45 protein-coding genes (1 of these 45 only partly in view) are annotated in these 55,775 nt (G+C 66.3%); 38 read left to right on the top strand and 7 right to left on the bottom strand.

Features of this window, described 5'->3' with window-relative positions; translation table 11 throughout:
* From hpf to secA, 3 genes are all read left to right on the top strand, one after another.
* A protein-coding gene (gene hpf, locus ACT3UE_RS07695) for a ribosome hibernation-promoting factor, HPF/YfiA family (RefSeq protein WP_444554382.1) crosses the window boundary here: on the top strand, positions 1–174 show its 3' portion. It extends 510 nt beyond the left edge of the window; only the last 174 of its 684 coding nucleotides appear in the window; its start codon lies beyond the left edge, outside the window; its stop codon occupies positions 172–174.
* 28 nt (positions 175–202) lie between these two features.
* Positions 203–1,477, top strand: coding sequence for a winged helix-turn-helix domain-containing protein (locus tag ACT3UE_RS07700; RefSeq protein ID WP_444554383.1), 1,275 nt, complete (start codon positions 203–205; stop codon positions 1,475–1,477).
* Between the two features lie 72 nt (positions 1,478–1,549).
* Positions 1,550–4,285, top strand: coding sequence for a preprotein translocase subunit SecA (gene secA / locus ACT3UE_RS07705; RefSeq protein ID WP_444554384.1), 2,736 nt, complete (start codon positions 1,550–1,552; stop codon positions 4,283–4,285).
* Here the strand turns inward: secA and ACT3UE_RS07710 are convergent.
* Both ACT3UE_RS07710 and ACT3UE_RS07715 read right to left on the bottom strand, forming a co-directional pair.
* On the bottom strand, positions 4,282–4,860 hold the full coding sequence (locus ACT3UE_RS07710) for an Rv3235 family protein (protein ID WP_444554385.1): 579 nt from the start codon (positions 4,858–4,860) through the stop codon (positions 4,282–4,284). The genes secA and ACT3UE_RS07710 overlap by 4 nt on opposite strands.
* A gap of 5 nt (positions 4,861–4,865) precedes the next feature.
* The gene (locus ACT3UE_RS07715) at positions 4,866–5,669 is read right to left on the bottom strand and encodes a LysM peptidoglycan-binding domain-containing protein (protein WP_444561490.1); all 804 of its coding nucleotides are present in this window, start codon (positions 5,667–5,669) and stop codon (positions 4,866–4,868) included.
* 104 nt (positions 5,670–5,773) lie between these two features.
* Between ACT3UE_RS07715 and ACT3UE_RS07720 the strand changes: the two genes are divergently transcribed.
* The 5 genes from ACT3UE_RS07720 to ACT3UE_RS07740 all read left to right on the top strand — a co-directional run bounded on the left by ACT3UE_RS07720 (position 5,774) and on the right by ACT3UE_RS07740 (position 14,757).
* Positions 5,774–6,328 (top strand): hypothetical protein, encoded by a 555-nt coding sequence (locus tag ACT3UE_RS07720; RefSeq protein WP_444554387.1) that lies wholly within the window; start codon positions 5,774–5,776, stop codon positions 6,326–6,328.
* 147 nt (positions 6,329–6,475) lie between these two features.
* A complete protein-coding gene (locus ACT3UE_RS07725; protein WP_444554388.1) occupies positions 6,476–7,129 on the top strand; it encodes a hypothetical protein in 654 nt (217 codons plus the stop codon).
* Positions 7,126–8,367 carry an AAA family ATPase gene (locus ACT3UE_RS07730; protein ID WP_444554389.1) on the top strand — a complete coding sequence of 414 codons (1,242 nt, stop codon included), beginning with the start codon at positions 7,126–7,128 and terminating at the stop codon, positions 8,365–8,367. Before ACT3UE_RS07725 ends, ACT3UE_RS07730 begins: the two co-directional genes overlap by 4 nt.
* Positions 8,368–8,463: 96 nt before the next feature.
* Positions 8,464–13,287 carry an NAD-glutamate dehydrogenase gene (locus ACT3UE_RS07735; protein WP_444554390.1) on the top strand — a complete coding sequence of 1,608 codons (4,824 nt, stop codon included), beginning with the start codon at positions 8,464–8,466 and terminating at the stop codon, positions 13,285–13,287.
* A gap of 3 nt (positions 13,288–13,290) precedes the next feature.
* Positions 13,291–14,757, top strand: coding sequence for a sensor histidine kinase (locus ACT3UE_RS07740; protein ID WP_444554391.1), 1,467 nt, complete (start codon positions 13,291–13,293; stop codon positions 14,755–14,757).
* Between the two features lie 77 nt (positions 14,758–14,834).
* Here the strand turns inward: ACT3UE_RS07740 and ACT3UE_RS07745 are convergent, their stop codons facing one another.
* Positions 14,835–16,613, bottom strand: coding sequence for a LysM peptidoglycan-binding domain-containing protein (locus tag ACT3UE_RS07745; RefSeq protein ID WP_444554392.1), 1,779 nt, complete (start codon positions 16,611–16,613; stop codon positions 14,835–14,837).
* Positions 16,614–16,839: 226 nt separating this feature from the next.
* Between ACT3UE_RS07745 and ACT3UE_RS07750 the strand changes: the two genes are divergently transcribed.
* Entirely contained in the window at positions 16,840–17,172 is a 333-nt protein-coding gene (locus ACT3UE_RS07750; RefSeq protein ID WP_444554427.1) for an Rv2175c family DNA-binding protein, read from the top strand.
* A gap of 30 nt (positions 17,173–17,202) precedes the next feature.
* Here ACT3UE_RS07750 and ACT3UE_RS07755 read toward each other — a convergent pair whose 3' ends face one another.
* Positions 17,203–18,309: a polyprenyl synthetase family protein gene (locus tag ACT3UE_RS07755; protein WP_444554393.1), complete on the bottom strand. Its 1,107-nt coding sequence runs from the start codon at positions 18,307–18,309 to the stop codon at positions 17,203–17,205.
* 73 nt (positions 18,310–18,382) lie between these two features.
* On the opposite strand from ACT3UE_RS07755, the gene dinB reads away from it, so the two are divergent.
* The 25 genes from dinB to nrdR all read left to right on the top strand — a co-directional run bounded on the left by dinB (position 18,383) and on the right by nrdR (position 47,617).
* Positions 18,383–19,582: a DNA polymerase IV gene (dinB, locus tag ACT3UE_RS07760; protein WP_444554394.1), complete on the top strand. Its 1,200-nt coding sequence runs from the start codon at positions 18,383–18,385 to the stop codon at positions 19,580–19,582.
* Positions 19,583–19,754: 172 nt separating this feature from the next.
* Positions 19,755–20,120, top strand: a complete 366-nt coding sequence (locus tag ACT3UE_RS07765) for a DUF3040 domain-containing protein (RefSeq protein WP_444561491.1) — start codon at positions 19,755–19,757, stop codon at positions 20,118–20,120.
* 480 nt (positions 20,121–20,600) lie between these two features.
* Positions 20,601–21,032 (top strand): division/cell wall cluster transcriptional repressor MraZ, encoded by a 432-nt coding sequence (gene mraZ / locus ACT3UE_RS07770; RefSeq protein WP_444554396.1) that lies wholly within the window; start codon positions 20,601–20,603, stop codon positions 21,030–21,032.
* 169 nt (positions 21,033–21,201) lie between these two features.
* Positions 21,202–22,194 (top strand): 16S rRNA (cytosine(1402)-N(4))-methyltransferase RsmH, encoded by a 993-nt coding sequence (gene rsmH / locus ACT3UE_RS07775; protein WP_444554397.1) that lies wholly within the window; start codon positions 21,202–21,204, stop codon positions 22,192–22,194.
* A 2-nt stretch (positions 22,195–22,196) separates the two neighbouring features.
* On the top strand, positions 22,197–22,898 hold the full coding sequence (locus ACT3UE_RS07780) for a hypothetical protein (protein WP_444561492.1): 702 nt from the start codon (positions 22,197–22,199) through the stop codon (positions 22,896–22,898).
* Between the two features lie 63 nt (positions 22,899–22,961).
* Positions 22,962–24,782: a peptidoglycan D,D-transpeptidase FtsI family protein gene (locus ACT3UE_RS07785; RefSeq protein ID WP_444554399.1), complete on the top strand. Its 1,821-nt coding sequence runs from the start codon at positions 22,962–22,964 to the stop codon at positions 24,780–24,782.
* Positions 24,776–26,434 carry a UDP-N-acetylmuramoyl-L-alanyl-D-glutamate--2,6-diaminopimelate ligase gene (locus ACT3UE_RS07790; RefSeq protein ID WP_444566502.1) on the top strand — a complete coding sequence of 553 codons (1,659 nt, stop codon included), beginning with the start codon at positions 24,776–24,778 and terminating at the stop codon, positions 26,432–26,434. The genes ACT3UE_RS07785 and ACT3UE_RS07790 overlap by 7 nt, the downstream gene beginning before the upstream one ends.
* Before the next feature lie 12 nt (positions 26,435–26,446).
* Positions 26,447–27,925: a UDP-N-acetylmuramoyl-tripeptide--D-alanyl-D-alanine ligase gene (locus tag ACT3UE_RS07795; protein WP_444554401.1), complete on the top strand. Its 1,479-nt coding sequence runs from the start codon at positions 26,447–26,449 to the stop codon at positions 27,923–27,925.
* On the top strand, positions 27,922–29,028 hold the full coding sequence (gene mraY / locus ACT3UE_RS07800; protein WP_444554402.1) for a phospho-N-acetylmuramoyl-pentapeptide-transferase: 1,107 nt from the start codon (positions 27,922–27,924) through the stop codon (positions 29,026–29,028). Before ACT3UE_RS07795 ends, mraY begins: the two co-directional genes overlap by 4 nt.
* Entirely contained in the window at positions 29,010–30,551 is a 1,542-nt protein-coding gene (gene murD, locus ACT3UE_RS07805) for a UDP-N-acetylmuramoyl-L-alanine--D-glutamate ligase (protein WP_444561494.1), read from the top strand. The genes mraY and murD overlap by 19 nt, the downstream gene beginning before the upstream one ends.
* Before the next feature lie 9 nt (positions 30,552–30,560).
* Positions 30,561–32,093: a putative lipid II flippase FtsW gene (gene ftsW, locus ACT3UE_RS07810; RefSeq protein WP_444566503.1), complete on the top strand. Its 1,533-nt coding sequence runs from the start codon at positions 30,561–30,563 to the stop codon at positions 32,091–32,093.
* Complete coding sequence (gene murG / locus ACT3UE_RS07815) at positions 32,090–33,238, top strand: undecaprenyldiphospho-muramoylpentapeptide beta-N-acetylglucosaminyltransferase (protein WP_444554405.1); 1,149 nt, start codon at positions 32,090–32,092, stop codon at positions 33,236–33,238. Before ftsW ends, murG begins: the two co-directional genes overlap by 4 nt.
* Before the next feature lie 4 nt (positions 33,239–33,242).
* Positions 33,243–34,640 carry a UDP-N-acetylmuramate--L-alanine ligase gene (gene murC / locus ACT3UE_RS07820; protein ID WP_444561495.1) on the top strand — a complete coding sequence of 466 codons (1,398 nt, stop codon included), beginning with the start codon at positions 33,243–33,245 and terminating at the stop codon, positions 34,638–34,640.
* The gene (locus ACT3UE_RS07825) at positions 34,637–35,380 is read left to right on the top strand and encodes an FtsQ-type POTRA domain-containing protein (RefSeq protein ID WP_444554407.1); all 744 of its coding nucleotides are present in this window, start codon (positions 34,637–34,639) and stop codon (positions 35,378–35,380) included. Before murC ends, ACT3UE_RS07825 begins: the two co-directional genes overlap by 4 nt.
* Positions 35,381–35,577: 197 nt before the next feature.
* Positions 35,578–36,804 carry a cell division protein FtsZ gene (gene ftsZ, locus ACT3UE_RS07830; RefSeq protein ID WP_444561497.1) on the top strand — a complete coding sequence of 409 codons (1,227 nt, stop codon included), beginning with the start codon at positions 35,578–35,580 and terminating at the stop codon, positions 36,802–36,804.
* An 82-nt stretch (positions 36,805–36,886) separates the two neighbouring features.
* A complete protein-coding gene (locus ACT3UE_RS07835; protein ID WP_444554409.1) occupies positions 36,887–37,660 on the top strand; it encodes a polyphenol oxidase family protein in 774 nt (257 codons plus the stop codon).
* Positions 37,657–38,439: a YggS family pyridoxal phosphate-dependent enzyme gene (locus ACT3UE_RS07840; protein ID WP_444554410.1), complete on the top strand. Its 783-nt coding sequence runs from the start codon at positions 37,657–37,659 to the stop codon at positions 38,437–38,439. The genes ACT3UE_RS07835 and ACT3UE_RS07840 overlap by 4 nt, the downstream gene beginning before the upstream one ends.
* Positions 38,440–38,506: 67 nt before the next feature.
* Complete coding sequence (locus tag ACT3UE_RS07845) at positions 38,507–39,025, top strand: cell division protein SepF (RefSeq protein ID WP_444554411.1); 519 nt, start codon at positions 38,507–38,509, stop codon at positions 39,023–39,025.
* Between the two features lie 15 nt (positions 39,026–39,040).
* The gene (locus tag ACT3UE_RS07850) at positions 39,041–39,331 is read left to right on the top strand and encodes a YggT family protein (protein ID WP_444554412.1); all 291 of its coding nucleotides are present in this window, start codon (positions 39,041–39,043) and stop codon (positions 39,329–39,331) included.
* Between the two features lie 172 nt (positions 39,332–39,503).
* Positions 39,504–40,235, top strand: a complete 732-nt coding sequence (locus ACT3UE_RS07855) for a DivIVA domain-containing protein (protein WP_444554413.1) — start codon at positions 39,504–39,506, stop codon at positions 40,233–40,235.
* A 96-nt stretch (positions 40,236–40,331) separates the two neighbouring features.
* Entirely contained in the window at positions 40,332–40,916 is a 585-nt protein-coding gene (gene lspA / locus ACT3UE_RS07860) for a signal peptidase II (protein WP_444554414.1), read from the top strand.
* Positions 40,913–41,848 (top strand): RluA family pseudouridine synthase, encoded by a 936-nt coding sequence (locus ACT3UE_RS07865; RefSeq protein ID WP_444554415.1) that lies wholly within the window; start codon positions 40,913–40,915, stop codon positions 41,846–41,848. The genes lspA and ACT3UE_RS07865 overlap by 4 nt, the downstream gene beginning before the upstream one ends.
* Before the next feature lie 113 nt (positions 41,849–41,961).
* Positions 41,962–45,525, top strand: coding sequence for a DNA polymerase III subunit alpha (gene dnaE, locus ACT3UE_RS07870; protein ID WP_444554416.1), 3,564 nt, complete (start codon positions 41,962–41,964; stop codon positions 45,523–45,525).
* 58 nt (positions 45,526–45,583) lie between these two features.
* On the top strand, positions 45,584–46,951 hold the full coding sequence (hisD, locus tag ACT3UE_RS07875) for a histidinol dehydrogenase (protein ID WP_444554417.1): 1,368 nt from the start codon (positions 45,584–45,586) through the stop codon (positions 46,949–46,951).
* A 174-nt stretch (positions 46,952–47,125) separates the two neighbouring features.
* Complete coding sequence (gene nrdR / locus ACT3UE_RS07880; protein WP_444554418.1) at positions 47,126–47,617, top strand: transcriptional regulator NrdR; 492 nt, start codon at positions 47,126–47,128, stop codon at positions 47,615–47,617.
* A 64-nt stretch (positions 47,618–47,681) separates the two neighbouring features.
* Here the strand turns inward: nrdR and ppgK are convergent, their stop codons facing one another.
* Complete coding sequence (gene ppgK, locus ACT3UE_RS07885; protein ID WP_444554419.1) at positions 47,682–48,488, bottom strand: polyphosphate--glucose phosphotransferase; 807 nt, start codon at positions 48,486–48,488, stop codon at positions 47,682–47,684.
* A gap of 32 nt (positions 48,489–48,520) precedes the next feature.
* On the bottom strand, positions 48,521–49,396 hold the full coding sequence (gene map, locus ACT3UE_RS07890; RefSeq protein ID WP_444554420.1) for a type I methionyl aminopeptidase: 876 nt from the start codon (positions 49,394–49,396) through the stop codon (positions 48,521–48,523).
* A gap of 97 nt (positions 49,397–49,493) precedes the next feature.
* Here map and ACT3UE_RS07895 point away from each other — a divergent pair, with 97 nt between their 5' ends.
* Positions 49,494–49,679 (top strand): SPOR domain-containing protein, encoded by a 186-nt coding sequence (locus tag ACT3UE_RS07895; RefSeq protein WP_444554421.1) that lies wholly within the window; start codon positions 49,494–49,496, stop codon positions 49,677–49,679.
* Here ACT3UE_RS07895 and panB read toward each other — a convergent pair whose 3' ends face one another.
* Positions 49,680–50,534 (bottom strand): 3-methyl-2-oxobutanoate hydroxymethyltransferase, encoded by an 855-nt coding sequence (panB, locus tag ACT3UE_RS07900; RefSeq protein ID WP_444554422.1) that lies wholly within the window; start codon positions 50,532–50,534, stop codon positions 49,680–49,682.
* 127 nt (positions 50,535–50,661) lie between these two features.
* On the opposite strand from panB, the gene glnA reads away from it, so the two are divergent.
* The 3 genes from glnA (at position 50,662) to ACT3UE_RS07915 (ending at position 55,640) form a co-directional block, all read left to right on the top strand.
* The gene (gene glnA / locus ACT3UE_RS07905; protein ID WP_444554423.1) at positions 50,662–52,002 is read left to right on the top strand and encodes a type I glutamate--ammonia ligase; all 1,341 of its coding nucleotides are present in this window, start codon (positions 50,662–50,664) and stop codon (positions 52,000–52,002) included.
* Positions 52,003–52,011: 9 nt separating this feature from the next.
* Positions 52,012–55,209 carry a bifunctional [glutamine synthetase] adenylyltransferase/[glutamine synthetase]-adenylyl-L-tyrosine phosphorylase gene (locus ACT3UE_RS07910; RefSeq protein WP_444554424.1) on the top strand — a complete coding sequence of 1,066 codons (3,198 nt, stop codon included), beginning with the start codon at positions 52,012–52,014 and terminating at the stop codon, positions 55,207–55,209.
* Between the two features lie 101 nt (positions 55,210–55,310).
* Positions 55,311–55,640 carry a cupin gene (locus ACT3UE_RS07915; protein WP_444554425.1) on the top strand — a complete coding sequence of 110 codons (330 nt, stop codon included), beginning with the start codon at positions 55,311–55,313 and terminating at the stop codon, positions 55,638–55,640.
* The last annotated feature ends 135 nt before the right edge of the window (positions 55,641–55,775 follow it).

A 55,775-nucleotide genomic window follows, 5' to 3' on the forward strand; every position in this document is an offset into this window, starting at 1 on the left:
GAACTGGTCGGGCACCCGTTCTACCTGTTCGTCGATGCCGACACCGGGGCCAGCTCGGTGGTGTACCGCCGGCGGCAATGGAACTACGGGGTGATCACCCTCGACGACAACCACTCCGACGAGGAGACGGTGGAGACCCGGAAGTACCGTGGCTCGCAGGGCGCCGCCGTGTGATGACGGCTCCGGGGCCCGAAAGGGCTCCATGACCCGATCGATGACCTTGGCCCAGGCCCGGCGCATTGCGCTGGCGGCCCAGGGACTTCATCAGGAACGGCCCACCCGCCGGGCGACCGCCCGGCAGGTGGGCCGGACCTTTGAGCGCCTGCAATTGTTGCAAATTGATTCGGTCAACGTCCTGACCCGGGCCCACTATCTGCCGCTCTTCGCCCGGTTGGGGCCCTACGATCGGGCGGCATTGGACCGGTTGTCCTCCCGGTCGCCACGGCGGATGGTGGAGTACTGGGCCCACGAAGCAAGCTTCATCCGGCCCGAACACCACGCCGACCTGTTGCTGTGGCAACGACGGACCTGGATGGGCAGCTTCACCCCCGATCGTCCCGAACTCGGTGAACTGGCCGACCGGATCCTTGACCTGCTGGGCTCCTCACGGCCGCTGACGGCCCGTGAGGTGGCGACTCGTTTGGGACACCATGAAGTGATCGACCGTTCCGGCTGGGGATGGAACCGCTCCTCGGTGAAGGAGGCGTTGGAAGCCATGTTCGCCCTCGGGCAGGTCGGCTCCGTGAACCGCAGCACCCAGTTCGAACGGCGTTATGCCCCCATCTCCACGGTCCTTCCCCCACAGGCCCGCAGTGCGGGGCCGCCGCGGGCGATCGAGGGGGTCGGAGGTGGCATGGTCGTCGCGGCCACCGACGCCGAGCGCTCCACCTCCGCCCGCAGGCTGATCGAGGCCGCGGCCAGGGCTCACGGCATCGGCACCGTGCGTTGCCTGGCCGATTACTTCAGGCTCCCGGTCCGCGCCGCGGCCGAAGCCGTGGAACGACTCGTCGAGGACGGGGTGCTCGAACTGGTCGATGTCCAGGGGTGGCCCGGCCGCCAATACCTCCACCACCAGGCTCTCAAACCGCGCCGGGCACGGGCCCGGGCGCTGCTCAGCCCCTTTGACTCGCTGGTCTTCGAACGACGGCGCCTGGAGGAGCTCTTCGGTTTCCACTACCGGCTCGAGATCTACACCCCGGCCGCCCGACGACGCTACGGCTACTACGTCCTGCCCTTCCTGTTGGGCCAGGACCTCGTGGCCCGGGTGGATCTCAAGGCCGATCGGGCGCGGGGAGTGCTCCTGGTCAGATCCAGCCACGCCGAACCGGAGGCACCCGCTGAAACCGCCCGGGAACTGGCGTCCGAGCTTTCCCTGATGGCTGAATGGCTCGGTCTGGAATCGGTGCAGGTCGAACTGGAGGGTAACCTTTCCCTAGAACTGGCCAATACGGTGGGGACACGAAGCGCGGGAACCTGAAAGGGCCGCCGATCGTGTCTCCCGTAGACTGGTCAAGCCAGAATTCCTGTGCCTGAGATTTGGAGCTACCACGTGGCATCACTGCTAGAACGCGTCCTGCGGACCGGCGACAAGAAGACCCTGAAGCAACTGCGCGGATACGCGCAGGCCATCAACCTGCTTGAGGACGAATTCCGGGCCATGTCGGATGCGGATCTGCGGGCCGAAACCGAGGACTTCAAGAAGCGCTTCCAAGAGGGCGCTTCGCTGGACTCCTTGCTGCCCGAGGCCTTTGCCGCGGTCCGCGAGGCATCCGACCGCACGTTGGGCATGCGTCACTTCGACGTCCAGCTCATGGGCGGGGCGGCCCTGCATCTGGGTGACATCGCCGAAATGAAGACCGGTGAAGGCAAGACGCTGGTGGCGACCGGGCCTGCCTATCTCAACGCCATCTCCGGCAAGGGCGTGCACATCATCACGACCAACGACTACCTCGCCGAGTACCAGTCGGACCTGATGGGGCGCGTCTTCCGCTTCCTGGGCCTGACCACCGGCTGCATCCTGGCCAACCAGGATCCTTCGGTGCGCCGTCAGCAGTATGAAGCGGACGTCACCTACGGGACGAACAACGAATTCGGCTTCGACTACCTGCGCGACAACATGGCTTGGAGCAAGGATGAACTCGTCCAGCGCGGCCACAACTTCGCCATCGTTGACGAGGTCGACTCCATCCTCATCGACGAGGCCAGGACCCCGTTGATCATCTCGGGCCAGGCCCAGGGGGATGTGAACCGCTGGTTCAGCGAGTTCGCCCGGCTGGTGACCCGCCTGGACGTCGACACCGACTACGAGGTCGACGAGAAGAAGCGCACCGTGGGCGTGCTGGAGGCGGGGATCGAAAAGGTAGAGGACCACCTGGGCATCCACAACCTCTACGAAGAGGCCAACACCCCGCTGATCGGCTTCCTGAACAACGCCATCAAGGCCAAGGAATTGTTCAAGAAGGACAAGGACTACGTCGTGATCAAGGGCGAAGTCATGATCGTCGACGAACATACCGGCCGTACGCTGGCGGGACGCCGCTACAACGAAGGCATGCACCAGGCGATCGAGGCGAAGGAAAACGTCGAGATCAAGGCGGAGAACCAGACGATGGCCACGGTCACATTGCAGAACTACTTCCGTCTGTACGCCAAGCTTTCCGGCATGACCGGTACCGCACAGACCGAGGCGGCCGAGTTCATGGGGACCTACAGCATCGGTGTCGTGGAGATCCCCACGAATAAACCGATGGTGCGCAAGGACCAGTCGGATCTGATCTACAAGAACGAAATCGCCAAATTCGATGCCGTCGCCCAGGACATCGTGGAACGCCACGCCGCCGGACAGCCGGTGCTGATCGGTACCACCAGCGTCGAAAAGAGCGAATACCTCTCCCGCAAACTCGCCCAGGAGGGCGTGCGCCATGAGGTGCTCAATGCCAAGCAACACGCCCGTGAGGCCGCCGTCATCGCCCAGGCCGGCAAGAAGGGTGCGGTCACCGTGGCCACCAACATGGCCGGCCGCGGTACCGACATCATGCTCGGCGGCAACGCCGAGTTCCTCGCCGTCGCCGACATGGAGCGCCGTGGCCTCGACCCCGAGCGCGACTCGGAGGAATACGAGCGGATCTGGGACGACGTGTTCGCCGCCGCCCGCGAAAGCGTGAAGGCCGAGGCCGAGGAGGTCCGCGGGTTGGGCGGTCTCTACGTCCTGGGCACCGAACGCCACGAATCCCGCCGTATCGACAACCAGTTGCGCGGCCGTTCCGGACGTCAGGGCGATCCGGGGGAGTCCCGTTTCTACCTGTCCATGACCGACGAACTGATGCGGCGCTTCAACGCCAACGCTGCCCAGCGGATCATGAACAACCCCTCGATGCCCGAGGACATGGCCCTGGAGTCCAAGATCGTGTCGCGGGCCATCGAAACCGCCCAGGGCCAGGTCGAGTCGACCAACGCCGAACAGCGCAAGAACGTCCTGAAGTACGACGACGTCATGAACCGCCAACGCGAAGCCATCTACGGCGACCGCCGGCGCATCCTTGAAGGTGGCGACCTGCAGGAGCAGGTCCAGCACTTCCTGGAGGACGCCATCAAGGCCATGGTGTCCGAGGCGACGAGCTCGGGGCACGGCGACGACTGGGACTTCAAGCAGTTGTGGACGAACCTGGGGCAGTTGTACCCGATCGCCTTGACCATCGAGGAGGTCCTGGAAGAAGGTGGCGGCCCCGGCCGCATCACCCCGGAGTTCCTGTACGAGGAAATCCTTTCCGACGCCCGCGTCCAGTACGAGGAACGCGAACGGGCCATCGGTGCCGAGAACCTGCGTGAACTCGAACGCCGGGTGGTCCTGAGCGTGATCGGACGCAAATGGCAGGAACATCTCTACGAGATGGACTACCTCAAGGAGGGCATCGGCTTGCGGGCCATGGCCCAGCGCGACCCGCTGGTCGAATACCAGCGCGAGGGCTACGTGATGTTCCAGACCATGATGGAGGCCATCCGCGAGGAAAGCGTCGGCTTCTTGTTCAACCTCGAGGTCGAGGTCGCCGCACCGACCCCGGTGTCCTTGCCCGGGGTCACCGACGGACGCTCCAACACCACGACGCCGGTGCTCAACACCCCCGGCCTGGATGCGCCGGCCCCTCCCTCGACCTTGCAGTACACCTCACCCAGTGAGGACGGGGAAGCGGAATCCCGGGTCGAGCGGTCGGCCTCGGCGGCGGCCAAGACCAAGGGCAAGGCCAACCGGGCCGAGCGGCGCTCGAAGAAGGCCAAGCGCAGCTAACCCAACTGCAGATCGACTACGGTCCAGTGTCCGTGTCGCCGCTCCACCCGGAGAGCGGCGGCACGGACACGGTCGTTTTCGGCCACCACCAGACTCGCCTCGTAGGCGCCGGTGGCCACCGGGCAGAGCCGGGTCCGTCTGATCGAGGTGTTGCGCCGGGAGCGGGTTCCGTCATCGGGTCGGGTCGCGTTGATCAGGGCGACCCGGCAACGGAGCTTCTCGTACTGGCCGGCCTCGAGCCAGCGGGCCAGCTGGTGGACCGGTCTGACCCCCGTCATCGATTCGAAGGCCGCCAGGGCAACCATGCGCACGATCGTCTGCACATGGGCGACTTCCTCCCGCCGGGACGCCTCCGCGGCGTCGTGCCGTGCCGGTGGAACCCTGGGGTCCGCAGCGGACCCGTTCGAAGTGCTGGCGGGGTAGCGGGGTGTGGTTGCCGGGAGCAGATCGGCGAATTTGCGCACCGGCAGGGGGCGGATCATTGCCTCCGGTGTTCCGGCGGAAAACCCCGGTCCGATCCCGGGGCCGTTCACGGGGCCCGGCGGCGGGGGTTCCGGTTGTGCTGACTGGCTCATGGCTCCTACTTTCCGTTGTGGTCCAACTCGGCCGGAGGCCGGGTCAAGACGGTTCCGATGGACAACAGGTTGGGGTCCGGGCCGATGGCATCCCGGTTGGCGTGGTACCAGCGGGGCCAGGCATGGGCGATTTGTGCGTCACTGGCTCCGGGCCCGGCCATCCGTGCGGCGATCCGCCAGAGGGAATCCCCGGCGCCGACCACCACGGTCCTTCCCGGTGCGGGGGCATCGGCCGGACTGCCCATCAGCCGCTCCATCGGTGCTGCCGGCCGTTCGGCATTCCACCGGGGGGTGGGTAGCTGCCGTTCGGTCCAGGACGCCGTGGGCACCGTGGACCGTGGGTCCTGGAGTGCCAGCTCCGGTACCGCGATGCGGAAGGTGGCAGACGAGGCAGCGACGGGGGGAACCGGTGCGAGGGCGTGGGCGGCCGGGACGATCAGGAGTTGGGTGCCGAGCAGGGCTGCCGCCGCCCGGCGCATGAAGACCGGCGAAAGCCGTGCGGTGCGATCGGCGCCCGCCGTCCGTCCTCTCCGGCGTAGGAATTCACTGAGGCAGGCGGCCAGGAAGCTGAAAATCCACCACCCGATGACCGCCAGCCCCAGCACGACGCAGCAGAGGGCGGCGCTGCGGTCCCAGCTGGCGGGGGAGCGCGTCGCCGCATCGCCCCACTCGGGTCCGCCGGACAGTCGGATCACCGCACAGAGCGACAGCAGGATCGTGCAGAGTCCGATCAGGACCCCGCTCACCCCCGAGGCTGTCTGCCGGGGGTCACCGGTCGGTCCTGGAACCATTTCCATCACTCTTTTCATTTGATGCAGTTTGATGTTATTTGGTGTTGATTGAGATCGAGCATGGCACTCGGGATCCCCGCTGTCCAGAGCCGAATGGAAATCGGTGGGAATAGGGTGGGCCCATGCGCTGGGAATCACTATTCGCCGATCTGGAGTCCCAGCTCAATGCCGTCCGGGCGCGGGAGCGCACCGTGGAGATCCAGGAGATGGTCCGGATCGAGCGGTCCCAGCTGCGCCTCTGGGACTATCTCGCCGGCCAGACGGGCGCGGAGATCACGCTGGACCTGCTCTCCGGTCAGCGGCTGCGCGGGGTGCTGGTGCATGTGGGGGCGAATTGGTTGTCGCTGCTCGAGGGCCATGCCGAATACCTGGTGTTGGCTCCCGGCATCAGGTCGATCGAAGTGGCCGGAGAGCGTGCCGCGGTCGTGGACCAGACCGCGGTACGACGCCGGCTCAGCCAGGGTGCTGCCCTGCGTTCACTGGTGCGCAACCGGGCGCGGGTCACGGTGTGGGCCGTGGACGGGGCCGCCTTGGGGACCGGGACCCTGGATCATGCCGGTGCCGACCATTTGCGCCTGGCCCGGCATCCGGCCGACGGGTACCGTCGCAGCGCCGAGGTCAGATCGGTTGCCCTGCTGCCATTCGCCTCGATCTCCGTCCTGCGTCATGAGGGCTGATGGCCGCCGACGATCCACAGATCGGGCCCACCCCTTGGGTAGTGGGGGTTTAGTCATTAGTGTTGACGCGTAGGGAGGAATCATTCACCGTAACTTCTCCCACCAACGCGGTCTGTGTCATCACAGTCGGCGGGAAGCAGAGGCAGCGTGGCAACCGATGTACAGCACAGCCAACCGGCGCGCAGACTGCGCAAACCCGGGTGGAGGGATCCCCGGCTGATCGTTGGCATCCTGTTGGTTATCGGCGCCGTGGCCGGAGTCCTCACCCTGCTGTCCTGGCAGAACAAGACGGTGCCGGTATACGTGGCCAGCCAGGACATCAGCATGGGGGAGAAGATCGAAGCCTCCGGATTGGACGTTGTCGATGTGCGGCTGGATTCCGTCCAGGACCAATACCTCACCGCCCGGCAGGCCCCGTCCGAGGATCTTCGGGCCAATACGCTGATCCGCAGCGGTGAACTGGTCCCCCTTGCCTCGCTGGGCGGCCGCGACCCGCAGAACCGCAAACCCCTCTCCGTCGAGTTGTCCCGGGACCTGCCGGTGGCGGTGGCGGTGGGCACCCGTGTTGATGTGTGGGCCGCCGAACGGGCCAAGGACTCCACGACCTATCAGGAACCGAAGAAACTGTTGGAAACCGTGGAGGTCAGTGCCATCCGCGAACTCGATTCCGGTTTCGGCGGGGTCTCGGGGCAGGTGGTTGAGCTCCTCGTGACCGATGAGGACCTGCCCGGGATGATTTCCGCCTTGGCCAATGAAGCGCAACTGACCGTGGTGTTCGCCGGCGGAGGGTCTGCCGGATGAGTATCGCCGTCGTGGTCTGGGGCCGGGCCGGGGACCTGGCGGACCGTCTTGAACGATTGCGCGGCATGGTCACCATCGTGAGGCACTGCGAGGAACTGGGCGAGGTCGTGGCCTTGGCCGAATCCGGCTTGGCCGATGCCGCGTTGTTGCTGGGACCGCCCATGGACATCGATGCGGAATTCGCCGACGAGCTGTCCTTCCACGGCGTCCCGGCGGTGGCCATCACGGATGAACCCTCCCAGGCCGGGCGGCTCGCCGGGCTCGGTCTGGGCGTGGAACCGGAAACCGCGCAGGAGCAGTCGGTCTCGGATCTGCTCGAACTCCTGGTTTCCGGCGCCCACCGTCCAGCGCCACGCGGTGCACGCCGGGCGCAGTCCCCCGCAAGGACGGAGCACATCCCGGAGCCGGCCCCGGGACGGATCCTGGCGGTCTGGGGCCCGGCGGGATCGACTGGGAAGACCCTGGTTGCGGTGAACCTGGCTGCCGAAGCGGCCATGGACGGCCAACGGGTCGTGCTGCTCGACGCCGATACCTACGGCGCCAGCGTCGCCGTCCATCTGGGGCTGCTCGACGAGGCTGCGGGGCTGGCACAACTATGCCGGCTCTCGGACCAGGGCATGCTCGACGAGGCGGGGTTCGAACGCTCCTGTGCCGTGGTCGCGGTCGGAGGGACAACGCTCCGGGTGGCCACGGGCTTGTCCCGGCCCCAACGATGGCCCGAACTGCGGGCCGGGGCCTTGGCCCGGGTGCTGGACTTCGTGCGTCGTCGGGCCGACCTGGTGGTCGTCGATGTCGCCTCCTTCCTCGAACGCGACGAGGACCTGACGTATGACACGTCCGCCCCGCAACGCAATGGTGCGGCCCTGGCCGTGTTGGAGTCGGCGGCCGAGGTCATCGCCGTCGGCTCGGCCGACAGCGTCGGGGTTCCCCGGATGATCAAGGGCCTCGAGGATCTGCGCGAGATCCTGCCCGGAACGACTCCCCGGGTGGTCTTCAACCGGGTGCGTCGTTCGGCGGTCGGACCCGCCCCGGAACGGGCCCTGGTGGAAAGCTGGGAGCGCTTTGGTCCCGGTGGCGGGATCGACGGGCTGCTGCCCTGGGAACCGGACACCGCGGACCGGGCCTTGCTGCAGGGCAGCGTGCTGGCAGAGCTGGCTCCCGAGAGTGTTCTGCGGGCCGGGATCGCGGCCCTGGTTTCGGTGGAAGTCAGGCGTCGTGCAGGGTTCTTCAATCGCTGATACAGCCCATTGGGAGCTAACCGGTCCGCGGGTTAGTCTTGAGGTGTTCGAGACCGCAAAGGCGCGGTCCTCATCCTTTTACGGAGGCGTTAATTGATGTCGTCGGAGTCGGGCAGTCCTACAGGATTCATTGCCGAGACCAACACCCCCCAGTTCGCCGAGGCCTATTACGGGCACCTTTCACCGGAGGATGCGGCAACGTATCCACCGGAGGAGCTGCGGAACCGCGTCGGGGTGCATCTGGGCCTCGGGCACCAGCGGGACCGGGGACGGGCGAAGGTCGCGGTGGATCTGGAGGAGGACCGTGCGGTCGTCTATGCGGTCACCGACGACATGCCCTTCCTGGTCGACTCTGTCACCGCGGAGATCGTCCAGCAGGAACAAGGCATCACCTTGGTCGTCCACCCGACGTTCCTGGTCCATCGGGACGAGGAGGGAATTGCGACCACGATCGAACCGGTCAACACCGCCGAGGCCACATCATCGGGCGATACTGCTGCCTTGCCGGACCTTTCCGCCTTCATGGACCAGACCGGTAAATCGACCGTCGAATCATGGATCGCCATCGAAATCGCCGGGACGCCGGAACCGGAGCGGGTCACCGCATTGGTCGAGGGCCTGGAACAAGTCCTGTCCGATGTCCGCGACGCCGTGGAGGACTGGGCGCCGATGCGTGCCAAGGCCCACGAAATCGCTGATTCGCTGGCAGATGTCAACGACGAGATCCCCGATCTGGATAGCGCTGCCGAGCTGTTGCGTTGGTTGGACGAAGGCAACTTCACCTTCCTGGGATACCGCGAATACGATCTGGCCGTGGAGGACGGAAAGGATGTCCTGCACGTGCGTTCCGAGAGCGGATTGGGCCTGATGCGCCGGTCGGGCACCACCATGCTCCGTCAGGAACTGACGAAACTGGGGAGGGACAAGGCCCGGGAAAAGCGTCCACTGGTCATCACCAAGGCCAATTCACGCTCCACGGTCCACCGCGCGGTCTACCTGGACTACATCGGGGTCAAGAGCTTCGACGCCCAGGGCAACGTCACCGGCGAACGACGCTTCATCGGCCTCTTTGCCACCAGTGCCTATACCCGCCCGGTCCGGACCGTCCCGGTGGCCCGCGATAACGTCGAGCGCGTGCTCAAGGCCTCGGGATTCGCCCCTGATTCCCATTCGGGCAAGGACTTGTTGACGATCCTGGAGAGCTACCCCCGGGACGAACTCTTCCAGATCCAAACGGAGGACCTGCTGCGTATCGTCACCGGGATCCTCAGGCTGCAGGAACGTCGTCGCACCAGTTTGTTCCTCAGGCCCGACATCTACGGACGGTTCATGTCCGCCTTGGTCTTCCTGCCCCGCGATCGGTACACCACGGCGGTCCGGTTGCGCATCGAGGAGGAACTGAAGAAGGCCTACGCCTCGGATTCCACCGAGTACGAAGTACAGATGAACGAATCCGCCCTGGTGCGGCTGTTCTATCGGGTCCGACTGCCCCTGGGTGAGCAGACGCCTGAGGTTTCCCGCGAGGAGCTGGAACAGCGGCTCGTCCGGGCCGTCAGGTCCTGGGGCGAGGGAGTGGACGAGGAGGTGCGCAGTCGCTTCGAGCGAGGCGAAGCCGCCGAGATGTCCCGGCTTTGGGCCGATGCCTTCCCGCAGGCCTACCGCGTGGACTTCGAAGTGGAGGACGCACTCGATGACATCGAACGCTTCTCCACCTATGACGAGCCCGGGCACGAAGGCCCCGTGCTCCACGTCTACGTCCCCTCCAACGTGGCCGACCAGCATGGCGTGGATGCCCGGTTGAACCTGTACCTGACCGAACCGCTGTCCTTGAGCCGGATCCTTCCGGTGCTGTCCCACCAGGGATTGGAAGTCGTCGACGAGAAGCCGTTCGCCATCGAACGACGCGACGGCAAGAAGTTCTACCTCTACGACCTGGGACTGAAGTATCCGGAGGGCATCGACCCGCTCGAAACCAGTGACCTGCTCACCGAGGCCTACGGTGCGGTCTTCGTGGGACGGGCCGAATCCGACGCCTTCGACCGGCTCATCCTCGCTCAGGGCCTGTCTTGGCGGGAGACGGCGGTCCTGCGGGCGTACGCCAAGTACCTGGGCCAACTCGGTGCCTCGAACTCCTATGGGTTCATTGCCGATACCATGCTGGCCAACCCGGAGGTGACCGAGGCCCTCGTGGACCTGTTCGAGGGCACCTTCGACCCGGATCTCGATGACGCCGAACGCACGCGTCGCACCGCAGCGGCACGGGCCGCGCTGGAGACCGGGCTGGAACACGTGGCGACCCTTGACGCCGACAGGCTGCTGCGCCGCTTCGTCAACGTCATCGACGCCACCACGCGGACCAACTACTACCAGGACACCATCCACCTGTCCTTCAAGCTCGAACCAGGGCGGATCGACGGGGCCCCGTTCCCGCGGCCGCAATACGAAATCTGGGTCTATTCGCCCCGCGTCGAAGGCGTGCACCTGCGCTACGGCAAGGTTTCCCGCGGTGGCCTGCGCTGGTCGGATCGCCGGGAGGACTTCCGGACGGAGGTCCTGGGGCTGGTCAAGGCACAAATGGTCAAGAACGCCGTGATCGTCCCGACCGGCGCCAAGGGCGGTTTCTTCGCGAAGAACCTGCCTGACCCTTCGGTGGATCGCAATGCCTGGATCGAGGAAGGCAAGGCCGCCTATCGGATCTTCATCTCGGCCCTGCTCGATATCACCGACAACCTGGTCAGGGACGGTGACACCGAGAGGGTGGTCGTCCCGGACCGCGTGGTGCGCCTGGATGACGACGACACCTACCTGGTCGTCGCCGCCGACAAGGGCACGGCCAGCTTCTCCGATACCGCCAACGAGATCTCACTGGCCCGGGGCCACTGGCTCGGCGACGCCTTCGCCTCGGGCGGATCGGTGGGCTACGACCACAAGGCCATGGGCATCACGGCCCGTGGCGCCTGGGAGTCGGTCAAACGGCACTTCTTCGAACTGGGAATCGACACCCAGACGGAGGAATTCACCGTGGCCGGCATCGGCGACATGAGCGGGGACGTCTTCGGCAACGGGCTGCAGCGTTCCGAGCACGCCAAACTGGTTGCCGCCTTCGACCACCGGCACATCTTCCTGGATCCGAATCCGGATCCGAAGCCGTCCTTCGCCGAGCGCCAGCGGCTATACGAGCTACCGCGTTCGAGCTGGGGCGACTACGACACCTCGCTGATCAGCGAAGGCGGGGGTGTTTATCCACGCCAGTCCAAGTCCATCCCGATCTCCGACCAGGTCAGGGACGTGTTGGGGCTGCCGGAAGGGACGACGTCGATGTCGCCCCCGGACCTGCTGCGCGCCATCCTGTCGGCGCCAGTGGATCTGGTCTACAACGGTGGCATCGGCACGTATGTGAAGGCTTCCACGGAATCCCACACCGATGTCGGGGATCGTGCCAACGACGCGATCCGGGTCGACGGCAAGGATCTGCGGGCCCGGGTGGTCGGCGAAGGCGGAAACCTGGGCATGACCCAGCGCGGACGCATTGAAGCAGCGCTGAAGGGGGTCATCCTCAACACCGACGCGATCGACAACTCCGCCGGGGTGGACTGCTCCGACCACGAGGTCAACATCAAGATCCTGATCGATCGGATGGTCACTGCCGGAAAGCTGCCCGAGGACGAGCGGGCGGACTTCCTGCATTCGATGACCGACGAGGTCGCGCGGCTGGTGCTGCGGACCAACGTCGACCAGAACATCCTGCTGGTCAACGACAAGCAGCATCTCTCCGAATGGAGCCCGAGCTTCGAACGGCTCATGGACTGGTTGGAGGAGCATGCCGATCTGGACCGCGAGCTCGAGTTCCTGCCCAGTACGGAGGAACTGGAGGAACGCCTGGCCGGGGGCAAGTCACTGACCGCTCCCGAGCTGGCCGTGTTGGTGGCCTATTCGAAGATCCAGCTGGCCACGGCGTTGGCGCAGACCACGCTGGCGGATGATCCGTACTTCGACCGGACGATGCGCGAGTACTTCCCGGTGCAGCTTTCGGAGAAGTTTCCCGAGGATGTCCTGGCCCACCCGCTGCGCCGGGAGATCGTCAGCACCGTGGTGGCCAACGACATGGTCAACATGGGTGGCATCACCTATGCGTTCCGGGTGCTGGAGGAGACCAGCGCTTCCGAGGAAGCCGTGGCCCGTTCATTCGTGGCCCTGCGGGAGATCTACGCCCTGGATGACTTCGTGGACGCCGTGACCGGTTTGCCGGCCAGCGTCCCCGTCGAGCACTGGTGCCGCATCCAACTGGATATGCGCCGGCTGCTGGACCGGGCCACGCGTTGGTTCATCTCCCATGTCGGTTCCGGGACGAGCATCCAGCAGGACATCGAGGCCTTCGAGCCGACGGTCACCGCCCTGCAGGCCGAACTGGGGGACCTGCTGCGCGGCGTTGACGCCGAGCGGGTGGCCCGGTGGAAGGACAACGGGATCCAGTGGGGCCTGCCCGAGGATCTTGCCTCGCGCTGGGCCTTGCAGTTCGAGGGCTTTGCCTTGCTGGATATAGCCCAGGCCGCCCATGACCGGGGACTGCCGGCCCGCGAGGTCGCAGCCGTCTACTACGTGGTCTTCGCGCGTTTCGGCATCGACAATTTGCTCGAACGCATCACCCGGCTCCCGCGGGGGGACCGGTGGCAGGCGCTGGCCCGTGCCGCCCTGCGGGACGATCTGTATTCCACGGCGGTGGACATCACCGGAGCGGCGTTGCAGGCCGCACCGGAGGTGGTCGATCCCGAGGGACGGGTCGTGGAGTGGGAAGAACAGAACGCCGACAACCTGGCCCGGGCGAAGAACATGTTCGATGAGGTCAACAGCCTCGAACGCGATGACATGGCTTCACTATCGGTGGCACTGCGCCTGCTGCGTTCGATCGTGCGGCGGTAGCTCTTGGCGACCTTCACCGATCCGGTCCGGGACGACGCCGATTTCAGGCCCGGGGACGAGGAATGGCTCCACCTGCTGGTGGGGGATTGGCAGATGGTCGCGGACCTGGCGTTTGCCGATCTGGTCCTCTGGCATCCCTCGGCCGGAGGGACGTATGTGGCTCTGGCCCATGTACGTCCCTCCACCAGCCATACCGTCTTCCATAGCGACTTCGTGGGGGAGCGGATCCGCAAGGACCTGCGCCCCCTGGTCGAGCAGGCCTGGACCAGCGGGGAATCCCAACGCGCAGGGGAGGAGCATTGGACGCAGGAGTCGGCGATGCGCATCGAGGCGTTCCCGATGGTGCGCAACGGCAGGACGCTGGCGATCGTCACCAGCCACCAGGATCTGTCCAACTCCCGGGTGGCCTCGCGGCTGGAACAGACCTATAAGCAATGCGCCACCGATCTGCTACGCATGGGCATGCAGGGCCTGTGGCCGGACTTCGCGACACCCACCGGCTCCCGACGCGGGGCTCCCCGCGTCGGTGACGGGCTGATCCGGTTGGACGCCGAGGGAATCGTGCAATATGCCAGCCCCAACGGGGTCTCGGCCTATCGCCGTCTCGGGGGGGTCGACTCCCTGGAGAGCCGCTCACTGGCGGAGGTCACCACCGGTCTCCTGAGGGACCGCCGCCTCGTGGACGAGGCCCTCGCATTGGTCGTCACCGGCAAGATGCCCTGGCGCACCGAGGTCGAGTCCAACGGGGTCAGCTTGTCCCTGCGGGCCATCCCGCTACGTGATGGCAAGAAGCGATACGGGGCCCTGGTGCTCTGTCGCGATGTGACGGAGTTGCGCCGCCGCGAGATGGAGCTGGTCTCCAAGGATGCCACCATCCGGGAGATCCACCACCGGGTGAAGAACAACCTGCAGACCGTCGCCGCGCTGTTGCGCATGCAGTCCCGCCGCATGGTCAGCGAAGACGGAAAGCAGGGTCTGGAGCAGGCCATGCGCCGGGTGGCCACGATTGCCCTGGTGCACGAGACGCTGTCCCAGGGCCTGAGCCAGAGTGTCGACTTCGACGAATTGATCGACCGCCAGTTCAGGTTGGCCGCCGAAGTGGCCTCACCTGGTCAAGTGGTTCACACCGAACGGTCGGGATCCTTCGGCGGGCTGCCCAGCGAACTGGCGACCCCGCTGTCGCTGGTCATCAACGAGTTGGTTTCCAACGCCGTCGAACACGGCCTGGGCGAGCAGGACGGAACGGTCAGCCTCCACGCGGTGCGACGCACCATCGCCGATGGCACCGAACGGCTGCGCGTGGTCGTCTCCGACGACGGTCGTGGTCTGGGCTCGGAGCCCCGCAAGGACGGACTCGGACTGCAGATCGTTCGCACCCTGGTGACCAGCGAACTGGCGGGGACCATCGAATGGGAGCCGGGAACCCATAGCGGCACGGATGTCATCCTGGACCTGCCGCTGCGCAGCTGAGGGGCGCACCCGTGAACAGGAAAAACGCCGGCCGGTCCCCGAAGGGACCGGCCGGCGTCATGGGGACCCGGGATTGATCAGTTGAACTTCTTCTGGTGGGCCTTGACCGACTTCACGTAGGTCTTGGTATCGCTGTACATGCCATTGCGCTTCACCGAGCCCTGCCCCTGGTAGTAGGAGGCGATGCCGTCTTCGACGTTGCTGCTGGTGCGCTGCAATGAACGGATGATGGCAACCCCCGCCGTGGCGTTGTCGTAGGGGTTCAGCAAGTCCAGCTTCCGGCCGACCAGCTGTGACGCCCAGTCACCCGAGGTCGGGATGACCTGCATGGCACCGATGGCGTTGGCGGGGGAGACCGCTGCCATGTTGAAGCCTGACTCCTGGTACGCGTGGGCCAGGGCCAGGGACGGGTCGACGCCCATCTTGCGTGCCGTGCTGCTGATGATCGACTGCATTTCCGACCGTGAGGGGAGGTTGCGCGAGAGCAGCGTGTACTTATTGTCGTTCGCGGACTTCACCGTGCCGGCCGGGTACTTATAGTGCAGGAAGGTATCCGGCACCAGCTGCTTACGGGTCGACGAGGTCGAGGAGGTCGAGGAGGCCGGGGACCCGCCGGAGAGCTTGAGCTTCTGTCCGGGGTAGATGACCGAGGAGTTGTTCAGGTTGTTGGCCGACAGGAGCTTGGACAAGCCCATCCCCGCCTGGCCGGCGATACCGGAAAGGGTGTCCCCGGACTTGACCGTGTAGGTGCTGCTGGTCTTCTTCTTCGTCGAGCTCGACGAGCTGGAGGAACCCGAGCTGGATTTCGAGGAGGAAGAGGCGGAGCCGGAGAGCTTGAGCTTCTTGCCCGGGTAGATGACCGTGGACATGCTCATGTTGTTGGCCGCCAACAGCTTGGACAGACCCATGCCCGCCTTCTCGGCGATCGCCGAGAGGGTGTCCCCGGATTTGACCGTGTAGGTCGACGCCGATCCGCTGGAGCTCTTCTTGGAGGAGCTCGAGCTGGACTTGGACGAGTTCGAGGAGCCCCCCGAGAGCTTGATCTTCTGGCCCGGGTAGATCATGGAGCTGGACTTCAGTCCGCTGGTCTTCAGCAGGGCCGAAAGGGAGAGGCCCTTGCTGTGGGCGATGCCCGAGAGGGTGTCTCCGGATTTGATCGTGTAGGTCGATGCCGATCCGCTGTAGCTCTTCTTGGAGGAGCTCGAGCTGGACTTGGAGGAGGACCCACCGGAGAGCTTGAGCTTCTTGCCCGGGTAGATGATCGTGGACATGCTCATGTTGTTGGCCGCCAACAGCTTGGACAGGCCCATGTCCGCCTTTTCGGCGATCGCCGAGAGGGTGTCCCCGGATTTGATCGTGTAGGTCGACGCCGATCCGCTGGAGCTCTTCTTGGAGGAGCTCGAGCTGGACTTGGAGGAGGACGATCCACCGGAGAGCTTGAGCTTCTGGCCGGGGAAGATCAGATCGCTGGCCTTGAGCTTATTGGCCTTGAGGAGTTTCGACAGCGGCATATCGTGTCGATGGGCGATGCCCGAGAGGGTATCGCCTGACTTGACGGTCACCTTCTTGGCGGGCGCTGCGGCCACGGTGAGGCGGGTCGGCAGCTGTGAAGCCACCAGATGGGCGGCGATGCGCTGCTGGGCGGCCGCGATGTTCGCGGGAGTCGCGGTCTTCGGGGTGAGAAGTGCTGTGGACGTGGGAGCCTCGACGGCGGCTGCGGGGGCGGCTGCTGCCACACCTGACAGGACGACGGCGGGAATCGTCGCGGCTGCGACGGCTCCGGAAATGGAACGGTTGCGGGCTCCCTGAACGAAGACGTTCGAGGAACGCGCGCCGCTGGTGCGGTGCTCGGGCATGTAGACATCCTCTGATCGCGACGGCCTTGGCCGAAGAGATCACCATCGAGTTGAAGCCAGGCAGGGCTTCGCGATACTCGTGTGACCTATGTTGCAACTGTGACTCATGTGAATTTACACCATGTGATGCGTTCCTAAAAGTCTTAAGTGGCTCGTCACCTGAGCATTGCGACGGGGAGAGCACGGATTGTGGCATTCTTGTGTGGTGAGTTCTCTTAATAATCTCGTGACCGAATGGTTGTCTTTGCCTGACCTAGCCGAGGCGTTGGACGTCTCGATCAAGGACGTGCACCGTCTGTTGGACGAACGCTCGATCGTTGAATTGCGGGTGGGCGCACGCAAGGTGCGCTCCGTTCCGGCGGAATTCGTTCTGGAGGGGCGGATCATCGATAGCCTCAAGGGCACCATCACGGTGCTGGGCGACGCCGGATTCACGGACGAGGAGCTGATCAGCTGGCTCTTCACCCCCGATGAATCGCTGCCCGGTACGCCGATCCAGGCCCTGCGTGAGGGGCGGAAGACGGAGATCAGGCGCCGGGCCCAGGCCCTCGGCTGGTAGCAGCGGCGCCCGGGCGGGCGGCGGTGGTGCTCAGGCCGTGCGCTCGGTGACGGCCTTTCCCAGCGCGCGCAACTGTTCGCGGATCTGATCGGTGACGGATAAGACGTCGAGCGCATCGAAGGCCTGCGCCGAGAGTGCGGCGATGCTCCCCTCGGTCGCTGCCAGCGCCCCGCAATCGGTGAGGACCGTCATCATGCGATTGATTTCCGCCGCTGTGAGGTCATCGGCCCCCAGACGGTTCTGGATGAAGTCGCGGTCTTCCTCAGAGGCCAGCAGCAGCCCGTGGGCGATCATTTCGGTGCGTTTGCCCTCGCGGAGATCATCGCCGGCAGGTTTCCCGGTGATCTCGGCGTTTCCGAACACGCCCAACACGTCGTCGCGGAGTTGGAAGGCCTCGCCGATCGGCAAGGCGAAGGCGGAGTAGCCGGCCAGCAGGTGGTCGTCGGCCCCGGCCAGGGCGCCCCCGAGGAGCAGGGGGTTCTCGGTGGAGTACTTGGCTGATTTATATCTCAGGATCGTCCGGGCCCGTTCAAGGACGTCGCTATCGGATGACGAAGGCCCCGCCGACTCCTCCAGGACGTCGAGATACTGCCCGGCCATGACCTGGGTGCGCATGCCGTCAAAAATCCTCCGCGCCGGCGAACCGGCGTCCGTGGCGGTCGCGAAGAGCTGTTCACTGAACGACAGGCAGAGATCGCCGGCCAGGAGGGCTGCTGCTTCCCCGAAACGTGCTCCGTCCCGGGCCCAGCCGAGCCGGGAATGGGTGGATTCAAAGGATTTGTGCACGCTGGGTCGGCCGCGTCGGGTCGCGGACCGGTCGATGACATCATCGTGGATCAAGGCCGCCGCCTGGAACAGTTCCAGGGCCGCGGCCGCCCTGATGATCGCCTCGTCGGCGGGATCCCCACCGGCCCCGGCATAACCCCACCAGGCGAATCGCGGCCGAAGCCTCTTGCCGCCCTGGATGAGGGTTTCGACCGAATCGACGAGATCGACGGCGGTGGGCGAGATTCCGGTCACGATATCCCGCTGTTCCGACAGGAACGTCGCCAGCATGGAGTCGAGGCGCTTGATGAATTCGGTGTCCTCGGCGCGGGGGGGCCGGGGGAAGGGCCCGGGGGCTTCAGTGGGATTCATGACGTCCGTTGTGTGGGGTGGGCTGGGAACGGTCCCATTCTATCTGTCGGAGCAGTTACGTAGAATTGGTGACATGGTCGAAGCCCCCACGCCGCGCACGGTCTTCCATGTGGACATGGATGCCTTCTATGTCTCCGTCGAGCTCCTGACGCGGCCGGAATTGAAGGGGCGCCAGGTCATCGTGGGAAACCCCGGGGGGCGTTCGGTGGTGCTTTCCGCATCCTATGAGTGCCGTCGCCTGGGCGTCCGGTCCGCGATGCCGATGGGCACGGCGATGCGGATGGCACCGAAGGCCACGGTCATCGAGCCGAACATGGCTTCCTATCGCCTCATTTCTGAACGCATCATGTCGGTCTTCGCCGAGATCACCCCCCTGGTGGAACAAGTGAGCGTGGACGAGGCCTTCCTCGACGTCACGGGCAGCTTGCGTCGACTGGGTGAACCACTGGAGATCGGGCGCATGATCCGGGCCAGGTTCCGCGCTGAACTGGGCCTTCCGGCCAGCGTGGGGATCGCCAGGAACAAATACGTGGCGAAGGTGGCCTCGACCCGTTCCAAGCCCGACGGATTGCTCCGCATCGCTCCCGAGGACACGGTCGCCTACCTGCACACCCTTCCCGTCGAAGCCCTGTGGGGCGTGGGGGCCAAGACAAAGGAGGTGTTGGCCCGGGCCGGGATCTCGATGGTGAGCGAACTGGCCCAGACCCCGCTGGCCACGCTGGAACGGCTGCTTGGTTCCAATGGCCTCCACCTCCATGCCCTCGCCTGGGGCAGGGACGACCGTGCGGTGGAACCGGTCAGGGTGGAGAAGAGCATCGGTGCCGAGGAAACCTTCGCCGTCGACGTCCATGAAGAGGCGCCGCTGAAGCGGGAACTGCTGCGCCTGGCGTACCGCGTGGCCCAAAGACTCCGCGAGGCGGAGCGCCAGGGCCAGACAGTGGCCCTGAAACTCAGGTACTCGGACTTCACCACCATGTCTCGGAGCCGTCGACTGGTGCAGCCCACGAATTCCGCGCAGGTACTGCTGGCGGCTGCGGAAGGACTGCTGGCCGGGATCGGAGAACGACCGCAAGGGGTTCGTCTCATCGGCATCCGGGTGGAACAACTTTCCGATGCCGACGGCGGCATCCAATTGAGCTTCGAACGGAGCGACGGAAACTGGCGTCAGGCCGAGGAAACCATGGATCGCATCCGGCAGAGGTTCCCCGCCGGATCGCTGCAGCCGGCGACCCTGATGCGCCCACCGGAGAACCCACCCGAGGAGGAAACATAACTCGACTTCCCGGTGGTGGAAATGCAGACTATCCTTGACGGACCACAGGTAGCGAAAAAGTAATTGGACGTACTTGCGGCAGCGGGAACAATGCAGTTGCGGGAACCGTTGACTTATATATAGGGGTTCTCCGGACGGAGACCGACGGACACGAGGGATTGGGGAAGGGATCATGCCACTTTCCGAACACGAGCAGCACTTGCTCGAGCAGCTGGAAAAGCAACTGCACGAGGATCACAAGTTTGCCTCCTCGATGAAGTCAAACGCCGCACCCGGCGGCTATTCCACGCGGAACATCGCCATCGGCGCCATCATCGGAGTCGTGGGCATCATCGCTCTGTTGCTGGGTGTCTCCAGCCAATGGATCCCGGTCGGTGTCCTGGGCTTCGCGCTGATGTGCATCGGGGTCTATGTCGCTTTTTCGAAGAATGCCTTCGGCAAGGTCGGCAAGGGCAAAACCAGGTCAGGACCGCAGAAGAGCTCATTCATGGCGGATCTTGAATCCAAATGGGAAGCCCGTCATCGGGACGAGCACTAACGATCACTAACTAGTCGTCGGGCCTGGCCACCAGGCCCGAAGAAGGACCCTAGCCACCGCAGGGCGCAGGCCATCACGGCCGGCGCTCTTTTTTTGTGCCCTCAGGGCGCCACGACCTCGTGGTGAACGCCACACCCCCGCGGGCCCATCCCCTCCGGTGGCCCTCCGCGCCGTCCTCCACTTCCCGCCACCGGGTTCCTCCACTTTGCCCCACCAGGATCCCGGCGAGGGCGCACAGCCCGTGATTGCGCATCTTTTCGGGCTTTTTCCCGTCCGGCGCGCTCTTGTATACCAAATTCCCTCCACTCCTCACCACGGGCCTGCTTCCCTCTGATTGCAAGGAAAAGAATTTGCCCTATTGGTGGTAAAACTACCGTCTGTCGTTGACAGTGGGGCTTTGTGGAGTAAAGTGGGGGACTGTAGAGGTGATGGGGGATGACGGGGTGAACGTAGCTCCTTGATGACGGGAAGGCGGTGCGTATGTTCCTCGGGACGTACACGCCGCGTCTTGACGAAAAGGGGCGCATCATCCTTCCTGCCAAATACCGCGATGAACTGGCGAACGGGCTGGTTCTGACCCGGGGGCAGGAACGCTGCGTCTACGTCTTCAGCCAGCGGGAATTCGAGAACGTGCATGAGCAGATGCGTCAGGCACCGTTGTCCTCGCGGCAGGCGCGGGATTACATCCGCGTTTTCCTCTCCGGCGCCTCTGACGAGATGCCGGATAAGCAGGGCAGGGTCACCATCCCGGGGGCACTGCGCGCCTACGCCGGACTGGACCGTGAGGTCACCGTCATCGGTGCGGGGTCCCGGGCCGAGATCTGGGATACCCAGGCTTGGAACGAATACCTCGAAGAACAGGAGAGCACGTTCTCCGAGACAGATGAAGAAGTACTGCCGGGCATTTTCTAGCAACCGCTGGAAGCGCTCGGTGGGGTTGGACCAGATCTCCAGCCGCCCGTCAGCATCATCCTGGCTCCACTTCCCCGGAGCCAGGCCGATGAGGATCGGAGCGGAGGGGGATCTGGCCCAATCCCTACACCACGATTGCAAGCTGTGACACGCTGAAAGGGGACAGGGCATGACCGACGACATCACACCCCGTCCCACATCCGAGCGGCACGTACCGGTGCTGCTCGAACGTTGTGTAGGGCTGTTGGCGCCGTCGATCCAGGCAGGGATCGACCAGCGCGAACGGGCCGTCGTCGTTGATTGCACGCTCGGCATGGGCGGGCACTCCGAGGCGCTGTTGCGTCGTTTCGACCAGCTTCACCTGATCGGGCTGGATCGCGACGAGCAGGCACTGGCCTTGGCGGGGGAGCGGTTGGCGCCGTTCTCCCACCGGACCGATCTGGTCCACGCGGTCTACGACGAAATCGATGATGTGGTCGAGGACCTGGGCTTCGACGGCGTCGATGGCGTGTTGTTCGACCTGGGGGTTTCCTCGCTGCAGCTCGATGAGCGCGAACGCGGCTTCGCCTATTCCTTCGATGCCCCACTGGACATGCGCATGGACACCTCGACCGGACCGACGGCCGCCGATGTGGTCAACGACTATTCCGAATCGGATCTCGTCCGCCTGATCCGCACCTGGGGTGAGGAGAAGTTCGCCGGTCGGATCGCGTCGGCCATCGTCCGGGACCGGGGGATGCGCCCCTTCGAAACCACCGGCCAGTTGGTGGAGAGCATCCGCAGCGTCGTGCCGGCCGGGGCCGCCCGCACCGGGGGACACCCCGCCAAAAGGACCTTCCAGGCCCTGCGTATCGAGGTCAACGAAGAACTCGATGTGCTGGACCGGGCGCTACCGGCCTCGATGGACGTGCTGAACATCGGGGGCCGGGTGGTGGTGATGAGCTACCACTCGCTCGAGGACAAGCTGGCCAAGAAGCACTTCGCCGCGGCCTCCAAGTCCTCGGCCCCCCTCGGGTTCCCGGTCGAGCTGGAGGAGCACAAGGCCCGCTTCCGGAGTCTGACCAAGGGAACCGAGAAGCCGAATGACATCGAAATCGACGAAAACCCCCGCGCGGCATCAGCCAAGCTCCGCGCGGTGGAACGAATCCTGAAGAGGAGCTGAACATGAGCACCGCAACCCAGACGCGTGCAGTTCACGCACGGCAGAGCACCGCAGGCAGCACCGTCGGTGCCAACGCCCGCGCACTGGCTCCGACGCCCCTTCCTCGTTCCGAACCCAAGCCGCGCACACCGCTGTCCCTGGTCCCGGCCACGAAACGCAGCCGACGCGCCGGATTCGCCGTGTTCTGCTTCGCTTTGTTGCTGGCGGCGCTGGTCGGGGTCCTGGTCATCAACGTCAATGTGGCCAACTCCCAGTACGACATCGTGAGCCTCCGCGGCCAGGAACAGGCCCTCAGCCAGCAGAACGAAGCGCTGACACAGGAGCTCCAAAACCTTCAAGCTCCCCAGAATGTGGCAGTCAAGGCGGCAGAATTGGGTATGGTCACCCCGGGAACGGTGGCTTCGATCAATCTGGACACCCAGAAGATCGCCGGAAAGTCCACGGCCGCGGAAAAGGGAAAGCTTCCTTCCGCCCATGTACCGACACCGGCGGTCCCTGAAGACCAGGCCAAGAAACAGACGGTGGCGGACACGAAGTCCGAAGCCGCGGAGCAGCAAAGCAACATCGCCCCCGAGGGCAAGGCAGTCACCGACGGCGCCTCGGAGGCCGAGAGCAAGACACAAAAGAAGACCGACGAAGCTTCGAGCGAGGACCTGAACGGCGGAACCATCCCGGCTCCGGCGCAGCAGGGTTCCGGACAGTAGGGCAGCGAGTCCTGTTCGGTACGGACCTCGAGAAGAACCGATCAGCAACCCAAGGAATGAACTATGGCCAGGCCGCCCGCCAGGAAATCAAAGCACACCGAGCCGCGCCGTCTGCGGACGGGCCTGGCCCTTGCCATGGTCATGCTGGTCCTGCTCGGCGGACGGCTCTTCCTGGTGCAGGGGCTCGATCCGTCGGCTGCTGCGGAGGCGGCCACCGGCCAGCGGATCCGCGAAACGGACCAGCAGCCGGTGCGTGGCAAGATCCTGGACTCATCCGGGAAGATCCTGGCTGCCAGCTTTGAACGCTACGACCTGGTGGTCGACCAGCGCCAGGTTAAGGACTCGTTCAAGCGCAAGGACGGTGACGGCGGCCGGGACGTCGTGCAGACCGAAGACGCCGTCAAGGAACTCGCGGCCACCCTGGACATCGATCAGGACACGCTGAAGACCTCCATCATCGGCGATGAGGGGGCCAAGAAGAAGGGCTACTCCGTCGTGGCCAAAGGGGTGACCCCCGAAACCCGCAACAAGGTCCTGAAGATCGGGCTGCCATGGATCACCAGCCAGGAACGCTTCGAACGTGAATACCCCAACGGCACCGTCGCCGGCTCGGTATTGGGTTTTCTGCGGTCCAGCGAGGACGGGACCTCCCAGACCGGGGCCGAGGGCTTGGAATTGAGCCAGAACAAAGCATTGGCCGGTGAAGCGGGGACCAAGACCTTCGAGATCGCCGCCGATGGGGTCAGGATTCCGATGGCGACGCTCAAGGAAAAGCCGGCGGTCGATGGCCAGGACCTCAAACTCACGATCAACAGCGATATCCAGTGGGCCGCCCAGGAAGCGGTGATGGCCAAGCAGAAGCAGTTCAACGCCGAATGGGTCAACGCGGTGGTCGTCGAGGTGGACACCGGCAAGATCCGGGCCCTGGCGGATTCGACGACGGTGGATCCGGCGGACCCGGGAGCCACGGACGCCAAGTTCCGTCGTTCAACCACGGTGTCGCAGGCCTACGAACCCGGCTCGACCGGCAAGGCCGCCACTTTCGCGGCCGCCTTGGAGGAAGGCGTGGTGAAGCCCAAGGACCACTTCACCGTCCCGAACGAATACACCATCGGCAAGGAAACCATCCACGACTCGATGAAGCACGAGACCCTGGACATGACCACGGCGGGGATCTTCGCGCGCTCCTACAACACCGGCACCACGATGGTCGGCAGCAAGCTCAGCAACGAACAACGCTACGAATGGATGAAGAAGTTCGGCATCGGCCAGGGCTTCGACATCGGGGTTCCGGTCAACAAGGGCATCTTCGTTCCCCCGGAGCGCTGGGACCGCCGCCAGCAGTACACGACCATGTTCGGCCAGGGCTACAGCCTGACCTCCCTGCACACGGCCCGCATCTTCCAGGCGATCGCCAACCAGGGGGTCCAGATCGAGCCCTCGCTCATCGAGTCCTACACGGATCCGGACGGGACCGAACACGAGCGCAAGGAGGTCAAGAGCAAGCGGGTCATCTCCAAGAAGACCTCCAAGGAAATGCGGCGGATGATGGAGACCGTGGTGACCGACGGCACGGGGTATGACATGGACATCGATGGATACCGCGTCGGGGGCAAGACCGGAACCGGTCAGGCCGCCGGTCCGACGGGCAAACTCGACGGCTACACCAGCTCCTTCGCCGGGATGGCGCCGATCGACGACCCGAAGTACCTGGTCGTCGTGACGATGCAGCGGCCCAAGGGCAATTGGGAGAGCTTCAGTGTGGGCGACACGTTCACCTCGATCATGTCCCAGACCCTCAACAGCTACAACGTCCCACCCACCACCGATAAGCCCGATCCCTATAAGGTCTTCGTCGGAAAGAAGCAGAAATACGCATGGTGAACACAGTGCCCCCCACCCCCCAGGACGCCGAACGTGCGTTCCGTCCCGACCAGGCTCCTCGTCTGACCCTGAACGAGCTGGCCGGTCGCCTGGCCGAGCACGGCATCACGCCTCGGCTCCGGGGTGACGGCGGCACGGTGGTCCAGGGGGTATGCCTCGATTCACGAGCCGTGCTGGCCGGGGACCTCTACGCAGCGGTTCCCGGGGCACGAAGCCATGGTGCCGACTACTGCACCGCAGCCGCCAATTCCGGAGCCGGGGCGATCCTCGCCGACGAAAGCGGTGAAGAACGGGCGGCGGCCACCGGCCTACCGGTGCTGGTGGTGGACTCCGTGCGGGCCTCCGTGGGACCCGTGGCCGCCATCCTGTACGGCTCGGAGGAGCCCGGGCTCGGCCTGATCGGTGTCACCGGAACCAACGGCAAGACCACGACGACGTACTTCATCACCTCGCTGTTGCGGGCGCTGGGCCAGCGGACCGGGCTGATCGGGACCATTGAGATCCTCGCCGACGGAACACGGATCCCCAGCGTGCTGACCACACCGGAAGCCCCGCAACTGCATGCGTTGTTGGCCCGGATGCGGGCGGCCGGGGTGGACACGGTCGCGATGGAGGTCTCCTCCCATTCCATCGACTATGAACGAGTCGGAGGCATGGCCTTCGGGGTCGCGGGCTTCACCAACCTCACCCAGGACCACCTGGACCTGCATGGCAGCATGGAGGCCTATTTCGAGGCCAAGTCCCGGCTCTTCGCCGCCGAGCGGAGTGCCCGTGCGGTCATCACGGTGGACGATGCCTGGGGTCGTCGCATGGCGCGCTCCAGCACCGCCGAGGTGTCCACCCTGCGGACCGTTCCCCGTGATGGGGCAGGAGCCGACGAGCAGCTGCCCGGTCGGGCGTGGAGCGTCCAGGGCATCGCCCAGCACGGTCTCGGTCATGAATTCGAAATTCACGGTCCCGACGGGGAACGGTTGCGCGCCCACACGGGCCTGCCCGGGCTCTTCAATGTCTCCAACGCCGCCCTGGCCCTGCTGATGGTCCATGTCGCAGGCATCGCCCTGGAAGACCTCCAACGGGTCCTGGACGCCTCCGACCCCCTGACCGTCGCGGTGCCGGGCCGGATGCAGGTCATCTGTGATTCCCCGGCAGCCGTCGTCGATTTCGCCCATAATTCAGACGCGCTCGAACGGGCCATCGAAGGCGTGCGGGGACAACATCCGGACTCACGGGTCATCGTCGTCTTCGGGGCCACGGGGGACCGGGACGCCACCAAACGCCCCACCATGGGGGCCGTCGCAGCCCGACACGCCGATGTCGTGATCATCACGGATGATGATCCCCACAACGAGGAAGCCGGAGGGATCCGCCGGGATGTCCTGACCGGGGCGTTGGAGGCCATCGAAGCCGAGGGACTGGGGAGCCAGGCCGCCGAGATCTTCCCGCGGGCGGACGCGATCGTGGCCGCAGTGGCGATGGCGCGGGCCGGGGACACCATCCTGGTGGCAGGGCGCGGGCATGAGGTCTGGCAGGAAGTCAACGGCGTGAACGTGGCCCTGGACGACCGGGTGGAACTGCGTCAGGCATTGCTCGCCGCAGGGCATAGCCCGCGCCCCGCCGAGGACGGTTCCACCGACTCGGCGGCCAACGGGTAAAGTCAAAGAGCCATGATTGAACTGAACACAGCCGACATTGCGTCCATTACCGGTGGGCGCATCACGGCCACCGCCGATCCCGGAACCACCGTCAGCGGTGTCGCCACCGACTCACGGGAGTGCGCCACCGGGACCCTTTTCGTCGCCAAACCCGGCGAGGTATCGGACGGCCACCACTTCATCGACCGGGCCTTCGCCGCAGGCGCCATCCTGGCCCTGGCCGAGCACGAGACACTGGATACGGCAGGGGCCGTGCACCCGGCGGTCATCGTCGACGATGCGGTCATCGCCATGGGCGCGCTGGCGGCCCATCTCGTGGAGCGGCTGCGGGCCGGCGGGACCCGGGTCATCGGCATCACCGGTTCCGCCGGGAAGACCACCACCAAGGACCTGCTCGCATCGATCCTGCAGACCTCGGGGCCCACGGTGGCTCCCATCGGTTCCTACAACGGCGAAGTCGGCGTCCCTCTGACCGTCTTCAATGCCACGGCCGAGACCCGGTACCTGGTCATCGAAATGGGTGCCACCGGCATCGGCCACATCACCTACCTGACCGACATGGTCCACCCGGACACCGGCGTCGTGCTGTGTGTGGGCACCGCCCACGCCGGCGAATTCGGCGGAGTGGAGAACATCGCCCGGGCCAAGGGCGAATTGGTCGAGGCACTGCCTGGCAACGGCACCGCCATCCTGAACCTCGACGACCCGCGGGTCGCCGCCATGGCGACACGCACCGACGCCGAGATCCTCGGATTCGCCATGGACGACGGCGGGAACCGGGCCCCGGTCATGGCCACCGACATCGTGGTCGCCGAGGGCGGCTACCCCGAATTCACGCTCGACCTGCCCGACGGTGGAAGCCACCGGATCCGTAGCGGACTCATCGGACGGCACCACGTCTCAAACCTGCTGGCCGCCGCGGCCGCCGCGTACAGCGTGGGCATCGACGGCTCCACGATCGCCGCGACCCTGCAGGACCGGGGGCCGGCGAGCCGGTGGCGCATGGAACGCACCGACCGTGCCGACGGCGTGAGCATCGTCAACGACGCCTACAACGCGAATCCCGAATCGATGCGTGCCGCACTGCGGACGCTGGCCGAACTCGGTCTGCCCTCGGAGGCGGGAGTCGCCCGCCGCACCTGGGCAGTCCTGGGCGAGATGCTCGAACTCGGCCCCGAATCAATCCACGAACACGACCTGGTCGGCCGCCTCGCGGTCCGGCTCAACATCAAGAAGCTGGTGGTGGTCGGCCAAGGAGCCAAGGCCGCCTTCAACTCGGCAGTGCTCGAAGGCAGTTGGGGAGACGAGGCGTACTACGTCGAGACCCCGGACGACGCCGAGGCATTGTTGGCTGACCAGCTGGAACCCGGAGACATCGTCTTGTTCAAGTCCTCCAACTCCGCAGGTCTACGCCACCTGGGCGACAGGGTGGCTTCCACTACCTGCTCGAACGGTGCCACCAGCGCGCTCGAAACGGAGGATCCCCGGTGATCTCCCTCATCATGGGCGCAGCCATCGCCCTGGTCCTGTCCTTTGCCGGAACCCCGGTCTTCATCAAGGTCCTGACCAAGCGCAGCTATGGCCAGTTCGTCCGGGACGACGGTCCGACCTCGCACCACACCAAGCGCGGGACGCCGACCATGGGCGGTGCCGTCATCGTCGCGGCCGTCTTCGTCGCCTATTTCGGTACGCACGGGATCCTGGGCCTGCTCGCCGACCATGCCCCCGGCCCCTCGGCCAGTGGGTTGGTGTTGCTGTTCCTGATGGCCGGCATGGGCTTCGTCGGGTTCCTCGACGACTACATCAAGATCTCCAAGCAGCGCAGCCTCGGGCTCCGGGCCTGGCAGAAACTGCTGTTGCAGGCGATCGTGGGGATCGCCTTCGCGATCCTCGCACTGAAGTTCCCCAACGGCAAGGGTCTGACCCCGGCCTCCACCCATTTGTCCTTCACGCGCGACACCGCCCTGGATCTGGCGTTCTTCGGCCCGCTGATCGGGGCCATCCTCTTCATCATCTGGGCGAATGTGATCGTCACCGCGGCCACCAACGGCGTGAACCTCACCGACGGCCTGGACGGGCTGGCGACCGGGGCGTCGATCATGGTCTTCAGTGCGTACACCCTGATGGGCATCTGGCAGTTCAACCAGGCCTGTGGATCCTCCCGCTCGATCGGGTCGGTGTGTTACGAAGTCCGCGACCCGATGGATCTGGCCCTGCTCGCGGCGATCCTCTCCGGGGCCCTGATCGGGTTCCTGTGGTGGAACACCTCCCCGGCACAGATCTTCATGGGGGACACCGGCTCACTGGCCATCGGTGGTGCCGTGGCGGCCTTCGCGCTGCTCTCACGCACCGAGGTCCTGCTGATCATCCTCGCCGGACTGTTCGTGATCATCTCCTTGTCGGTGATCATCCAGGTCGGCTTCTTCAAACTCTCCGGCGGCAGACGAATCTTCCTGATGGCTCCGCTGCAGCATCACTTCGAACTCAAGGGGTGGGCCGAAGTCACCGTCGTCGTGCGCTTCTGGATCATCTGCGGACTGTGCGTCGCCGTTGCCTTGGGTCTCTTCTACGGCGAATGGGTTTTGGGACTGTGAACGTGCGTTTGGACGATCTGACCAGCTGGGACGCCGACTGGAGCGGCCTGCGGGTCGTGGTGGCCGGGCTGGGCGTCACCGGCTTCTCCGCCGCCGATACCCTGATCGAGCTCGGGGCCGCCGTCGTCGTCGTCGATACCGGCGCCGGGGAGGAAAGCGCCCAGCGGGCCGACACCTTGAAGATCGTCGGTGCCCGGGACGTCCTGCTGGGCCCGGAACACACCCAGGGACTGCCCACCATCGACGGCCGGGTCGCCGATCTGGTCATCGCCTCACCGGGCTGGCCACCGCATCACCCGCTGCTGAGGGCTGCCGCCGAAGCCTCGGTGCCGATCTGGGGCGACGTCGAACTCGCCTGGCGGGTGAACCACCGTGAAGGGCGCAAGACCGCCGAATGGCTGGTCATCACCGGGACGAACGGGAAAACCACCACCGTGGGGATGACCGAGGCCATGCTGCAGGCGGGCGGGCTGCGGGCCGTCGCCGCCGGCAACGTCGGCACGCCCATCCTCGATGCGGTCCGCGACCCCGAGGGGTATGACGTGATCGCCGTCGAGCTCTCCAGTTTCCAACTGCACTACACCCACACCCTCTCGCCGCTGGCCTCGGTGGTGTTGAACATCGCCCAGGACCATGTGGACTGGCATGGCTCCTTCGAGCAGTACCAGGCGGATAAAGCCAGGATCTACGAACGCACCCGGGTGGCCGCGGTGTACAACGTGGAGGCACCGATCACCGAGAAAATGGTCGAAGACGCCGATGTCGTCGAGGGATGCCGGGCCATCGGCTTCACCACCTCGGTCCCCGCGCGCAGCATGCTGGGGGTCGTCGACGATCTGTTGGTGGACCGCGCCTACATCGCCGAGCGCGGTGATTCGGCCGCCGAACTGGCCTCGTTGGAGGACTTCGGGGGAGTGGCACCGCGGCATATGGTCGCCAATGCGCTGGCTGCCGCGGCGCTGGTCCGCGCCTACGGGGTCGAACCGGAAGCCGTCCGCCGGGGACTGCACGCCTATGAAGGCGGGGACCACCGCATCCAGGCCGTCGCCCGTCGGGACGACATCCTGTGGATCAACGATTCCAAGGCCACCAACCCGCATGCCGCCGCCGCATCGCTGGGCTCCTTCGGCTCGGTCGTCTGGATCGCCGGAGGGCTGTCCAAGGGAGTGGACTACTCCGAACTGGTGACGCGCTTCGCCGACAAACTCCGAGCCGTGGTGCTCATCGGAACCGACACCTCCGCGCTGCAGGAGGCATTGCGGCGACACGCGCCCACGGTGCAGGTGATCGAGGCGCCGGTAGGCGAAACTGGTACACAGACAGCAGATGGTTCGGATCGGCAGGAACGCGAAACGTCGGTCATGGAAGCGGCTGTTCAAGCCGCGGCGCGGATCGCCGAGGCCGGGGACACGGTGCTCATGGCGCCGGCGGCGGCATCCATGGACCAGTTCACGTCCTACGCCCACCGCGGCAACGCCTTCATCGAAGCGGTCGGCCGGCTCATGGAGGACGAAGAAAACTAAGGAGTATGCGTGGAACCCCCCACATCACGCCCCACCGGTGGATCGGGCCGCAAGCCCCGGATCCGCAGGACGGGCCTCCACGGGGGCAACGCAGGCTCAGCGGGACATCCGCCGGCGTCCGGTCCATCCGGCACCGCCGATACCGGGGCGCAGGAGTCGGCCCCGGCCACCAACGCCCACCCCGGCAGCCCGAAGAAGGCCTCCTCCCCGCGGAAGAAGGGCCTCCAGGCCCCCGACCGGTCGCGGGCCCTCATCACCCGGACCCCCGGACGCGAGAACACGGCGGCCACGCGGGGCAGGACCCGGGAGAAATCCACCCAAACGCCGGTCGCCCGCTTCTGGAACTGGGTTGAAGGCGACCCGCATAAGGACGGACGGACCGGGTACTACCTGATCCTGGGCAGCACGTTGGCCCTGACCGTGATCGGCCTGATGATGGTCCTGTCCTCCTCCTCCGTGGAAGCGATCAGCAGCAACCCCGATGCCTCCTCCTACGACCAGGTCATCAAACAGGGCGTCTGGGCCGTCGTGGGGGTCGCGATGATGCTCATCATCTCGCGGTTCTCGCTGCCGACGTTCAAGAAGCTGGCGTGGCCGGCCCTGTTCATCAGCGCCTTCCTGCTCCTGCTGGTCCTGACACCGCTGGGGCTGGAGATCTACGGGAACAAGAACTGGATCAAGATCGGTTCGCTCACCTTCCAACCCTCCGAAGCGGCGAAGCTGGCCCTGGCGGTCTGGGCGGCCTCCGTACTGAGCAAGAAGTCCAAGCTCATCGACCAGACGTCCCACGCCTTGATCCCGGTCCTCTTCCCCGGGGGCGTCCTGCTCCTGGGACTGGTGATGGTCGGCCGGGACCTGGGCACCGCACTGGTCATCGGTCTGGTCCTGGTGGCCACGTTGTTCCTGGGCGGGGTCCGGCTGAAGCTGTTCGCCGCGGCCGGGGTGCTCGGGGCCATCGCGGCCGTGGTCATGGTGATGGTCTCCGGCAACCGCATGACCCGCATCTATGCCTGGCTGGGGCTGAACTGCGATACCCAGCCCGGCGCCTGCTACCAATCCACCCAGGGCATCTATGCGCTGGCCTCAGGCGGCTGGTGGGGTGTGGGCCTGGGCCAATCACGGCAGAAGTGGAACTACATCCCCGAGGCCTCCAACGACTTCATCTTCACCATCCTCGGTGAGGAGCTCGGACTGTTGGGCACCCTGGTCGTCGTCGTGCTCTTCGCGATCCTCGCCATTGCGATGTACCGGGTCGCGGCCCGCCACCAGGACGGGTTCGTGCGCATCGCCACCGGCGGCATCATGGCCTGGCTGATCGGCCAGGCATTCCTGAACATCGGCATGGTCACCGGGTTGCTCCCGGTGATCGGCGTCCCGCTGCCCTTCATCTCCTCGGGTGGTTCGGCCCTGCTGCTCTCGCTCATGGCCGTCGGCGTCGTGTTGTGCTTCGCCCGTTCCCGCCCCGACGCCAGCTCTGAACTGCCCACCGAAGCCACGACCCCGGGCGGGACCCCACGCAAAGCCAGGAAGGCCAACCCATGAACCATGTCCCCTCGGTGGTGATGGCCGGCGGAGGAACCGCCGGCCATGTCTCACCCCTGCTCGCCATTGCCGATGCCCTGCGGGAGGCCGAACCCCGGCCCGCGATCCGCCTGGTCGGAACCCCCTCGGGGATGGAAACCCGGCTGGTGCCGGCGGCCGGCTACGAGTTGGAGACCATCGCCCGGGTGCCGATGCCACGCCGTCCCTCGCTGGACCTGCTGAAGCTGCCGTTCCGTTTCGTGGCGGCAGTGCGGGGGGCCCAGAACATCCTGCGCCGGGCCGAGGCCGACGTGGTCGTCGGGGTCGGCGGCTACGTCTGCACTCCGGTTTATCTGGCGGCCCGTCGGCTGCACATCCCGGTGGTCGTGCATGAGGCCAACGCCAAGGCAGGCCTGGCCAACCGGGTCGGCGCGCGCTTCGCCGCCGCCGTGGGCACCGCGTTCGAGGGCACCGGCCTGCCCGGAGCCGAACTGGTCGGCATGCCCATGAGCCGCCGGATCGCCGGATTGGACCGCGCCGCGGCCCGGGTCGAAGCCCGCAGCGCCCTGGGCCTGGACCCACAGCTGCCGACCCTGGTGGTCACCGGCGGATCCTCCGGCGCCCTGTCGGTGAACCAGGCCCTCATCGGTGGTCTCCGCCGCCTGGCCGGGGACGCCGGCGCCGAACACCCGGGATTCCAGGTCCTGCACGTCACCGGCAGCGGCAAGGCCATGGTGGACGAGGACGGGGAGCCGCTGTCGCTGCCCGGCTACCACCAGGTCGAATACGTGGACGGGATGGAACAGGCCTACGCCGCCGCGGACCTGATCATTGCCCGGGCCGGAGCCGGCACGGTCTGCGAGCTGGCCGCCGTCGGACTGCCCTCGATCCTGGTCCCGCTGCCGATCGGCAACGGCGAACAGGCACAAAATGCCAGCGACCTGAAGGCCACGGGGGGCGCCATCGTGAAACCCGATGACGAGTTCACCGCCGACTACGTCGCCCGGGTCGTCCCCGGGTTGCTGGCCGACCCCGGACGCCTGGACACCATGTCCGCGGCGGCCCGGGCGCTGGGGCGCCGCGACGCCGCCGAACAGATGGCCCGCCGGGTGCTCGACGCGGCCGCCGGGCAGCGGGGCGTCCGCGCCCCGAAGAGAGGACACTAGAGGCATGCAACAACGTCATACGCTGGCCGAGCTCGGCCGGGTCCATCTCATGGGGATCGGCGGGGTCGGGGTCTCCGCCGTCGCCCGGCTGATGCTGGCCCAGGGGGTCGCCGTCACCGGCAGCGACGCCAAGGACCTTCCGGTCCTGGACGAACTCCGCGCCCTGGGGGCGGTGATCCACGTCGGATACTCCGCCGCGGAGCTGCCGGAGGCCGATACCGTCGTCGCCTCCTCGGTCATCAAGGCGGGGAATCCCGAATATGATGCCGCCATCGACCGCGGGATGCGCATCCTGCACCGCTCCGAGGGGCTGGCGGCCACGATGGATTCCCACCATGTCGTCGCCGTCTGCGGCACCCACGGCAAGACGACGGCCACCTCGCTCATCGCCGTGATGCTGCGCCAGGCAGGAGCCTCACCGTCCTTCGCCATCGGCGCCAACATCGCGGGGTTGGGGGTCAACGCCGAACATGGCTCGGGGCGGATCTTCGTGGCCGAAGCCGACGAATCCGACGCTTCGTTCCTGAACTACCGTCCCGATACCATCGTGGTGACCAATATCGAGGCCGACCACCTGGACCACTACGGCACCGAAGCCGCGGTGCATGAGAGCTTCCACCAGTTCGCCTCTTTGTTGCCCGACGGCGGATTGCTGATCGCCTGCGCCGACGACCCCGGGGCCCTGGCCCTGGCACGGCGCCTCCGCGCGGAACGTCCTCTGGTGCGGGTGCAGACCTACGGTTTCTCCGACTCCGCGGACCGTCGGCTGAGCAACTCCCGGCCCGAGGAGGGACGCTTCGCCTGCGATCTGGACTGGGGCAGTGGCGGATCCGGGCGGCTCTCGCTCTCCGCCCCCGGGGACCACAACCTGCTCAATGCGGCGGCGGCCTTCGCCGTCGGACTGGACTGCGGGCTGGATCCGGGGACGGCTCTCGACGGCCTGGCGGCCTTCACCGGGGCGGCCCGGCGTTTCGAGCTCCGGGGCCGGGCCCACGGGGTCACCGTCTACGACGACTACGCCCACCACCCGACGGAGGTCCTGGCGGCGCTGCGGGCCGGCCGTGCCGTGGCGGGGGAGCATGGCAAGGTCCATGTCGTCTTCCAACCGCATCTGTTCAGCCGGACCCGCGAATTCTGGGCGGAGTTCGCCGATGCCCTCTCCCTGGCTGATACGGCCCTGGTGCTGGAGATCTACGCAGCCCGTGAACAACCGTTGCCCGGGGTCCATTCATCCCTCGTGGCCGATGCGTTGAACACCGCCGGCGGGTTGGTCGATCGCGGGGACGTGGCGGCCCGGATCTCCGAGGTGGCCCGCAGCGGCGATATCGTGATGACCATCGGCGCCGGGGATGTCACCGAACTCGGACCGGTGATCGTTTCGAGGTTGGAATCGGGCGCATGAGCGGGGGATCCTCCGGCGGCCCCAACGTCGTCACCCTGCCCGAATCGCCCGGCCGGCGTCTGCGTCGACGCATCCTGTGGATCGGCGGGGCCGTCGTCGCGGTGATCGTGGTCCTGATGCTGGTGCTGCTCTATTCGCCCCTGCTGGCCGTGCAGACGATCACGGTGGAGGGCAATAAGCTGGTCCCGACGAAGACGATCACCACGGCGCTGGAACCATTGGAAGGAACTCCATTGCCACGGATCGGTCCGGGGCGGGTCAAGGACCTGCTCGCGGATCAGGAAGCCATCCATGACGTCGTTGTCCAGGCCCATGCCCCCGGGACCCTCGAGGTGCGGATCGTCGAGTTCGCCCCGGTGGCCATCGTGGAGAACGATTCGAAGTCCTACGACCTGGTCGGAGAGGACGGCAGGACGTTGTCCAGCGTCAAGAAACGCAAGGGCGTCAAGCTTCCGCTGATCGACGGGAAGGCCTCGGAGCAGGATCCGGAGGTCTTTTCCTCCTTGACCGGCGTTTTGGCGGCCTTGCCTTCCTCGACGTTGAAAAAGCTTGACCATGCCAGCGCGCAGACCGTCGATTCGGTTGAACTCTCCCTCACGACCGGGCAGAAGGTCCTGTGGGGGAGCGACGAACGCAGCGGTGACAAGGCACGGGTCCTCACGGCCTTCCTGAAGGACAAGAAGCAGGCGGGCGTCAAGACCTTCGACGTCAGCACCCCCGACCACCCGGTCACCCGGTAGGGGTCGGGGCATGCGGCAGGAACCACCCCACGGTAATGGTGCGACACGCCTAGGCGGTCGTTGCATGCCGGGGATGCAAAACATAGCGTCTTAGTAGCAGGTACTTGACATAACTATAACCCTCAACTTGAGGGTTAACGTTGGTCCGGTTGAAGCTTCCTAAGACTCAGCAGCACATCGAACAAGGGAAACAGGACGTGGCAGCTCCACAGAACTACCTCGCCGTCATCAAGGTCGTCGGAATCGGCGGTGGCGGCGTCAACGCCGTGAACCGCATGATCGAGGTCGGCCTTCGCGGCGTCGAATTCATTGCGATCAACACCGACGCGCAGGCGCTCCTCATGAGTGACGCCGACGTGAAGCTCGACGTGGGGCGCGAACTGACCCGTGGCCTCGGCGCGGGCGCCAACCCGGAGGTCGGCCGCCAGGCAGCGGAAGACCATGCCGAGGAAATCGAAGAGGTCATGCGCGGCGCCGACATGGTCTTCGTGACCGCCGGCGAAGGCGGTGGTACCGGCACCGGCGGGGCCCCCGTCGTCGCCCGCATCGCCCGTTCGTTGGGGGCGCTGACCATCGGCGTCGTCACCCGTCCGTTCACCTTCGAGGGCCGTCGCCGTGCAACGTCCGCCGAGGCCGGCATCGACGCCCTTCGCGACGAGGTCGATACCTTGATCGTGATCCCGAACGACCGGCTGCTCTCCATCAGCGATCGGAACGTCTCGGTACTCGATGCCTTCCGTTCCGCCGACCAGGTGCTGCTGTCCGGCGTCCAGGGCATCACCGACCTGATCACGACCCCCGGGTTGATCAACCTCGACTTCGCCGACGTGAAGTCGGTCATGCAGGGGGCGGGTTCCGCCCTCATGGGCATCGGCTCGGCCCGGGGCGAGGACCGTGCGGTCCAGGCCGCCGAGCTGGCCATCGCCTCACCGCTGCTCGAGGCGTCCATCGACGGGGCCCACGGCGTGCTGCTCTCCATCCAGGGCGGTTCGGATCTGGGCCTGTTCGAGATCAACGAAGCGGCCCGCCTGGTCCAGGAGGTCGCCCACCCGGAAGCCAACATCATCTTCGGTGCCGTCATCGACGACGCCCTGGGTGACGAGGCCCGCGTGACCGTCATTGCGGCGGGGTTCGACCAGGTTGATGTCACCAGCGCACCGGCGCAGCCGCGACAGCAGCAGAGCGGACCGGCAGTGCCGCAGCAGGCGCCGCCCACGACGGTCCCGGGCACCATCCCGCTGGCCCCGTCCGAGGGAGCCGCCTCGGCGCAATCGACGCCCGGCTCCTCCGGCCAGTCCGCGGCCTCCGCCCCCGAAGCGGCCCCCGCTGCCTCCCAGGGGTACGACGAGCTGCCCCACGTCGTGGAGCAGGACCTCTCGTCCTCCTCGCATGACGATCTGGATGTCCCCGACTTCCTGAAGTAATCCCCGACAGTGGCCCTGATGGGGTCGACGGCGCGTGGCCCGGTACCATTCCGGGTGGCGCGCCGTTGTCTGATTTGGAGTGGTGGTCTTGCTTCGCTTTGAGTTCCCCGGCCCTTCGCCGGCGCAGGTGGCCTTCACCTCGACCGCCGAGGGCAACCTGGCCTTGCACGTGGGCGACCACGCCCCGGAGGTCCTTCAACGACGTCGGAGGCTGGAGGACCGGCTGGGCCTGGAACCCGGGAGCCTGCGGTTCATGAACCAGACGCATTCGGTCACGGTCCATACCGTGGAACCCCGTCCGGCGGCCCCGAACCAGCAGGTCGACCCGGCCCGGGACGCCGGGGTGGGGGAGAGGTCCGCCGAGGCCGACGCCCTGCTGTCCCCGGACGGCTCGATCCCCCTGGCGGTCATGGTCGCCGATTGCGTACCGGTCGTCTTCGTGGCCGCCCGGGACGATGGCGGACTGGTCACCGCGGTGGCCCACGCCGGGCGCAACGGCCTGCTCGGGGGCATCCTGACCAACACGGTCGAGGCTATCCGCGAGGCCGGGGGCGCCCGGATCCATGCGTGGATCGGTCCTGCGGTATGCGGGGCCTGCTACGAGGTTCCTGCCGACATGGCGTCGGACGCCGCGGCCGTGATGCCCGGAATCGAAGCCAGGACCTCCTGGGGTACTCCTTCACTGGACCTGCCGGGTGCGGCGGCCACCCTGTTGGCAGGTCTGGACGTGGACGTCACCTCCACCGGGGTGTGTACGGTCGAGGACCAGGATTACTACTCCTACCGGCGTGATGCACGCACCGGCCGTCTGGCCGGAATCGTCTGGCCGGCCCAGCTGTCGGAGAGGAACACATGAACACCACCCCCGCCCCGGCCCCGGATGAGGCCCGGCGTCGCGAGGGCCTGGAGCAACGACTCACGGCCGTCCGCGAACGCATCACCACCGCGACCCGTGCCGCCGGACGGGACCAGGAGCCCGAACTGGTGGTCGTGACCAAGTTCTTTCCCGCCTCCGACGTCCGGCTGCTCCACGAGCTCGGGGTGCGCGAGGTCGGTGAGAACCGCGACCAAGAAGCCTCCGCCAAGGCAGTTCAGGTCCAGACGCTGGACCTGAACTGGCATTTCATCGGCCAACTCCAAAGCAACAAGGCCAAATCGGTGGTCCGTTACGCAGCGGCCCTGCATTCGTTGGACCGGGCCTCCCTGGCCCGGGCGTTGGGCAAGGCCATGCACCGCGAAACCGAGCGCCGGGCCGAGGAGGGGCTGGCTCCCCGAGCGGACCTGGCCACTGTGATCCAAGTCGACCTGCGTGCCGCGGACCAGCGCACGGGGGACGACGGCGGGATCGGACGCGGCGGCGCGGAACCCGAAGAGGTCCAGCAGCTGGCCGAGCTCGTCGCCGAAACCGAAGGTCTGGCCCTGGCCGGGGTGATGGCCGTGGCCCCGTTGGGTCAGGACCCGACTCCGGCCTTCGAACGGCTGGCCGGAATCTCCGCCTCCTTGCGGGCCGACCACCCCACCGCGGACTGGATCTCGGCGGGGATGAGCCACGACCTGGAACAGGCCGTGGCCGCCGGGGCGACACACCTCCGTGTCGGCTCCGATGTGCTCGGCCAGCGCCCGCCGGTGCTGTAGCGTCGTTTGCAGCGGAGACTCAAGCGGGAGAAGACCCCTCGCCGCGTACGATCATAAGGAGAAGACCATGGCTGGCGCCTTGCGCAAGACGATGATCTACCTGGGACTCGCCGACGGTGACGAGCACTACGAGGACGAGCAGTCCGAGATGCCCGAACAGCAGCAGCTGCAGCAGCGTCCGGAACCGTCCCGTGTCGAGCCCGAGCGGGCCCCCATGGCAGTCGCCGCTGAACCGGAAACGGAATACCGGGCTCCGGTCACCCCCATCAAGCGCGCGCCTTCATCCAGGGACGAGGATTCTTCATTGCGGCAAATCACGACGGTTCACCCCCGTTCATATAACGACGCCAAGGTCATCGGCGAGAGCTTCCGGGACGGCATCCCGGTCATCATGAACGTCACGGACATGGGTGAAGGCGACGCCAAGCGTCTGGTCGACTTCTCCGCCGGCCTGGTCTTCGGGCTGCATGGCAGCATCGAACGCGTCACCAACAAGGTGTTTCTTCTCTCACCGGCCAGCGTCGAGATCCTGGGTGAGGACAAGAAATCCTCCGAGGACACGGCAACCTTCTTCAACCAGAGCTAGCGGCCGCTTCGTACCGTGGGAATTCTTTTCGGACTGGTCTATGCCGCCTTGACGGTCGTCCAGGTCATGCTCATGCTGAGGATCGTCTACGACATCGTCCAGATGTTCGCCCGGGGCTGGCGTCCCCGCGGCATGGCGCTGATCCTGGCCAGTTTCGTCTACCGCATCACCGATCCGCCCATGCGGTGGCTCCGGTCCAAGATCAAGCCCTTGGATGTGGGCGGGATGCGCCTGGATCTGGCTTTCCTGATCCTTTATTTCGCCATCATCATTGCCAAGGTCGTCGTTCTGCAGATCGGGCGATAGGCTCTTGTCTCCCGACCGAGGTCAAAGGTTAGTCTTCGGTGCGGGAAACGTTATAGTCTTGAAACAGGAAGTATGCCGCGGCAGCCGCTGCAGCTTGCTTACATAACCGGTGTAATCGCCCTCGGGCCGCAATCAGGCGGCCGGGGAGAGAACTAAGTATCGAGGTGACCAGATGGCGCTCACGCCAGAAGATGTAGTCAACAAGCGTTTCCAGCCAACGAAGTTCCGGGAGGGCTACGATCAGGACGAAGTTGACGACTTCCTGGACGAGATCGTCGTGGAACTGCGTCGACTGACCCAGGAGAACGAGCAGCTGCGCCAGCGCGTCAGCGAGCTCGGTGGCTCCACGGACGTCGAAACCGGCAGCGTTCCGGCCCCCGTCGCCGCGGCCCCCGCCAGCGAGACCGCCGCCGCTCCGGCCGCGGAATCCGCTCCGGTGACCGGCAACGTCGACGAAGCAGCCGAAGAAGCCTCCCCCGAGGTCGAGGACGCCCCTGCCACCGAGCAGACGCCGACCACGCCGGAAGCTCCTGCTGCCGCCGCGGCCCCCACCGCCGATACCGCTGCCGCAGGATCCGGTTCCGCCGAGTCCGCCGCCGGTGTGCTGGCCATGGCCCAGCGCCTGCACGACGAATACGTCGGCGCCGGGGTCGAGCAGCGCGATAAGATCATCGCCGAAGCCCAGCTGCAGGCCACGAAACTGGTATCCGACGCCGAGGACAAGAGCACCAAGACGCTCAACTCGCTGGAGGACCAGAAATCCGTGCTGGAGCGCAAGCTCGACCAGCTGCGTGGCTTCGAGCGCGACTACCGGGCCCGCCTGAAGTCCTACATCGAAGGTCAGCTGCAGGATCTCGAGTCGCAGGGCCCCATCGCGACCCCGGATTCCCAGGACAACGCCTAGCCAATCGTTGCGGGGAGGACGCTTCGGCGTCCCACCCACGACCATGTCTGTCGGCGGCCGGATCACCCGGCCGCCGACATCACGTTAAGGACCCCGATGGATCAGGACCCCGCAGCACGCACCGAGCATGAGGCCCCGGCGCCCCCGCCGAAGGGTGCCAGCGGCCGGTTGATCGCGCTCTCGCTGGGCATCGCCGTCCTCGGGGCCGGCCTGGACCAGCTGACGAAGGCCCTGGTGCAGGCCAGGATGGAACTGGGCGAAACGATCGACGTGATCGGATCGGCCCTGCAATGGCATTACATCCTGAACTCCGGGGCCGCCTTCTCCATCGGTACCTCGGTGACCTGGATCTTCACCATCATCATGGCCGTCGTCGTGGTCTACGTCCTGACGCTGCTGCGCAAGGTGAGCTCGGGATGGTGGGCCGTGGCCCTGGGAGGCTTGCTGGCCGGTGCCAGCGGCAACCTCATCGACCGGCTGTTCCGTGAGCCCTCGTTCGGCATGGGCCACGTCGTGGACTTCATCGCCGTCCCGCACTTTGCGATCTTCAACGTGGCCGACTCCTTCGTGGTGTGTTCCATGATCGGCATCTGCCTGCTGCTCTTCCGGGGCATCGGACTGGACGGCCTGCCGGTGCCCGAGAAGACCACCCGGAAGAGCGGGAAAGCCGACGAATCGTGAGCCCGACCATCTTCGCCGTCGGGCCCGAGGAAGCAGGCCAGCGCGTCGACGCCCTGCTGGCCGCCCGACTGGAGACCACCCGCAGCGTGGCTGCGCGCTGGTGCGCCGGGGGCCATGTGCTGCTCAACGGCAGCCAGGTCGCCAAATCCCGCAAGGTGGCCGACGGCGACGTCGTCAGCGTCGATCCGCCCCCGGAAACAGACCCGTTGGAAGTGAGGGCCGAATACGTGGAAGCCATGAAGATCCTGGCCGAGGACGACGACTACGTGGTCATCGACAAACCCGTCGGGGTGGCCGCCCATCCTTCCCCCGGGTGGGTGGGGCCCACGGTCGTCGGCGCGTTACTCGCCGCCGGCTACCGCATCTCCACCTCCGGGGCCCCCGAACGCCAGGGCATCGTGCACCGGCTGGACGTGGGGACTTCCGGGGCGATGGTCGTGGCCAAGACCGAGCGGGCCTACACGGCACTCAAACGTGCCTTCAAGGAACGCACCCCCTCCAAGACGTACCACGCCCTCGTCCAGGGGCTGCCCGACCCGTTGTCCGGGACCATCGATGCACCCATCGGCCGGCATCCGGGACATGACTGGAGGTTCGCGGTCCTCGAAGGCGGACGCGATTCGGTCACCCACTACGAGGTCCTGGAGGCCTTCGGTCGGGCCAGCCTGGTGAAGGTGCAGCTGGAGACCGGACGCACGCACCAGATCCGGGTGCACTTCTCGGCCCTGCGCCATCCCTGCGCGGGAGACCAGACCTACGGGGCCGACCCGCGGTTGGCGGCCGACCTCGGACTGACCCGGCAGTGGCTGCACGCCTACCAGCTGGGGTTCCCGCATCCGGTCACGGGGGAGTGGGTCGAGGTCGAGAGCAGCTACCCGCAGGACCTCTCCCACGCCCTGGAGATCCTCCGCGACGGGGACCTGGGCTACTGAGCCCCCGCCGCGTCGACCTCCACGGACCCGGGGCCGCCCGGCCCCCGACCGGGACACGCCTGCCGCCGCGCGGGGAAGTTCGGAAGGGTCGCCTCCGGGCCTAGAATGGATCGGTGGCCAGCTCAAACCGGGACGGATTCGTCCACCTTCATACGCATACCGAATACTCGATGCTCGACGGCGCCGCGCGCCTGACCGACCTCTTCGAGGAGACCAAGCGCCTGGGCATGCCGGCCCTGGCCACGACCGACCACGGCTATCTGTTCGGGGCCTTCGACTTCTGGAACAAGGCGACCAGTGCGGGGGTCAAACCCATCATCGGGGTCGAGGCCTACGTCACCCCCGGAACCTCCCGCAAGGACAAGACCCGGGTGCGCTGGGGCGAGGCCCATCAGAAGCGGGACGACGTCTCCGGCGGTGGCGCCTACACCCATATGACGTTGCTCAGCCGCAACAACGAAGGCATGCGCAACCTCTTCAGGGCCTCGTCGATCGGATCGTTGGACTCGGTGTTCGGCAAGTGGCCGCGGCTGGACCGCGAACTGCTCGAGCAGTACAGCTCAGGGCTCATCGCCACCACCGGCTGCCCCTCGAGCGAGATCCAGACCCGCCTGCGGTTGGGCCAGTACGAGGAGGCCAAGCAGGCCGCCGGTGAATACCAGGACCTCTTCGGCAAGGAGAACTACTACTGCGAGCTGATGGACCACGGGCTGGACATCGAGCGCCGGGTCACCAAGGATCTGCTGCGGCTGGCCAAGGAACTGAAGCTGCCGCTGGTGGCGACCAACGACCTGCATTACACGCACGAACGCGATGCCAAGGCCCATGAGGCCCTGTTGGCCCTGCAGTCGGGCTCCACGCTGCTGGAACCGACCTATGACCAGGGGGGATCACGCTTCGCGTTCTCGGGAACCAGTTTCTACCTGAAGTCGCCGCAGGAGATGCGCGCGCTCTTCGCCGAGTTCCCCGAGGCCTGCGACAACACCCTGGAGATCGCCGAACGGTGTGAGGTCTCCTTCAACACCGACGCGAACTACATGCCCAAGTTCCCCTGCCCGCCGGGGGAGGACGAAACCAGCTGGCTGGTCAAGGAAGTCGAATCCGGCATGCGGTACCGCTACCCCCAAGGCGTCCCCGAGGCCTCGCGCCGGCAGGCCGACTACGAGCTGGACATCATCACCAAGATGGGCTTCCCCGGCTACTTCCTCGTCGTGGCGGATTTCATCAACTGGTCCAAGGACAACGGCATCCGGGTCGGCCCCGGACGTGGTTCCGGCGCCGGCTCCATGGTGGCGTACGCCATGCGCATCACCGACCTGGACCCGCTGCAGCACGGGTTGATCTTCGAACGCTTCCTCAACCCGGAGCGTGTGTCCATGCCCGACTTCGACGTCGACTTCGATGATCGTCGCCGCGGCGAGGTCATCAACTACGTGACCGAGAAGTACGGCGACGAGCGCGTGTCGATGATCGTGACCTACGGCTCGATCAAGACCAAGCAGGCCCTGAAGGACTCGGCCCGGGTCATGGGCCACCCCTTCAGCATGGGCGAGACGCTGACCAAGGCCCTGCCGCCGGCCGTCATGGCCAAGGACATCCCGCTGGCCGACATCGAGGACAAATCCGCCCAGCGCTACTCCGAAGCAGCGGATTTCCGCCAGATGCTGGCCGCCGATCCGGAGGCCGCCAAGGTCTTCGAAACGGCGAAGGGCATCGAAGGGCTGAAGCGCCAGTGGGGCGTCCACGCGGCGGGGGTGATCATGTCCTCGGACCCGATCATCGACGTCGTGCCGATCATGCGCCGTTTCCAGGACGGGCAGGTCATCACGCAGTTCGACTACCCCACCTGTGAAACTCTCGGGCTGATCAAGATGGACTTTTTGGGGTTGCGGAACCTGACGATCATTTCCGACGCGATCGAGAACATCAAGATCAACCGCGGGATTGACCTGGACCTCGAACAACTCGAGGTGGACGACCGGGCCGCCTACGAACTGCTGGCCCGCGGGGACACCCTGGGGGTCTTCCAGCTCGACGGCGGACCCATGAGGTCGCTGCTGCGTCTGATGCGCCCCGACAACTTCGAAGACATTTCCGCCGTCATCGCGCTCTATCGTCCGGGCCCGATGGGCGCGAACTCGCACAACAACTATGCGCTGCGCAAGAACGGCCTGCAGGAGATCACCCCGATCCACCCCGAACTCGAGGAACCGTTGCAGGAGATCCTCGACAAGACCTACGGCCTGATCGTGTACCAGGAGCAGGTCATGGCCATCGCGCAGAAGGTCGCCGGGTTCTCGCTGGGCCAGGCGGACATCCTGCGCCGGGCCATGGGCAAGAAGAAGAAGGCCGAACTGGATAAGCAGTACGCCGGCTTCCACCAGGGCATGCTGGACAGCGGGTTCTCCGAGGCCGCCATCAAGGCCCTGTGGGAGATCCTGCTGCCCTTCTCCGACTACGCGTTCAACAAGGCCCATTCGGCGGCCTACGGCCTGGTCTCCTACTGGACCGCCTACCTCAAGGCCCATTATCCGGCCGAATACATGGCGGCCCTGTTGACCAGCGTCGGCGACGACAAGGACAAATCGGCGCTCTACCTCAACGAATGCCGCCATATGGGCATCACCGTGTTGCCCCCCGACGTGAATGAATCACAGCTGAACTTCACCCCGGTGGATACCGACATCCGTTTCGGCATGGGAGCCATCCGCAACGTCGGCTCCAACGTGGTCAACGCGCTGGTGGAGGCACGCCAGGAGAAGGGCGCCTTCGAGACGTTCACCGACTTCCTGCAGAAGGTTCCCGCGGTGGTGTGCAATAAGCGCACCATCGAATCGCTGGTGAAGGCGGGCGCCTATGATTCGATGGGCCACCCACGGCGGGCCCTGGCCATGATCCATGAGGAGGCCGTCGACTCGGTCATCGTGCTCAAACGCAACGAGGCCGCCAACCAGTTCGACCTCTTCAGCGCCCTGGACGATCCGTCCGCCGGCTCCGGGCTGGCCATCGACGTCCCGGATCTGCCCGAATGGGAGAAGAAGGACAAGCTTTCCTTCGAACGCGACATGCTCGGGCTCTACGTGTCGGACCACCCCCTGCAGGGCCTGGGCAACCTGTTGGAACAGCATGCCGACCTCTCCATCACCCAGGTGCTCTCCGAGGACGGGCCGCGCGACGGGCAGATCGTCACGATTTCCGGGATGATCACCTCGCTGCAACGGCGCATTGCCAAGAACAGCGGGAACCCGTACGCCCGGTCGGAAATCGAGGACCTCGGCGGCTCCATGGAGGTCATGTTCTTCGGTCAGGCCTACGGGCCGATCGCCAGCGTGCTGGCCGAGGACCTGATCGTCGTGGTCCGCGGTCGACTGCAACGGCGCGACGACGGGGCGGTGTCCTTGAACGCCCAAGAACTGACCATCCCCGAGATCAGCGAGGACGGGCTGGCCGGGCCGGTGGTCATTTCGATGCCCAGCCACAAGGCCAACGAGGCGGTGGTCACACAGCTCGGTGAGGTCCTGCGCACCCACCAGGGCAACACCGAGGTGCGGGTGAAGCTAGCCGGCACCCGCAGCGTGGAACTGATGCGCCTGGGCATCGACTTCCGGGTCAACCCCAACCCCGCACTGTTCGGGGACCTCAAGGTGTTGTTGGGCCCCACCTGCCTGGACATCTAGCGTCGCCGGTCCGCCGTAGCACTCGGCGGGCCGGGGCCCGAGGCCGTAAACTGGTGCGGTGACGAATTCAACCCAGACCCCCGGATCCCTCCCCGTCCTGCGGACCATCGACCTGCGGGGGACCGCGCTGGACCATGCGGGCCTGAAGGCCGCCCTGCCCCGGCCGGAGAACGACTTCGACTCGGCCTCCGACGCCGTCGCGCAGATCATCGCCGAGGTCCGGACCGGAGGCTACGCGACGTTGGCGGAACTGGCCCGACGCTTCGACCACGTGGAGCAAAGCAGCACCGTGGTCCCCGCCGAGGCCCGTCGCCGTGCCTTGGACGAACTCGATCCTGCCGTCAGGGACGCGCTGGAGGAGTCCATCCGCCGGGCCCGCCTGTTTGCCGCCGCCCAGCGCCCGGCCCCCGCCACGGTGGACTTCGGCCAGGGAGCCACCGTGACCCAGCGCTGGGAACCGGTACGCCGGGTGGGGCTGTACGTCCCCGGCGGGCTGGCCGTCTACCCGAGTTCGGTGGTCATGAATGTCGTCCCGGCACAGGCCGCCGGGGTGGGGTCCATCGCCCTGGCCTCGCCTCCGCAACAGGAATTCGGCGGGCTGCCCCACCCCACGATCCTCGCGGCCGCGGAACTGCTGGGCATCACCGAGATCCATGCCATCGGAGGCGCGCAGGCCATTGCCGCCTTCGCCTACGGGGTCGACGCCGATACCGCGTCCACGCCGACGGAGGGCATCGAGCCCGTCGATGTCATCACCGGGCCGGGAAACGTCTTCGTGGCCACCGCAAAACGTCTGGTCAAGGGGGTCGTGGGAATCGACGCGGAGGCCGGTCCCACCGAAATCGCGATCCTGGCCGACGCCGGCGCCACCGCCCGGTACGTGGCCGCCGACCTGATCAGCCAGGCCGAACATGATCCCAACGCGGCGGCGGTGCTGGTCACCGATTCCACCGAGCTCGTCGTGGCCGTCCGGCAGGAGCTGGACGGGCAGATCGCCGCAACGAAGCACGTCGAACGGGTGCGGACCGCACTGGCGGGTCGCCAATCGGCCGTCATCCTGGTCGACGACCTCGCCGCGGGGCTGCGCGTCTGCAACACCTATGCCGCCGAACACCTGGAGATCCTCACCGCCGATGCCGCCGCGGTGGCCGCACGGGTGACAGCGGCCGGAGCCGTCTTCGTCGGGGAACACAGCCCGGTGAGCCTGGGGGACTACAGCGCCGGCTCCAACCATGTCCTGCCCACCAGCGGAACCGCTGCCTTTGCCTCGGGGCTGAACGTGCTGACGTTCCTGAAGGCCATCCAGGTCATCGACTACCCCTCTGCGGCGCTGCGTGAGGTCGGTAATCATGTCGTGGCGTTGGCCCGGGCCGAGGACCTCCCGGCGCACGGCGACGCGGTCAGCCAGCGCATCGGGGGTGACTAGGGACGACGGCAGCACCGGCCCCGGGTCCCGGGGCGGGGCCTACACAGGGCGTCCTGGTGGCCTTCGACACGTCGAGGGGCTCCGAACATGACATGATGGTGCTGCCGTGACCATGTCCTTGATCACGTAGCCGGGTCCGAAGTCCGGCCCATGACCCCAGGAAAGGTGGAGTGGATGCGTTGCCCATTTTGCAGGAACTCCGACTCCCGGGTCGTTGACAGCCGGCTGACCGAAGACGGTTCGTCCATCCGCCGGCGTCGTCTCTGCAGCTCTTGCGAACGACGGTTCACGACCTTGGAAACGACGAGCCTGAATGTCGTCAAGCGATCCGGCGTCGCCGAACCCTTCGATCGCGCCAAAGTCATCTCCGGGGTGGGCAAGGCGTGCCAGGGCCGGCCGGTCACCGATGACGACCTGGCGCTGCTTGCCCAGGAAGTCGAAGAAAGCGTCAGGGCCTCGGGCGCCGCGGAGATCAACGCCAACGAGGTCGGATTGGCGATCCTGGGCCCGCTACAGAAGCTGGACCAGGTCGCCTACCTGCGGTTCGCCAGCGTCTACCAGGGCTTCGAGTCGCTCGAGGATTTCGAAAGCGCGATCGCCAAGCTGCGCAGTGAAGGCCAGCCGCGCCCCGACGCCGCCCATCAGCGTCCCCTGACCGCCGAATAAGGAACCGCAGGGTCCCGGACCCGACGGCTTCCCGCCGCCGCATCCGGCCCTGCCGGCCGGCAGGCTAGTCGTGGAGGCCGTGGTGGATGGCCGACTGCAGTGCACCACCGACAATGCCGGCATTGTTCTTCAGATGTGCCGGTTCGATCGGGGTGCGGAGCTTGAGCTGGGGCAGGAAGTCCTCCGAACGCTTGGAGATCCCGCCGCCCACCACGAAGAGCCGCGGGGAAAAGAGGAACTCCACGTGGGAGAAGTAGCGCTGAAGCCGCACCGCGTAGTCCTCCCAGGACAAGCCATCGCGTTCGCGGGCCGAGGCGGAGGCCTGGGTTTCGGCGTCGTACCCGTCGATTTCCAGGTGCCCGAGTTCCAGGTTCGGGACCAGGACGCCGTTGTGGACCAGCCCCGATCCGATGCCGGTGCCGAGCGTGATGAGCATGACGGAGCCCTTGACCCCGGCCCCGGCCCCGTACCTGGCTTCGGCCAGTCCCGCGGCGTCGGCGTCGTTCATGACCTGGACGGGGCGTTGGAGCACGTCGGTGAAGAGCGTGTCGACATCCGTGTCGATCCAGGATTTGTCGACGTTGGCTGCCGAGAGCGCCACGCCTTCGTGGATGATCGCCGGGAAGGTGATGCCCACCGGGGCGTCTGTGGCCGGGGCCTTGTCCCGGGTGCCGAGTTCCTCGAGGATCTGCCGGACGACCTCGGCCACGGCCTGCGGGGTGGAGGGGGTCGGGGTATCGATGCGGTACCGCGAGCCGAGCAGCTTGCCCTTCTTCAGGTCGACGATGCCGCCTTTGATCCCTGTGCCGCCGATATCCACGCCGATGGCAGTGGAAACCGTGTTCTTCTTGCTTTTCTCGTCCTTCGACATGGTGCTCCTCAGCGGGGGATGGGAGGGCCGGGTCAGGCCACGGTCAGGATTTCGGCGCCCTGGTCGGTGACCAGGAGGGTGTGCTCGAACTGGGCGGTGCGTTTGCGGTCGCGCGTCACGGCCGTCCAGCCGTCGTCCCACATGTCCCAGTCGACCTTCCCGAGCGTGAGCATCGGTTCGATGGTGAAGACCATCCCGGATTCGATGAGTCGTGAGTAGGCAGGCGCTGCGTCGTAGTGCGGGATGATCAGACCGGTGTGGAAGGCCTCGCCGACGCCGTGGCCGGTGAAATCGCGGACGACGCCGTAGCCGAAGCGCTTCGCGTAGGCGGAAATCGTCCGGCCGATGACATTGATCTCGCGTCCTGGCATGACGGCCTTGATCGCCCGACGCAGGGACTCCTCGGTCCGTTCGACCAGCAGACGGGAATCCTCGTCGACGTCCCCGGCCAGGAAGGTGGCGTTCGTGTCGCCATGGACGCCGTTGATGTAGGCGGTGATGTCGATGTTCACGATGTCCCCGTCCTGCACCACGGTGGTGTCGGGGATGCCGTGGCAGATGACTTCGTTGATCGAGGAGCACAGGGACTTGCTGAAGCCGCGGTAGCCCAACGTGGAGGGGTAGGCCCCGTGGCTGATCAGGTAGTCGTGGCCGACCCGGTCCAGCTCGTCGGTGGTGACGCCGGGGACGACGGCCTGCCCGACCAGTTGCAGGGCCTCCGCCGCGATCTTCGAGGCGTGGCGGATCCGTTCAACGGTCTCGGGGGACTTCACCTCGGAACCCTCGAATTTCGCCGGGGCCGGCTTGCCGACATATTCGGGACGGGTGATCGAGGCCGGAACATGACGCTGCGGCGTCGGGGTTCCGGGGACGAGGTTTCCAAGGGGGGCTGTGGACGTACGTGGCATGTTCTTGATCCTATCGCCATCTTCGCCGCCCGGAGTATGGTGGGCTCCCCAGCTGAGCCCGACCCTGCGTCGGGGAACCGAAAGAAAGAGGTACGGCATGAGCGATGGCAGTGGAACCCCGGGCGGCAACTTCTGGTTCAACGTCAACACCAAGCAGGTCGAATCAGGCCCGCAGTCGGACTGGTCGCAACTCCTGGGCCCGTACGACACCCGCGAGGAGGCCCAGGGCGCGCTGTCCCAGGTGGCCCGGAACAACGAGGCCTGGGACGACGACGAGGACTAGCTAGAAGCCGTGTTCCTCGGCGGGGAAGGTCCCCTCGACGACGTCCCGGTGGTAGGCGGCGGCCGCATCGCCCATGACCTGGCGCAGATCGGCATATTTCTTCACGAAGCGCGGCAGCTTGCCCGGGTTCAGGCCCAGCATGTCCTGCCAGACCAGGACCTGGCCGGTGGTCCCGGCCCCGGCCCCGATGCCGATCGTGGGCACCGACACGGCCGCGTCGACGGTCGCTGCGACGTCGGCGGGGACCATCTCCATCAGGACGCAGAACGCCCCGGCTTCCTGGAGTGCGGTGGCATCGTCGATGAGCTGCTGGGCGGCATCACCGCGCCCCTGGACCTTATAGCCGCCGAGGGCGTGTTCGGCCTGCGGGGTGAACCCGATATGGGCCATGACCGGGATGCCGGCGTCGACCACCGCACGGACGTGTTCGGCCCGGCGGGCGGTGCCCTCCATCTTCACTGCATGGATGCCCGTTTCCTTCATCAGCCGGACCGACGATTCGACGGCGAGCTGCGGGGAGGCCTCGAAGCTGCCGAAGGGTAGATCGCAGACGACCAGGCTGCGCCGGGCCCCGGCGGTCACGGAGCGGGCGAAGACGGTCATCTCGTCCAAGGTGATGGGCAGGGTGGTCGAATAGCCCATGACGTTGTTCGCCGCGGAGTCACCCACGAGCAGCACCTCGATGCCCGACTCGTCGAAGATCGATGCGGCGTACTGGTCGTAGGCGGTCAGCATGGCGAAGCGGCGGCCTTCGGCCTTGGCGCGGGCCAGGTGGCCGATGCGGACCCTGCCGCCGGCCGGGGGCGGGGTAGTGGACTGACCGGAGTCGTAGGGGGAGGGTTGTTCGTGCGACATGTCCATCACGATACGTCACCGGTGGGCCGGGACACTGGGACGTACACGGATTCCGAGTAGTGTTGAGCGCGGTGGAACGGCCCGGAACCACCGCAGCATTCGCCGGATCAGACGAGGAGCGACGCATATGGACCGCCAGCAGGAATTGGTGCTCAGGACCATTGAGGAGCGCGACGTGCGCTTCGTACGCATGTGGTTCACCGACGTGGTCGGATCGCTGAAGTCGGTGGCGTTGGCCCCGGCCGAGGTGGAGGGCGCGTTCGAGGAGGGACTGGGGTTCGACGGTTCTTCCATCGAGGGCCTGTCGCGGATCTACGAATCAGACATGCTCGCCCAGCCGGATCCCTCGACGTTCCAGATCCTGCCCTGGCGCGGGGAGATCGAACCGACCTCACGCATGTTTTGCGACATCCTGACCCCGGAAGGTGAACCATCCCCGGCGGATCCCCGGCATGTGCTCAAACGCCAGTTGGCGGCCGCGGCGGACCAGGGGTTCACCTGCTACACCCACCCCGAGGTGGAGTTCTACCTGCTGAAGTCCGATGACCTGGGCGACAACGGTGAACCGATCCCCGTGGACTACGGCGGCTACTTCGATCACGTGACCGGTGGCGTCGGGCAGGATTTCCGTCGTCGTGCGGTGACCATGCTCGAGGCGGTGGGCATCTCCGTGGAGTTCAGCCACCACGAGACCGGTCCCGGCCAGAACGAGATCGATCTGCGCTATGCCGATGCGTTGCAGACCGCCGATAACATCATGACGTTCCGGACCGTCATCAAGGAGGTGGCGCTGCAGCAGGGGATCTACGCGACGTTCATGCCCAAACCCTTCTCCCGCCACCCCGGTTCCGGGATGCACACCCACTTTTCGCTGTTCGAAGGTGATTCGAACGCGTTCTTCGAAGCAGGGCAGGAATACCAGCTCTCGCAGACGGCCCGGCAGTTCATCGCCGGGATCCTTCACCATGCCCCCGAGTTCACCGCCATCACCAACCAGTTCGTGAACTCCTATAAGCGCCTCTGGGGCGGCGGAGAGGCACCGAGCCACCTGTCCTGGGGCCATAACAACCGCTCGGCCCTGGTCCGGGTGCCGTTGTACAAGCCGAATAAGGGCCAGTCGGCGCGGGTGGAATACCGGGGCATCGACTCCGCCGCCAACCCGTATCTGGCCTATGCCGTCATCCTCGGCGCCGGGCTGAAGGGCATCGAAGAGGGCTACGAACTCGCTCCTGCGACCGACGACGACGTCTGGGGCCTCAGCGCCGCCGAACGCCGGGCGATGGGCCATGCCCCGCTGCCGGGATCGTTGCACGATGCCATCCGCAGCATGGAGGACTCCGAACTGGTCGCGGGCATCCTGGGTGAGCAGGTCTTCGACTCGTTCCTGCGCAATAAGCAGGATGAATGGAACGAGTACCGCCAATACGTCAGCCCCTTCGAGACCTCCCGCTACCTCGGCATCCTCTAGGCGGATTCCGTGAGCCTGACGCGACAGCTGATTTCCGCCGGGTTCGAAGACGTCGAGCGGGCCAAGCGGTTCCTCGGGGACGAGATCCTCGCGGGAGCCGATGAAGCCGCGCTCTTGGCCGGTCTGCGGGCGGCCGCGGATCCGGACCAGGCCCTGTTGCTGGTCCTGCGTCTGGCCGAGCGGGCCCCGGGGATCCTGGACCGGCTCCACGACGTCGACGCCGCGATCCCGGTATTGCGCCTGTTGGGGGCGTCGGAGGCCCTCGGGGATTTCCTGGTCAGGCATCCGGAACAACTCCGAATCTTCGCCCAAGAGGAGGGGCCCGGCGACGAGGCCCCCGACCCCGGGGCCTTCGCCGGGGCATCCGACGATGACACCCGCCCGGAGGCCCCCGGGCTGGATCCCTCCAGCGGGCCGGACGTCTCCGACGGGGACGAGGAATCCGGCACCCCCACGGAGAACTCCGATACCGCCGTCGTTGCCGGGGCGCCCGAGGGGTGGCGTCAGGTGCCGTACCGCACGTTGCGCCAGCGCATGCTGCGCGCGGTGGGAGCCGATCCCGACGACGAGCTGCCGGTGGCCACCCACGAGGGCAAGGACGGCTATGCCCTCCTGCGCGTGGCCTATCGGGCGGGACTGGCCCAACTGGCGTTGCGTGATGTCGGGGCCGAAGACCCTTCGGCCGTCATGCCGGCCGTGGCCGCCGAACTCGCCGACCTGGCAGGGGCCGCCGTCGACGGGGCCCTGGCCATCGCCCGGCTCGAAGCCGCCGAACGGTTCGCCGCCGACGCGGTGGCCGCCGTGCATCTGGCCGTCATCGGGATGGGCAAATGCGGGGCCTGGGAGCTGAACTACATTTCCGATGTGGACGTCATCTACGTCCACGAGGCGGAGGACCTGGACGACGACCGTGCGGCCGAGATCGCCGCGACCCTGGCCATCGGGATCTCCCGGGCCATCAACTCCCCGGGCCCCGAGCCGTCGCTCTGGGAGGTCGATGCGAATCTACGGCCCGAAGGCAAGGACGGTGCCCTGTCCAGGACGTTGTCCTCGCATGTGGCCTACTACGACCGGTGGGCCAAGAGCTGGGAGTTCCAGGCCCTGTTGAAGGCGCGGTGCATCGCCGGAGACATCGAACTGGGGCGTCGCTACGAGGAAGCCGTCGCACCGATGATCTGGAACTGCTCGGAACGCGACGGATTCGTGGAATCGGTCCAGGGGATGCGCAAACGCGTGTTGGAGAACATCTCCCCCGATGAACGTTCCCGTCAGCTCAAGTTGGGCCCGGGGGGATTGCGCGATGTCGAATTCACCGTCCAGCTCCTGCAACTGGTGCACGGCCGGGTCGACGAGACCCTCCGGGTGAGGGATACGACGTCGGCCATCACCGCCTTGAGCGTGGGCGGGTACATCGGGCGCGCCGATGCGGCCGACTTCGACCAGGCCTACCGCTATCTGAGGGTGCTGGAGCACCGGCTCCAGTTGGTCAACATGCGTCGGACCCACCTCATGCCGGTCAAGGAGGAGGCACTGCGTGTCCTGTTCCGGGCCTCCGGGGGGAAAGCGGTCAGCGGTCGCAAACCCGCCGACGAACTGACCCGCCAATGGCAGAACACGAAGCGCTCGGTCCGGCGTCTGCACGAGTCGATCTTCTACCGGCCGCTGTTGGCCTCGGCGTCGAACCTGTCCACCGACGAGGTCAGGCTTTCGCCCACGGCCGCCCAGGCCCGGTTGGCTGCATTGGGGTATCTCGACCCGAAGGGGGCCATGCGCCATATCGAGGCGCTCACCACCGGGGTGCGTCGTCGTGCCGCCTTGCAGCGCCAGCTGCTGCCGGTCCTGCTCGAATGGTTGGCCGAGGGGGTGGACCCCGACGCGGGCCTGCTGGGCTTCCGTCGCTTGAGTGAGGCGTTGGGGGAGTCGCACTGGTACCTGGGCATGCTGCGCGATTCGAAGGCGGCCGCCGAACGGCTCTGCCATGTCTTGTCGGGTTCGCGTTTCATCACCGACCTGCTGGAGGTGTCCCCCGAATCGGCATCCTGGCTGGGGGACGACCGGGAATTGCGGCCACTGAGCTTCGACCAGTTGTGGCAGGAGAACAAATCCAAGCTCAAACGGCATGGCAACCCGGAATCGGCCATGCGCCTGGTGCGTCTGAACCGTCGGCGTGAGCTGTTGCGGATCGCCTTGGCCGATTCGGCGAACCTGCTGAGCATCGACGAGATCGGTTGGGCCCTGTCCGATGTGGACCGGGCAGCGGTCCTGGCCGCTTTGCGGGTGGCCGAAAGCCATGAGTTCGAGACCACCCGGCGGATGACCGACCTGCTGGTGGTGGCCATGGGCCGTCAGGGCGGCCGGGAGATCGGTTACGGGTCCGACGCCGATGTCATCTATGTCCACCGGCCGTTGGAGGGGGCAGATCCGCAGGAGGCGCAGCAGCAGGCACTGCGGGTCTTCGCCCATGTGGGAAAACTGCTCACCCAACCGCTGAAACCTGCGGTGCTCGCCGAACCCAAGCTGGTGGTCGACGCGGGTCTGCGCCCGGAGGGGAAGAACGGTCCACTGGCCCGGTCGCTGGAGTCCTTCCGCGGCTACTACGACCGCTGGGCCCTGGTATGGGAGCGTCAGGCGCTCCTGCGGGCCCGGCCGATGGCTGGTTCCGACAGCCTGGCCGCGGAATTCATGACCCTGGTCGACGGCGTCCGGTACGGCCGGGGCGCCACCCCGGACGAGGTGCGTGAGATTCGCAGGGTCAAGGCCCGGGTGGAAGCCGAACGGCTGCCGCGTGGCGCGGATTCGACCCGACACGTGAAGTTGGGACGTGGCGGCCTGAGCGACGTCGAGTGGCTCGTTCAACTCCTCCAGCTCGAACATGCCAAGGATCATCCCGAACTACGGACCACCTCCACCCGTGAGGCACTGGCCGCGTTGGCCGAGCTGGAGTTGTTGCCCCCGGGCGACGTCGAACTGCTGGATCGGGCGTGGTTGCTGGCCACCCAGATTCGGGGGGCCTCGGTGGCCTGTACCGGTCGTGCCTCGGATGTCCTCCCCCGGTCATGGCGGGACATGGAAGCCGTCGCTCGGTGGTGCGGTTATCCCGCGGGGAATGCCTCGGAACTGGAAAACGACTACCGGCGGGTCACGCGCAGGGCCCGCAGCGTCTTCGAACGCCACTTCTACGGTTTCGAGGAAAACGGCCACGACTGACGTGGCCCCCCCGTCACGCGGGGTGACAATGGAAGGTAGGGGACCATGGTGGAGGCACCAATGCCGCCGGGTCCGGCTCCGGAACAACGAAAGTGGGAATCATGCATGTGAGCAAGGCCGATCTCGACGAACTCGTCGCGCTGCACCTGGAGAAGGCAAAGACCGCCCCGCATGGTCGCAGCGCCACGGCGGTGTTGAAAGACGGGAAGCTACGCCAGACATTGCTGGCGCTGGATGCCGGTTCCGAAATGGCTGACCACAGCAAGCCCGAATCGGCCACCCTGCTGGTCCTGCAGGGGACGGTCACGGTTCGTTGGGCCGAGGGCGAGCAGATCATCAACCACGGTGGGCTGTATGTGATCCCCGACGTCGTCCACAACGTCCTGGCTTCGGAGCCGTCAGCTTTCCTGCTGACCACGATCGCCGGCTAGCACGAGTCCGGCTCCTCGCCCCGGGCCGACGCGTGCCTCGGGTTATGGAGGGTCGGCTGTGGGGTAGGCCGCCGCTTCGGCTTCGGTTCAGTGGGCGCGGCGCGGTGTTTTCCCCGCGCCGACGGCCCACCGTTG

The sequence above is a fragment of the Arthrobacter sp. 179 genome (genome assembly GCF_052379645.1).
Lineage (GTDB): Bacteria > Actinomycetota > Actinomycetes > Actinomycetales > Micrococcaceae > Arthrobacter_H.

Coding starts and splice junctions, on each gene's coding strand:
- ACT3UE_RS07700 (WP_444554383.1), top strand. CDS start 203: ATGACCCGATCGATGACCTTGGCCCAGGCCCGGCGCATTGCGCTGGCG.
- ACT3UE_RS07710 (WP_444554385.1), bottom strand. CDS start 4,860: ATGAGCCAGTCAGCACAACCGGAACCCCCGCCGCCGGGCCCCGTGAAC.
- ACT3UE_RS07715 (WP_444561490.1), bottom strand. CDS start 5,669: ATGAAAAGAGTGATGGAAATGGTTCCAGGACCGACCGGTGACCCCCGG.
- ACT3UE_RS07720 (WP_444554387.1), top strand. CDS start 5,774: ATGCGCTGGGAATCACTATTCGCCGATCTGGAGTCCCAGCTCAATGCC.
- ACT3UE_RS07730 (WP_444554389.1), top strand. CDS start 7,126: ATGAGTATCGCCGTCGTGGTCTGGGGCCGGGCCGGGGACCTGGCGGAC.
- ACT3UE_RS07735 (WP_444554390.1), top strand. CDS start 8,464: ATGTCGTCGGAGTCGGGCAGTCCTACAGGATTCATTGCCGAGACCAAC.
- ACT3UE_RS07745 (WP_444554392.1), bottom strand. CDS start 16,613: ATGCCCGAGCACCGCACCAGCGGCGCGCGTTCCTCGAACGTCTTCGTT.
- ACT3UE_RS07755 (WP_444554393.1), bottom strand. CDS start 18,309: ATGAATCCCACTGAAGCCCCCGGGCCCTTCCCCCGGCCCCCCCGCGCC.
- dinB (WP_444554394.1), top strand. CDS start 18,383: ATGGTCGAAGCCCCCACGCCGCGCACGGTCTTCCATGTGGACATGGAT.
- ACT3UE_RS07765 (WP_444561491.1), top strand. CDS start 19,755: ATGCCACTTTCCGAACACGAGCAGCACTTGCTCGAGCAGCTGGAAAAG.
- mraZ (WP_444554396.1), top strand. CDS start 20,601: ATGTTCCTCGGGACGTACACGCCGCGTCTTGACGAAAAGGGGCGCATC.
- rsmH (WP_444554397.1), top strand. CDS start 21,202: ATGACCGACGACATCACACCCCGTCCCACATCCGAGCGGCACGTACCG.
- ACT3UE_RS07780 (WP_444561492.1), top strand. CDS start 22,197: ATGAGCACCGCAACCCAGACGCGTGCAGTTCACGCACGGCAGAGCACC.
- ACT3UE_RS07785 (WP_444554399.1), top strand. CDS start 22,962: ATGGCCAGGCCGCCCGCCAGGAAATCAAAGCACACCGAGCCGCGCCGT.
- ACT3UE_RS07790 (WP_444566502.1), top strand. CDS start 24,776: ATGGTGAACACAGTGCCCCCCACCCCCCAGGACGCCGAACGTGCGTTC.
- ACT3UE_RS07795 (WP_444554401.1), top strand. CDS start 26,447: ATGATTGAACTGAACACAGCCGACATTGCGTCCATTACCGGTGGGCGC.
- murD (WP_444561494.1), top strand. CDS start 29,010: ATGGGTTTTGGGACTGTGAACGTGCGTTTGGACGATCTGACCAGCTGG.
- murG (WP_444554405.1), top strand. CDS start 32,090: ATGAACCATGTCCCCTCGGTGGTGATGGCCGGCGGAGGAACCGCCGGC.
- murC (WP_444561495.1), top strand. CDS start 33,243: ATGCAACAACGTCATACGCTGGCCGAGCTCGGCCGGGTCCATCTCATG.
- ACT3UE_RS07825 (WP_444554407.1), top strand. CDS start 34,637: ATGAGCGGGGGATCCTCCGGCGGCCCCAACGTCGTCACCCTGCCCGAA.
- ACT3UE_RS07840 (WP_444554410.1), top strand. CDS start 37,657: ATGAACACCACCCCCGCCCCGGCCCCGGATGAGGCCCGGCGTCGCGAG.
- ACT3UE_RS07845 (WP_444554411.1), top strand. CDS start 38,507: ATGGCTGGCGCCTTGCGCAAGACGATGATCTACCTGGGACTCGCCGAC.
- ACT3UE_RS07855 (WP_444554413.1), top strand. CDS start 39,504: ATGGCGCTCACGCCAGAAGATGTAGTCAACAAGCGTTTCCAGCCAACG.
- lspA (WP_444554414.1), top strand. CDS start 40,332: ATGGATCAGGACCCCGCAGCACGCACCGAGCATGAGGCCCCGGCGCCC.
- nrdR (WP_444554418.1), top strand. CDS start 47,126: ATGCGTTGCCCATTTTGCAGGAACTCCGACTCCCGGGTCGTTGACAGC.
- ppgK (WP_444554419.1), bottom strand. CDS start 48,488: ATGTCGAAGGACGAGAAAAGCAAGAAGAACACGGTTTCCACTGCCATC.
- map (WP_444554420.1), bottom strand. CDS start 49,396: ATGCCACGTACGTCCACAGCCCCCCTTGGAAACCTCGTCCCCGGAACC.
- ACT3UE_RS07895 (WP_444554421.1), top strand. CDS start 49,494: ATGAGCGATGGCAGTGGAACCCCGGGCGGCAACTTCTGGTTCAACGTC.
- panB (WP_444554422.1), bottom strand. CDS start 50,534: ATGTCGCACGAACAACCCTCCCCCTACGACTCCGGTCAGTCCACTACC.
- glnA (WP_444554423.1), top strand. CDS start 50,662: ATGGACCGCCAGCAGGAATTGGTGCTCAGGACCATTGAGGAGCGCGAC.
- ACT3UE_RS07915 (WP_444554425.1), top strand. CDS start 55,311: ATGCATGTGAGCAAGGCCGATCTCGACGAACTCGTCGCGCTGCACCTG.